Genomic DNA, 55,651 nt, shown 5'->3' with positions numbered 1-55,651 from the left:
CGTCGGCCAGATGCTCAGTCGTCACGCTGCCTGTTCCCAGCTTCGCCCCGCTGACGCTTCCGTCGGCCAGATGCTCAGTCGTCACGCTGCCTGCTCCCAGCTTCGCCCCGATGACGCTTCCGTCGGCCAGATGCTCTGCCATCACGCTGCCTGCTCCCAGCTTCGCCCCGCTGACGCTTCCGTCGGCCAGATGCTCAGTCGTCACGCTGCCTGTTCCCAGCTTCGCCCCGCTGACGCTTCCGTCGGCCAGATGCTCAGTCGTCACGCTGCCTGCTCCCAGCTTCGCCCCGTTGACGCTTCCGTCGGCCAGATGCTCTGCCATCACGCTGCCTGCTCCCAGCTTCGCCCCGCTGACGCTTCCGTCGGCCAGATGCTCAGTCGTCACGCTGCCTGCTCCCAGCTTCGCCCCGCTGACGCTTCCGTCGGCCAGATGCTCTGCCATCACGCTGCCTGCTCCCAGCTTCGCCCCGTTGACGCTTCCGTCGGCCAGATGCTCTGCCATCACGCTGCCTGCTCCCAGCTTCGCCCCGTTGACGCTTCCGTCGGCCAGATGCTCTGCCATCACGCTGCCTGCTCCGAGATGAGGTGCATTGTCGCTGGGTGAAGGCAATACTACGGAATCTTGCTTTGTTTGCTGTAATTGTGTCAACAATTGTTGCACCTCTGTAGAGAGCTTCACACTGCTCACACTGCCGTCAGCAAGGTGCGACTCCGTCACAACCTGATTTTCAAGATGTCCGGAGGTAATGATTTGTTCTCCTAGGTGATACCCCTGAATGGAGCGCGGGATGATGTGGGAGGAACTGACGCTCCTTACAGAAATCTTCTCCGCGTCAACTGATCCCGCAGCTAATTGATCCGATCCTATGCTCCCCTTCTGCAACTTCTCTCCGGAAATAGAATCGTTGGCAATTTGCTCGGTTCCAACAGCACCTAGAGCAAGCTTCTCGGCAGTAACAGAACCATCCTGCAATCGATCTTCGGTAATCGTGCTTCCGGCTAACGAGATAAACTCGAGGAGAGAATAAGAAAGATTATCGGGGGTAACAGCGCCCGTTGCCAGCTTAAATGTCGTAACCGAACCGTCCGCAAGCTGGAACTCTCCGACTGAACTCTCGGCTAACTTCTCTATCGTGACCGAACCGTCCGCAAGCTTCTCGGACGTTACACTCTCGTCGGCCAGCTTATCAGCTGAAACCAAGCCTTTCGCCAGCTTTTCTTCCGTTACAGCTCCGTCTCTCAGATGAACTGAACTGACCGCATTCGGTTCCAGCCGCTCCGCATCGATCTGGCGTTCTCCCATCTTGGCCAAATCGAACAAATCGGGCGCCAGATGCGATATTGAAACCGCCCCTTTACGAAGATGGAAACCATGCACCGATTCTGACTTCAGATGATTGCCGCTGATGCTTTCCAGTTGCAAATGCACACTGCCGACGCTTCCGGCGGATAGGTGAAGGGAGGTCACGCTTTCCTCTGCCAGCTTCTCTGAGGTTACCGAGCCATTTGCAATGCTATGTTCGCCCACGCTATCGGCTGCCAAATGAGCGGTGCCCACAATGCCTTCCCGCAGATGGATCGAATCAATAGACCCGACTTGCAAATGCAAAGACGCTACGCTGCCATCCGCCAGCTTATCGAACGTTACTGAACCTTCCGCAAGCTGCTTTCCTCCGACTGAACTCCCGGCCAGCTTCTCCATCGTGACCGAACCGTCTGCAAGTTTCTCAGACGTTACACTCTCGTCGGCCAGCTTATTGAACGTTACTGAACCGTCTACAAGCTGCTGCCCTCCGACTGAACTCCCGGCCAGCTTCTCCATCGTGACCGAACCATCCTGAAGCTTCGGCGTCGTTACGTTTCCATCCGCCAGCTTATCGAACGTTACCGAACCGTCTACAAGCTGCTGCCCTCCGACTGATCCCTCTGCCAGCTTCCGCATCGTGACCGAACCATCCTGAAGCTTCGGCGTCGTTACGTTTCCATCCGCCAGCTTATTGAACGTTACTGAACCGTCTACAAGCTGCTGCCCTCCGACTGATCCCTCGGCCAGCTTCTCCATCGTGACCGAACCGTCCGCAAGCTTCGGCGTCGTTACGTTTCCATCCGCCAGCTTATCGAACGTTACCGAACCTTCTACAAGCTGCTGCCCTCCGACTGATCCCTCTGCCAGCTTCTCCATCGTGACCGAACCGTCCGCAAGCTTCGACGTCGTTACGTTTCCATCCGCAAGCTTTTCTTCCGTTACAACTCCATCCTGCAGATGAAACGAATTAACCGCATTCGGTTCCAGCCGCTCCGCATCGATCCGGCGTTCTCCCATCTTGGCCAAATCGAACAAATCGGGCGCCAGATGCGATATTGAAACCGCCTCTTTACGAAGATGGAAACCGTGCACCGATTCCGGCTTTAGATGATTGCCGCTGATGCTTTCCAGATGCAAATGTGCACTGCCGACGCTTCCGGCGGATAGGTGAAGGGAGGTCACACTTCCCTCCGCCAGCTTCTCTGAAGTTACCGAGCCTTTTGCAATGCTAAGCTCGCCTACGCTATCGGCTGCCAAATGAGCGGTGCCCACAATACCTTCCCGCAGATGGATCGAATCAATGGACCCGGCTTGCAAATGCAAAGACGTTATGCTGCCAACCGCTAGCTTATCGAACGTTACTGAACCGTCCGCAAGCTGCTGTCCTCCGACTGAACCCTCGGCCAGCTTCTGCATCGCGACCGAACCGTCCTGAAGCTTCGACGTCGTTACGCTCCCATCCGCAAGCTTTTCTTCCGTTACAGCTCCATTCTGCAGATGAAACGAACTGACCGCATTCGGTTCCAGCCGCTCCGCATCGATCCGGCGTTCTCCCATCTTGGCCAAATCGAACAAATCGGGCGCCAGATGCGATATTGAAACCGCCCCTTTACGAAGATGGAAACCATTCACCGATTCCGGCATCAGATGATTGCTGCTGATGCTTTCCAACTGCAAATGCGCACTGCCGACGCTTCCGACGGACAGGTGAAGGGAGGTCACGCTTTCCTCCGCCAGCTTTTCTGAAGTTACCGAGCCTTTTGCAATGCTATGTTCGCCCACGCTATCGGCTGCCAAATGAGCAGTGCCCACAATGCCTTCCCGCAGGTGGATCGAATCAATAGACTCGGCTTGCAAATGCACGGACTTTACGCTGCCATCCGCCAGCTTCTCGGACGTTACTGAACCTTTAGCAATCTGCCGTCCTCCAACTGAACTCTCGGCCAGCTTCTCTATCGTGACCGAACCGTCCGCAAGCTTCTCGGACGTTACACTCTCGTCGGCCAGCTTATCAGCTGAAACCAAGCCTTTCGCCAGCTTTTCTTCCGTTACAGCTCCGTCTCTCAGATGAACTGAACTGACCGCATTCGGTTCCAGCCGCTCCGCATCGATCCGGCGTTCTCCCATCTTGGCCAAATCGAACAAATCGGGCGCCAGATGCGATATTGAAACCGCCCCTTTACGAAGATGGAAACCATGCACAGATTCTGACTTCAGATGATTGCCGCTGATGCTTTCCAGTTGCAAATGCGCACTGCCGACGCTTCCGGCGGATAGGTGGAGGGAGGTCACGCTTTCCTCTGCCAGCTTCTCTGAGGTTACCGAGCCTTTTGCAATGCTATGTTCGCTCACGCTACCGGCTGCCAAATGAGCGGTGCCCACAATGCCTTCCCGCAGATGGATCGAATCAATAGACCCGGCTTGCAAATGCAAAGACGCTACGCTGCCATCCGCCAGCTTATCGAACGTTACTGAACCTTCCGCAAGCTGCTGTCCTCCGACTGAACCCTCGGCCAGCTTCTGCATCGTGACCGAACCGTCTGCAAGTTTCTCAGACGTTACACTCTCGTCGGCCAGCTTATCGAACGTTACTGAACCGTCTACAAGCTGCTGCCCTCCGACTGAACCCTCGGCCAGCTTCTTCATCGTGACCGAACCTTCCGCAAGCTTCGGCGTCGTTACGTTTCCATCCGCCAGCTTATTGAACGTTACCGAACCGTCTACAAGCTGCTGCCCTCCGACTGATCCCTCTGCCAGCTTCCGCATCGTGACCGAACCATCCTGAAGCTTCGGCGTCGTTACGTTTCCATCCGCCAGCTTTTCGAACGTTACCGAACCTTCCGCAAGCTGCTTTCCTCCGACTGATCCCTCGGCCAGCTTCTCCATCGTGACCGAACCTTCCGCAAGCTTCGGCGTCGTTACGTTTCCATCCGCCAGCTTATCGAGCGTTACCGAACCTTCCGTAAGCTGCTGCTCTCCGACTGAACCCTCGACCAGCTTATACATCGTGACCGAACCGTCCAGAAGCTTCGACGTCGTTACGCTCCCATCCGCCAACTTCTCGAGCGTAACCGAACCTTCCGTAAGCTGCTGCTCTCCGACTGAACCCTCGGCCAGCTTCTCCATCGTGACCGAACCGTCCGCAAGCTTCCGCGTCGTAATGTTCCCATCCACCAGCTTCTCGAGCGTTACCGAACCTTCTACAAGCTGCTGCCCTCCGACTGATCCCTCGGCCAGCTTCTGCATCGTGACCGAACCGTCCAGAAGCTTCGACGTCGTTACGCTCCCATCCGCCAGCTTTTCTTCCGTTACAACTCCATCCTGCAGATGAAACGAATTAACTGCATTCGGTTCCAGCCGCTCCGCATCGATCCGGCGTTCTCCCATCTTGGCCAAATCGAACAAATCGGGCGCCAGATGCGATATTGAAACCGCCCCTTTACGAAGATGAAAACCGTGCACCGATTCCGGCTTCAGATGTTTGCCGCTGATGCTTTCCAGCTGCAAATGCGCACTGCCGACGCTTCCGGCGGATAGGTGAAGGGAGCTCACGCTTTCCTCCGCCAGCTTCTCTGAAGTTACCGCGCCTTTTGCAATGCTTAGCTCGCACACGCTATCGGCTGCCAAATGAGCGGTGCCCACAATGCCTTCCCGCAGATGGATCGAATCAATGGACCCGGCTTGCAAATGCACGGACGTTACCGCCTTCTCCTCAAGATGCGGTCCTTTCACCGATCCCGGTTGAAGGTGCCTGCTTTCCACGCTGTCGGCTGCCAGTTTATCCGACGTAATGACGTAGTCGTTTAAATGAACTCCCCGGATACTTTTTTCTGCCAGGTGAAATCCCAGTATGGCCTCCTCCGCCAGATGGTGGCTTTCCACTGCTTCGGAGGCCAGATGAAGCGCCGTTACCGATCCTTCGGCAAGACGCTCGGACGTGACCGCTCCATCCGCCAATATTGCCGACGTTACGATCCCGTCGCTCAAATGATTCCGTTTGATGGCGTTCGACTGAAGATGTTGGGAGGATACTGAAGCATCTGCCAGCACACGTCCGGTAACCGCTCCATCCTGCAAAGCTTCTTCGTAGACGGCATCTTCATCCAGCTTGGCGGAAGTGATGCTTCCGTCAGCCAGCTTCCCGGTCGTCACTGCTAAATCCGCCAACTTATCCGTAGATACGCATTCAGGAGAAAGTTTTAACGAGGTGATCAAATGGTCTGTCAAATGGTGGGAGTACACCGAACGAATGCCCAACTGTCGCTCGCCGACTGCTCCCGGAGCCAGGATTTTGTCCGTTACGGACTCCGTCTGGAGAGCAGCCGTGCCTACGGCTCCATTTGCCAAATGGGTTGTTTCCACCGAACCTTTCCGGATATGACGGTTTTCCACCGATTCTGGAGCCAACGCCCCGGCCATAACCGTTTCCGTGCCAAAATGGTACGGTTTTAACAAACCGGAAGCCAACTGCTCCGAAGTTATGCATTCCGATGAAAGATGCTCCGTCTTTACCGATCCGGACAATAGATGCCGAGATCCGACGGAATGGTCCCCCAGCTTCACACCAATAACCGATCCATTCGCAAGCTTCGGAGTTCCGATGGCTCCATCGGCCACATGACGGGAATTAATAGCACCAGCAGCAAGTTGCTCACCGCCGACCGCTCCTTCCTGCAAATGTCCCCGCCCGACTGCTTTTATTGCCAAATGCCGGTCTTCCACGGACAGATTCATGAGATGGCGCGTCTCCACAACCCCGTCCGCCAGCTTATCGGACACAATGCTTCCTTTGGACAAATGGCGGGATTGAACCGCTTCGTCCGCCAGCTTACCCGAAACGATGCTTTGATCGGCGATTTTGGTGGAGGTAACCGCTTGATCGACAAGTTTGATGGTCGTAACGGACTGCTCGGTCAGCTTGGAAGCCGTCACCGATTCATTCGCTAGGTGGCGGGTTTCAACGGCTTCCTCCGCGATATGAACGCCTTTCACCGATCCGGCTTGCAGATGCTCGGCCTGAACCGATCCGTAAGCCAGCTTGCTTCCCGATACGGACCGGTCGGCCAGTTCGCGTTTACCGACTGTTCCTTCCGCGAGATGCTCCGCCGTCACGGCTTGCGGTGCCAAATGCTTTCCCTGCAGCACCCCGGCGGCCACATGATCGGCAAGAATGAGTCCGTTCGTTAGATGGCGGGATTCTACGGCTCCCGCAACAATTTTCTCATTGGACACGGCACCGTCCCGCAGCTTGGAGGATGTAACGGATCCGTCCGCTAATTTGGAAGTATCGATGCTCTCATTGGCTAAATTTTCGCTTCGAATCGCACCGCTCCGGATTTTCTCGGACGTAATAATTTGATCCTGCAACAATTCGGAAGTAATGACAGCCAAGCTTAAATGCTTCGCTTGAATAGAGCCTTCCGCGATTTTGTCGGAGCTGATCGTTCGGTCTGCCAGCTTCTCCGAAGAAACGCTTCCGTCGCGCAATTTCTCGCCGGTGATGGAGCGGTCGCGAATTTTTTGCCCGGAAATCGCATTTTTGGTGAGATGGTCGCCCACTATGGATTCTGGAGCCAGCTTCGACGAAGTCACTGATCCATCCGCTAGTTTAATGGCCGTCACCGCAAAATCGGCCAGAGAAGCCGAATGAATCGAATCGGCTGCCATATGCGCCGCTCCAACCGCAAACGGTGCAATCTTCGCGCTTGTTACCGCTTCGTCGACCAAGTCATCCGTATAAACGATCGGCGTTGGACGGAAGGGCATCCGTTTCTCTTCCAGCTTGGAATGGCGAAGCTCACGTGTCTCCGTCACTTCCATAACGTCGGTCTGTTCCATTTCAGCCTCCGACACCGTTTCCTCACATAACAGCGCTGCTAAAGCATCGGTGGATTCCAGTGTTTCATTCTCCAAGGATTCAACGACCGCTGTAATGTTCTCCAGCGACTGAGCAGTGTCTTCGGATGCTGAAGTTGCGACCGTAACGATTTCTTCGGTCTCTTGAGCTGTCGATAAGATTTCCGATGTCACCTTCACGGGTAAAACCGAGTCTTTTTTTAATGGTACTGCCGGTGCATTTTTCAATAGTTCTTTTCCTTTTCCTTTTCCTTTTGCTTTTCCGTTAACGCGTCCTTGTCTGCTCCCTGCCTGACTTTGTGCCGATTGTTCAACTGCTGCAACAGCTCCGTGAACGGAAATCGGTTTGGCATCCGATTGTTGTATGTCATCCAGCCAGTTCAGCTCGAGTTTGTGTGGATTGTCGACATAATAAAGCGGCCGGCGCGTTATGGGTGTCTTCTTCGTCGAATTGTTCTTTTTCATGTCCATCTCCTTCCTATGCATCGAAATCTTCAGTATCATATGCATTCACCCATAGGCACGTCACGAGGATGGGCTCATGTACGTTTATCGAACAAATTTTCGTGCAAACCTATGCGCCTTGAACATAAATAAAAACAAAAGCGCCTTCAAGAGAAGACGCTTGACCAACAGATATAATTTACATACAATCCGTCCCGGGATCATTAAAACCAACGCTTAAGAAGTATGATAGAAAAGCTCCTTCAAATTCGCGAGTAAAGGAACGCTCTCTAATCCCAGACTTTTTCCGTACTTAAGCCCGTGACATGTATTGAAAAGCACCACGCTATCATCCCGCCGGATCCACCCTTCCTCACAAAGCTTCAGAAGTCCCGCCCACGTTGCGGCTCCTTCCGGAGAGGAGGAAACACCCCTATAACCTAAATAACGCTGTGCTCCGTCTATTTCAACTTGATTGACGGCTACAGCCTTTCCCCCGGTTTCTTTCAAGATGTGCAAAAGAAGGTCAATATCCGGCGGTCGGGGAACACGCATACCTGTAGCAGCCGGAGCATCCAGAACGGTTGCATGATTGCCCATGGCGGAAACCAGGGGAGAACACCCTGCATCCTGAACGCTCACCATCCGCGGCAACGGATCGGCTATCATTCCCATTTGCTTCAGTTCATGAAATGCTTTCCACATCCCGATAAGCCCTGAACCGCCGCCTGTTGGATAAATAATTACGCTAGGCAGCTTCCAACCTAATTGCTCGGCAAGTTCAAACCCCATTGTTTTTTTACCTTCGACTCTACCGGGCTCCTTCAGCGTCGCAACGGTGGACCACCCAAACAAATGTTTTCCGGCTTCTACCCACTGGCCTGCATCCTGAATCAGTCCTTGTACGCGGAATGTACGTGCGCCATAGGACAAGCACTCTTGCACGATCAACGGGGGGCAATCTTCAGGCAAGAAAACGATGGCTTCGATGCCTGCACATCCAGCATAAGCGGCCAAGGCGCTCGCAGCGTTCCCGTTGGATGAAACGGCTGCATACCGCGCCTTACGTTCCTTAAGTAGGGAAACGGCAACGGACATTCCCCTCGCCTTAAAACTGCCGGTCGGATTCAATTCCTCTCTTTTGATCCATACATGATCGACGGGCAGGCCAATCCCTTGAATATTCATGTAAGAAAGAGGTGTCCATCCTTCTCCTAACGAGACAACGTCTTCAGGCGAAGAAACCGGCAAGAGTTCCTTGTAACGCCACATGGAAGATGGGCGGCTTTGAATGGCCTGCTTCGTCATTGTTTTTGCAGCAAGCTCCATATCGTATTGCACAAGAAGGGAACCCCCGCATGCGCATGTAACGTGATCATAGGAAAAGGCTTGATTGTTGCCGCATTTGGTGCAAGCCATACCTATACGTGTCATGGAATACCTCCTGTGCATAAGGCCGGTCTGTAGTTCCGCAGTCTACTGCTGCTTTCCGGCGATCGTTTCGTTACGTACTTGCTTTAACCGGAGGTGAACCATGTTCGGATTAAAATATTCGAGTAAATAGATGCCTGGATGCGAGCCAAAATCTATCGAGTATTTTTTGTACGGTACCCTGCTTTTAGTCGGAGAAAAACGGAGCTTCAGCGGTTGTTGAAATAAGTCGACGGTTTCCGTATCGTTTCTCCATCCAGAATCGATCAATTTGCGCGAGGTTTGCAGCCCAAATGTGCTAATGGTCTTCCCAATTCCCTCTTTTTTGGCGGCAATCGCTTCAAACATGAGGGACGGTAAGTATTTCGAACATACAAGCGCAATATTGTGGGATACGACAAGATGACTCTTTGCGCCTACCAGAATAGATTCTCTCACATAATAAGGAGCGTCTAAACTTTCGCCAAGATGAGTGGATTGTTCTTCATTTATTTGTTCCTGCCGAACGACTTGAAGAGACATTGTTTCGTCCATCAAGGTTTCGAGAATATCGGTTGTCCGTCCATCCGTTATCAGCAATATTTTAAATAACAGCACGTGCAAGAAGTCGAACCCTGAGCCGATGTCCTTGATTTCCTTTGTCACTCGATCCCCTCCGTAGAAGCAAATCCGGATGCTCGAGTTATGATATGAATTGAAACTATCGGACAGCAACAGCATACACCCATTAGTCACAAACAAAGAAAAAAATAAACTTTCGCCGGGCATAGCGGTTCGCGATGATAGAGCTGCAGATGTAGGTATTCAGTGGATTTCTAGTAAACCCATAACATTTTATTTTGATAAGCATATATTAAAAAGGAATGCTTCCCTGCGGGTAAGTTGCACAGCGGTCGGAGGCTCCGAGATTTGAGGAGGTGATACAATGGGTGATGTAAAACATACGACGGATAACGAAAAGCAGTCCGAGAAGGATGCCCAGAAGGCGGCCAAGAAAGCGGAGAAGGAGGCCGAGAAGGCCGGGAAGGCTGCCCAAAAGGAGAACAGGAAGGCTGAGAAGACCGTCGAGAATGCAGCCAAAAAGGCCGAGAAGGCTACCAAAGAGACCGAGAAGAAGGGTAAGAAAGCCAAAGGCAAATCGGCCTAGCCGATGACTCCCCTGTCTTTCAATTTCGCTAAAAGATGACTTTTGGTATTATCAAAAGTCATCTTTTTTTGCCCACGATAAATACAACGTCTACGACTACGACGCTGCGCGAAATCATTTCGAACGCTTCGACGAGCTGGTTCTCCTTGACGTTGGAAAGCGCCATAATGTTCAGCGTCGTTTCGTAGCCGCGGTCATGGAACAGCCGAACCAGTTCAAGCGCTTCATCGAGGTGTACCTCCATGCCGTTTAGGTATTTTCCTTGTTCATGTTACTACAAGGCATGTGTTTTTGACATAAACAGGAGCGGAACTTCGGTCCAAACCGGTACATTGTGCCACAACCCATATAAACGTTTATCGCATTGTGCCGTTTCACCTCTATCAGTTCGTTACAGATGCCTAACACTTCAAATGGCTGTTCACCATACGATAGGAAATGCAATCGAATTTTCGGGAGGTGACGCAGCTTGACGCTAAAAGAAAAGATGAACATGAAGAAGAAAGCGACGAGCAAAACAGAAACGTTATTATTCGTACTTGGTATTTCTTACAAACGACGGACCCGAAATACCCCAATCACATCGAACAGAAGATGGGAACGGCAAACGAAGAGTGAATGCTCCCACCGCCTGCAGAGGCGGGGGCTTCTCGCTTCAACGATCGCTGCCTTTCCGTAAGAGAAAGGTCTTACATGATCTCCACAAGCGTTCGATGCTGCTCGCATCCCGTTCGGGGCAAACCCTCCCTACGGTTTTCGGTCATCATGCCGCTATTTTCAAGGCACGCTGCAATATGATCTTGGCCGAGACGACGTCCCGGTCTTGAATCAGTCCGCATACTTTACAGTTGTGGATCCGGATGGCCAACGTTTTCGGCACATCCGCGCCGCATACACAGGTCTGCGATGTGCCGTGGGCTGGTACTTGGACGAGTCGCTTTCCCTGTCGCTTGGCTTTATAGGATAAGTACGTGATGAACTGTCTCCATCCGGCATCGGAGATGCTTTTGGCCAGGCGGCGGTTTCGCACCATGTTCCTGACCTTCAATTGCTCCACCGCGATCAGATCATGGTCGCGTACAATACGGCATGATTGTTTGTGCAGAAAATCTTTCCGCTGGCGGGCGACTTTTTGATGGGTTTTGGCGACCTTGCGCCTCGCCTTCTGCCGGTTGCGGGAACCTCGTTGTTTGCGGGATAGCCGCCGCTGTTCACGTTTGAGCCGCTTTTCCGCTTTACGCAAATACCGCGGGTTGTCCACCTTCGTCTCATCGGACAGCGCCGCAAACGAACTCAGCCCGACGTCAATGCCGACGGTGGATTCTACCGCTGCCCCAGCTTCTACATCCGGTGCTTTCACGCTGATATTGACCATCCAATGATCCGCATATCGCTTTACATTGATTTGCGTCACGCCCGCTTGATCGAACGGGCGGTGCGCATTCATTTTGACCACACCGATTTTGGGAAGATAGATAGATCCCGCTTTGGCAAATGTCCGCAGTACTGCACCCGGCTGCGGGTATGTAAAGGAGACGTACCGATCCGCCGACTTGTAATGGGGATAGCCGGCTTCACCGCGGAAGAAACGCTGATAAGCATCGTCCAAACGGCGCAGGCAATCCTGCAACACTTGCGAATGAACTTCCTTGTAGGCGGGAAACTGCTGCTTAAGGGCAGGCAATTCATTTTGCTGCATGGCGTAGGTGATTGTTTTGCCTTCTTGCTTGTAGTCGGTTTCGCGTTGTTCCTTTGCGCTATTGTACAACTTTCGACACAAATCAAGCGTTATACCCAGTTGTTTTTCCTGCTCGGGAGTCGGATAAAGGCGAAACTGAAAAGTCATTTGCACAAAGCCTCACCACCTAATAGGAACGTACATTCCCATTATACTACAAAAACATCCGTCAATACATCCTTCACCAAATTTAAATGACGGAACAGACAAGAGCATTTAGGCTTCGCCTAACCGAAATTCATCCCCTCCCTGCAGAGGAAAGGGGACTTCTTTCGGAAAGATGTTAAAGCACCGGCTCGTACCCGCCTAATGCCTGATATACCCCTCAACATTGGGAGGAGGTGAAGCGCATGGGGTATAAAAAAGAGTTTTCCAGACTTGCGGGGTTTATGGTGCAGGAGTTCGCAACCTTATCCGAAAAATTCGCAGTAGCCGTTAAAGAAGGCGCTAATCGTTCCAGCGAAAAAATACTAGAAGCGGTAGATGAATTCGTAGAACCTTCCTCTGTTCTTGTCGAGAAATTGTCGACTGCCGTAAAGGAGGGTGAGAATAAACGAATCCTGGAGGCTGTGAAGGGATTGATTCAACCTTCCTCCGCATTGGTCCATAAATTTACAGATGCCGTAAAAGACGGGGCGAATTTCGTTGGAGGCAAAATGATGACGACGGTAGATGATTTCGTTCACCTGATCAAGACATATAAAGCATCTAAAGAATGACGCATGGCAAAGCATTGAACGCCCTAAACCGGTCACCGGCTTAGGGCCTTTTACTTGCTAGCGGAAAGTATAGGATTCAATAGCCGAATATCAAGCCGCTTTGAAAGTCTAAGAAACCTGCTCCATTAAATCTTTTGCCTGTTCATGCTTCGGCTCACGAGCCAATGCTTCCTTCAATGCAGCCTTAGCCTTTTCCGGCTCCCCCATCTTGATAAGACACTCGCCAAGCGATGCCCATATATCAGCTTCGTCCATCCCTCGTTCTATGCAATATTGAAATTCCTTCGCGGCCGCAGCCGGATCCCCTCCAAGCGTTTCGGGCGTGTTTAATAGTCTTGCTCCGTTGATTCTTCTTGCGAAAGGATGCGTCGAATCGATTGCAAGAGCCGCCGTGATCTCGTTTTCCAGAAACGGAAGCAGTCTCATCTTCTCCAGCATGATACCCGCTTCAATCAAGCGGCCATATGCCGCAGCGAGCCAAGCATGCGCATCCGCGCTGTTGGCATCTAAAGCCACTGCTTTCTCAAACAATGCCCGGGCTTCATGAAAATCGCGGCCTGCCAGCTTTCGGCGTCCCTGGTCAAGCAAATCACGCACCGGGTCGACGAAAGCAATTCCGGAAATGTGGAGTCCTAGCTTTTGGATATAAACCGGCTTCTTCGAAGGGGTATTGCGTACAAGCTCGCCGCGGTCCAACAGCACGCCATCGTCAGCGAACTCTACGGTAACGGGCACGCCCAATAGATTTGTCAAATGAACCCGAACATTCTCTTCCGACCACTCCGAAGATCGATGAGAATCCAGAATAAAGTGAAGTCCGTTCTCTTGCTCCATGACCTTCCAAGCATCCGGCGCGGGAGATAATGAGTATACTGCATCTTGAATATCCTTACTGTCCAATACCAACGCTCCGAATGAGATCCGTTCCTTGCGCCGGCCGAAATGAACCAGACTGCCTCCGCTGCGGCCGCAATTACATTGGCAGGGTTCGATGGTGATAATGTCCTCGTTAAAATAGCGAAGCAACGGGGATGCTTGATGAGACAGCGTCGTCACCGATGCGAATCCCCTTTTCCCTTGGGCCGCGGGTACGGAACCATTTTCGTTCAACACTTCAACCACGTAATCTTGTTCCACGATGTGCATGACACCATACTCGCACATCGCAGCGATATTACCGGTTTCGGTGGAACCGTATAGGTTGAATACCGGGACGCCCCATAACTTCTCGATATGTTTCCGACGAGGCTCGCTCATCAATTCACCGGCAGCGCAAATCGACCGCAAAGCGGGAAAATCCGATTTCGCATCCGATCCAAGCAGCCTTGCCGTCTCGGCTAACAGTTCCATCTCCCGGGGAAGCCCCGCCATAACGGTGACGTCAAGGCGCCTCATAAGCTCTAGCACCCGGGGGTAAGGCGTAACCGGTGTACGGCTGCTGGCCGGAACGGTAGTTGAGCCGGCTTGCCTTGAAGCATGCTGCATTAGGAACGCGGGAAGCGACATCGCATAAGGGAACCGAATCAGTACGATGTCGTCAGGGGTTAATCGTACTCCGCAGTCTCTCATCTGCCTTCCGCCGGTTTCCAAGTCTTCCTTGGTATACCAAGAAGCGGAGGGCTCTCCCGTCGTTCCGAACGATTCGTGGTATTGCGCCACTTCCTTCATATCGACGGCTAGATGGCCGAAGGCGCCGGCCATTCGAAGATCCTCTTTCGAAGTTAAGGGTAGCGACAGCATCTGGTCCAATCGGATGCTTTCCATGTCGTACCCCGCCAATTTTTCTTTATACAGAGGTGATTTCGAGATACGCAGAAGCAAATCACGAAATCTCAGATCCCGCTCCATATGGGTCTCAGACATTCAGGATACGCTCCTCTCAATATGCACGGCGTCAGCCGCTTTCGTTAGTCCGTACCAACCTTTGCGCCAACTGACGGCGGTCGGCCTTACCCGCGGCATTCAGCGGAATTTCCTTAACAAACCAAACCCAAGCTGGGACTTTATAGCGAGCGAGACGACTTTCACAGAACGCAAGGATTTCACGCCTCTTCTTCGCTTCCGATTCTGCATTCAACGGTTCGCTTAAACGGATAAAAGCGATCGGTTCCTGCATTCGTTCGGGATGATGGATGCCAATGACAACGGCATCCTCGACTCCGCGCGCTTCCCGAAGCACGTTCTCCACTTCTACGGGGAATATCCGAAATCCGCTGCGCTTGATCATATCGTGCTTGCGACCGCACAAGTACAAATAACCTTGTTCGTCGAGGAAGCCCATATCCCCGGTCCTGACAAAATCGCCTACGCACGTTTCGCTTGTCGCCGCCGGATCGCCATAATACTCCCTCATCCGGTAACGCGTCTTGACCCATACTTCTCCGACCTCTCCGGCGGGCAGTTCCCTGTCATTCTCGTCCACAATCCTAATGGTAATGAAAAAGACGGGTCGCCCGCATGAACCGTCCTTACCGGCCCATTCGTGGTCATTGATCATCGTAATCGCCCCTGCCTCGCTGGTACCGTATAAATCGGTGACCTGCAGGTGCGCCGGCAGACCCTTTATTCTCGATTTCAATGCGCTCGTTAACGGCTCGCCGATCGTCATGATATGCTTCACCGATGACGGAAACTTGGCTCCGATACTTTCCAGATCATCCAACCATCTCATGAAGTCGCTAGGACCTAAATTAATGAAAAAAATGTTATGCCGTTCAATCAATTCCATCCATTTAGCGGGATTGGATTGCCTGGCTACGACTACCGTATTGCCCTCTTGAAGAATGTTGCACGCTGTTGTCATGCTTCCGCGGAAAGTGAGCGGTTTTATCAACAAATGATGACGCGGTTCAATTACGTGACTGTTTGCCGGCAGCCTTAAATTAAAGACGGATTTGTTGACGAAAATTCCTTTCGGTGTTCCAGTCGTTCCCGATGTGAAGAACACGATGTCAGTACCTAGCCCGGTCAATGGCGCTCTGGTATTCGGATACTTGGAGACGTCAACCTCTTCTACACACCAAACCCAGAAAGGACCCTCCTTATGAAGTGCCAGCTCCCTCATGAATGAACGAGTCGTAATCAACAATCGTGCATTCGTGGAAGCCGCCAAATCGATAATGTCTTTGGCCGAATAATAGGCAACATTGGAATTCATGAAATACGGCACGACATCCGCCCGTATAGTTGCGACCAACACTTCGATAAACTCGACGCGGTTGGGAAGCATCAGCAGAACCCCATCGCCCGGCGTAACCCCAGCCTCTTGAAAAGCGCCAACCCAACGGTTGGCGCGTTCGTTCAGAACTCCATACGAAAGGGTTACATATTCATCTATAACTGCGGCTCGCTCCGGATCCTTTGCAGCCCATCGGGCTACCGAGGTTGAAACTTCATCCATAACGGAACTCCTCCCCAATTAGCAGCATGAAGTTCCCAATCTTGGCCGGTGAGCCTGCGGGAGGTTTCGTCATTGCATGTAAATGCGGGTGGCTTTGCCGAAAGTACGGGGCAAAGAGCGCTTAATTTCAACATTGCAATCGATTCCTATGTGATCTAACATATGCTTGTGAATTTTGGCCGCCAATTGCTCATCTGTTAATGCCGTACGAAACGGCTCAGCTTCGATCGTCAAGCGTTCATTATCCACAATGAAGTGATACCATAAGCTCACTTCGGGAATTTCCATCAGAAAATGCTCCAGGAAAAACGGCGAGTATTCGTTGCCATCCAGGGTTAACATATTTTCCATTCTTCCTCGAAGGTGCAATACGTCCATTGTAATTCCACACCTGCACTTCGATTTTTGCAAATAACCGACGTCTCCGCTCCGGTAACGCACCATCGGCATTCCTTCGCGCAGAAGGGTCGTTACGGTGATTTCGCCGGTATCATTATATTTGAGCGGTTCGCCTGTTTGGGAATTGATAATTTCCACTTTCACATGTCCATCCATGACGTGATAACCTTTATGCTCCTTGCACTCGACGGCTATTACGCCGCACTCTGTCGATCCGTAAAAGAACGATACTTCGCATCCCCACCATTTTTCCAACCGATTGCGAAAGGTGTTGGAACACCCTTCCCCGGTAAGCAGTATTCTCCGCAGAGGAATATCACGGCCAAGCTCAATGCCGAAGCGCTCGCTTTCTTCCGCCAACAGCGCAGCATATGAAGGCGTAGTGACAAGCACAGTCGCTTGAAATTCCTTCATGAGCTCCAGCGATTTATCGATCGGTGCCATGTATCCGCCTTTGCCGAGCGATAGAATCGCGGTTCCGAAAGCGAATTGGAATAATCGTTGAAAACCGAGACCGGGGAGCGCGAACTCGTATGGAAGGGCGATCGCAGTTATATCGCTGTCCGACTCCGGAAATAACTCCAAATATTTGGGCAATAAATCGTAAACGTACTGGTCGGCCAGCGTGTACGACGTATAAATCGGCTTACCGGATGTTCCGCTTGTGAGGTGAACCTGGCCGATCTCCTTCGGTTCGACGCATAGCAGCTTCAATTTGTCGCCGCGAATGACTTCTTTATTTAACTGCGGGACGGAAGCCAACTGCGAGAGATTATCGATCGAAGGCTGCTTGAATCCAGCTTCTTCCAGCGCTTGCCGATAAAATGCGTTATGGTTCCAGATATGCTCTAGCGTCACGTTTATTGCTTTCAGTTGATATTGTTCGCGCAACTCGCGCGGAAGCTTTTCGATTGTTTTTCCTTCTTCGTCCAATTGATCGAAGAACGTTCTTAATTGCTCCAAATGCGATGTATGCTCGTCGATCGACACCGTCATCTTGTGAGACTGGGTTCTCATGCATATCCTCCTCTTCATTCTAATACGCAATAACTAATGAGTCCCCCCGCCCAAAATGCGCAAGCGTGAAACCCGTAAGGCTAGGTATCGGCTGCTTCGATGACTTCCCACACATCGATGTTCAGACTGTCGCTCAACTACGCGAATTCATTCATAAACGAGATATTTACAAGCCGATAGGTGTTTTCCAAAAGCTTGGACAGTTCCACAACTTCGGGAGAAGTGATCGAGATCATAGATGTGTTTGTATGAGCAGGATCCGTGTTGCTAAGGCTCATCCTAATCCCTTTTCACCAAATGATCTTCTACACAATATGGGAGTTTTCTCTTTTTGGTCAGGGTAAAATAATCGATTAAGGAAATTAGGCAGAAGCGGGTTTAACGTCTGTATGGACTACATCCCATATTCATCCAGTCCGCGCGGCATGTAGTTAAAAGTGTCCAAATCTCAGAGATCAGCAAGAACTTACTATAAAAAGGGTGCAATTGTCCTCACGTATTACGGTATCAATCCAAACGACCACTCGGTATCTCCCTAATCAACATGGCTCGTTTCGCGGCATTCAGAGACCGTTTCCCGGTACTTCACTGGGGGCGGTCGTTAATTTTACTTCCTCCTCGTTTTTGGCAGCAAAAAAAGAAGGCTGAGGGCATACGGATCCCGTATACTCGTCATGCCTTCCTATCTGCTCCGCCGCGCCGATTTTCTCCGGCGGCGATATCAGGATTCGGACCAATGGTCTGAATCCTTTGACGTTATACGACCTCAGCACGGATATGAAGCGATTCATAACCGCGAAAAATGACAGATTGTTTCCTTTGGGGCTGACCGATAATTTCCGGTTTTTCCAAGCGTGTCACCAGCTTCCGGAGGGCAATCTCGCCTTCGAGCCTAGCCAGCGGAGCTCCCAGACAGTAATGCGGGCCTGATGCGAATGACAAATGCTTGCAATCGGAACGAACGATATTGAAATCCTCAGGCTGATTCATGACAGAGGGGTCACGGTTCGCGCCGGCAAGCGCGATCATGACGACCTGACCTTGCTGCATCGATTGACCGGCAAAGACGAGATCATCGCTCACGACCCGGTAGACCATCAGAATGGGCGGTTCATAGCGCAGCGTTTCTTCCACGGCAGCGGGAAACAAAGCAGCGTTACCGCGCAGCATATCGTACATGCTGGGATGATCAAGGAGCAGTTTATATCCGTTCGTAATCAGATTGCCCGTTGTTTCATACCCGGCGAACACAAGCAGCAGACAGGTGGCGACCATCTCTTCCGTATTTAACTGATCATACTTTTCTTTGGCCACAATTAGCCCGCTGATCAGGTCGTCCCGGGGATGCTCTCGTCTGGTTTCTATCAGCGTCTCGAAGTATCGTTTTGCATCCTCGATATCTCTGGTCATGCTCTCCAGTCTTTCCATAGACGGATTAAAATCGATAAATTGGAAGAACACGTTCGACCATTTCCGGAAGAAGCTCTGGTCTTCCTTCGGCACACCGAGCAGCTCAGCGATTACGAATGCCGGAAGCAGATGCGAAAAATCACGGATCAGTTCGTGCTGCGGCCTTGCGCGGCACTCATCCAGCAAATGGTCTGCAATGCTCTCGATGATGGAGCTCTGCTTCTGTACCATTCGCGGTGTGAACGCTTTGTTCACCAGATTGCGGAGTCTCGTGTGATCCGGCGCGTCGCGGAACAGCATCATATTACGCATGAGCCCGACTTCAGGCGGGCTGCTCTCCAAATGAACCGGCTGGTGACCGGACGTGTCGGCTTTCCTGACTTCGCGAATAAAGCGCGCGTCTTTCAGGAGCGCCTCCGCCTCTTTATAACCGGTCACCAGCCACATCGGTACGCCGAAAAATTCCTGCCACAGCACTGGGTGCCGCTGCCTGGCCTCCCTGAAGAAGGCATATGGATTATCGATGAACCTCGCTGCAAAACCAGACATATCAAGCCTCATCTCTTTACCGGAATAGTTAATACTATTTCTGTTGCATCCGATTCATTCCATCCCCGGCGACGTCCCATAAAGAAAACCTCAATTTATGACTAAATTTTGAATGGTCATTTTATTGTTTTCCCTTTTCTTCTATCAGATTAACTTTTTAAAAATCAAAGTCTCTTTATATCATGTCTCTTCCTTTTAAACGGAGACGCTTTCGTCTATGAAAATGTCTAGACTTTCGAAAATGGACGCAGTTTGCAAGATATGAATCTACACCAATTGGAGCCGCCTCTAATATTCTGTAAGAAAAAGGGAGATGAGGCTCGTATGAAAATCTTGCTGGCGACTTATTGGCCGGTCCCTCATGTTGGAGGCGTGTGGGGGTACATGACCCAACTGAAAGCAAAGCTAGAATCTCTCGGTCATGAAGTCGACATGCTCGGCAATGGCGATGACGAGGAGAAATCGTACGTCTATATTGTCAACGAAAATCGGAGACTGCCCAAGAACAAGCTGATGCCGCTACTTAACGCTAAGCTTAACTCAGGGGCTTATCCGGCGCTGCACGTGAACAAACTGGTCAATTACGCCGAGTTCCAACGTTACGTATACGAATTGTCGGCCGCGTACCTCGGTCTGGACAAATACGACGTCATTCATACCCAGGACGTCATCTCGACGGCCTGCATCAGCCGCGTTCGACCCAAGCATACCGCGATGGTCGCCACTCTTCACGGCTGCGTCGCCCATGAGATCCGGCTGCAGTTGAAGACGATTCACAAATCCGACACCGAGTACATGGCGCGTGCTTACTATGACGCTCTAGAGCACACGGGCGCCGTCTCCGCGGAAATTACGAACGTCGCCAATAAATGGCTAAGAGACATCCTCCCTTCGGAATTCAATGTTGACCCCCATCAAATTCGTGTCTTTCAATATGGGTTCGACTCCGAATCCTTCGAACGGAAAATGAAAGATGAGCTTCCGATCGTCAAGCCTAAGAACAAAAAAGTCATTATTTATACCGGTCGGCTCGTTGACGTCAAAGGAGTCAACTTCTTGATCGACGCGCTCGGCGAGTTGAAGAAGAAGCGTAACGATTGGGTGTGCTGGATTGTCGGGCACGGCATGAAAGAAGCGCCTCTCCGGGTGCAGGCGAAAGCGCTCGGACTAGGAGACGACGTCGTTTTTTGGGGCAAACAGGACGGTATCCCGTACATGCTCACTCTCGCAGATATATTCGTCATGCCAAGCCTTATCGACAATCAGCCTCTCTCTCTTATCGAAGCTCAGCACACCGGGTTAGCTTGCGTCGTGAGCGAAGCTGGCGGACTTCCCGAGATGGTGAAGCATTATAAAACGGGACTTCTCTTTCCCCCTGCCGATTCCGGAAAGCTAAGCCGTTACCTCCACAAACTGCTGGAGAACGAAGAATTGAGACGGGAACTCGGTAGAAATGCCAAATTCTGGGCAGCCTCCCATTGGAATCTGGATAAGATGGTGCGCCGAATGGTTTTCCTATACGAGGAAGCCATCGCCAAGAGGAAAGGAAGCGTGGACGAAGATGAATCGAGTGAAACCGTGGGTCAATTGGTTTTGGGTGTGGATTAACAAGCTCGTATCGGCGGGATTCGGATGGCTGATAACCAAGCTCAGTAAAAAACGTACGGAGCCTTCACCGGGGCCGGTTGAGCCCTCCGTTTCCGTAGAGGTGGAGGGCGACTCGTTCAACTCTTTATTCGCAGTCTCGGCGCCCGATTCCGGAGTAACCGTGGATGGACAAGTGTGGGGTCGGATTCAGTCTGCCCTGCCATCCGATTACGTGCTGCCCCATCCGGATACGATCAAAGTGTTTGAACCGATGTCCGCGGACCACTATGCTTCCCTGTTCGGCAACCGCAGCCCCGCTCCAGGCGTGTTTGTGGATCAGGAAGTATGGCAACGGATCGTAGCTTCCTTAAATCTAAGATACGTTATTCCGGATCCGGAGACGATTCGGTTGCTGAATAAGGAAACTGCTCATCCCGCCAAACCAAGAAAAGGCGAGGATGATGCGCAGTGAAAGCTTTGGTGACAGGCGGCGCCGGGTTCATCGGCTCTCACTTGGTCGAACGGCTGCTGACGGACGGCTATGCGGTTCATGTCATCGACGACATGTCTTCCGGATCGCACAGCTATGTCCACTCGGATGCTGCTCTTCATATCCTTGATATCCGAAGCGAGAAGTGCCGCCAACTGATCACCCTAGAGAAGCCCGACGTCGTCTTCCATTTAGCCGCGCAGGCCGATGTCCAACGCTCGTTGCAGGAGCCGGGGTTCGATGCAGACGTCAATATAGCAGGAACACTTAACGTTCTGGAAGCTTGCCGCGACGGCTCCGTAAGTAAATTCATCTTCGCTTCCACCTGCGCCGTATACGGCGCCATGGAGAAGGAACTGCTCACCGAGGAAGATCCGGCGGCTCCCATCAGTTACTACGGCATCTCCAAGCTTACGGCCGAATCCTATATCCGAACGTTTCATTCACTCTATGGTCTTCCGTACACCATTCTAAGATTTGGTAACGTGTACGGGCCCCGCCAAACCCCCAAGGGAGAAGGGGGCGTCGTCTCCGTCTTCACCAGCCGGATCTTCAATGGATCTCCTCTCCGCATTCATGGGGACGGTGCGCAGACGCGCGACTTCGTGCACGTAACGGATGTCGTGCGCGCCAACGCAGCGGCCGTAGGCCTTGGTCATCAAGAGACGATCCACGTGAGTACGGGAACGCGAACGTCCGTCAACGATTTGGTCCGTATTCTACTCCATCTGAGAGGTGTGCCTATCCCCGCCATTCACACTTCCGCGAAAATCGGCGACATCCGGAACAGCTGCCTGGACAATATGAAAGCTTTCCGATTGCTCCGATGGAAACCTCAAATCGAACTTTACGACGGCCTTCAACATTTGCTCCGCGAGTACGAGAACAACGAAAGCAACCCGAAGAGGTGATAGAGTATGAGACTTGACGATCTCAAAGGAGAGTATGACGCCACGTTTAGTTTAGGCGACCTATGCCTAAGCTCCTTGCAGCTTAAGAAAAATGGGCTTCGTCCATTCTCGGGCGTACTAGACTGGATGAGCTCCTCTAACTTGTCGGATGTGAACCTGCTCCTTCGCAACCGGTTCATCGGCTTTTTCGATTACGAGAACTTGACGGTGCTCGGGATGGCCTATGAAGATTTTATTTGCGTCAAAGACAATGGGTACAACCTCGTATCCAATCACGATTTCCGCCTCAATGACAATACGATTTCCAACCTGTCCGGATATAGCAAAGTCATGGAGAAATACAACCGGCGCATTGCACGCTTTCTTGACAAGGCGCAGACATGCAAGAAAATCCTGTATGTAAGAACGGAAGGTGATTTCGAGGACGTCGCGGCTCTTCAACAAGCGCTCTCCGGAATCGTCAAACACGATTTCCGAATTTTGCACGTTATTCACGACAACGTCGGAGGAATCGTGGAACTGAACTGGCCGCTCGAGAAAGTGTGCGCTGTAAAGCTGCCCAATGCGGAAATCTGGCTTGGCAACGACTCCCTCTGGACCGCCATGTTTGAAGGAATCCAACTGCGCGATTCCGACTCAGAAGAATGATAGGAGGGTTTAACTTGTTTCACAATACGAACGTATTGATCACCGGGGGCACCGGGTCATGGGGATACGAGTTAGTGCGTCAATTGCTCACTCACGAGCCGAGACGAATCATCGTATTTTCCCGCAATGAGAAAGCCCAGGTGGAAATGAACCGCGAGCTTAGCGACGGAAGAGTCGAATTCCGGATCGGGGACATTAGGGACAGCCAAGCGATCATGGAAGTATGCGAGAACATCGATTACGTGTTTCATTTGGCTGCACTGAAACACGTGACTATTTGCGAGGATCAGCCGAACGAAGCGCTGAAGACGAATGTTATCGGTACCCAGAACGTTATTGAAGCCGCAGTCGAGAACAACGTCAAGATGGTTATCAACGTCTCGACGGACAAAGCGGCGGATCCGAGCAACTTCTACGGGATGACGAAGGCAATCGGCGAGAAGCTGATGGTGTACGCCAACCTTCGCTATGCTCAAACACGGTTCATCTGTGTCCGCGGAGGCAACGTTCTGGGCTCTAACGGCAGCGTGCTGCAACTGTTCGTTCGACAGCTGCGAGAGAGGAAGCCGTTAGGCATCACCGACAAGAAGATGACCCGCTTCTTTATGACCGTGCAAGAAGCAACGGAATTGTTGCTCCAAGCCGCCGCCATAGGCGTCGGCGGGGAAACGTTCGTCATGGCCATGCCCGCCTGCCGGATCATGGATCTCGCTGAAATATTGCACGAAGAATTCGGCGAAGGGAGCCCGCTCGCCTGGAACGAGCTTGGCATCCGGCCGGGAGAGAAGCTGCACGAAATCTTGATGTCCGAATACGAGAGTGAGCATGCTTATTACTTCGATGACAAGTACATCGTTATCTTCCCGCCCATTGAGTTTCCCGATCTAAAGGGCCATTATGCCGGTTGTCCTTCCGCAGCCGTTCGAACTTACAGCTCTCACGAGCAGTTGATACCCAAAGAGGAAATTCGGAAAATGCTTGCTCGCGGAGGTTTTCTGTCCTAGGGTCAGCTCAACGTTATTGCTTTCGTCCCGAAATTCAAGAGAGTGCTTCTAAGGACGTACTTTCCTATGGGAATGGGACGAAAGGAATACGCACCGTCCATACCGACCGGACTCGTTTGCAGCACGACTCCCGAAGCGTCCAACAAATGAATGTAATGCGGCTTGTCTCGAAACTCGGAAACGAGCTCGGACAGGAGTTCGGGTGGGAGGACTCCCTTCAGCGAAACTTCTCGGATTGGAGAATCACTAATACCGATCAGATTCAGCAATGGCTCATCCAGTTGCCACAGGTTGTTCGGCAATCGCTCGATAGTGTCCGCCGCCCCCGCGGTGGTATTTTCGTAAATCCGTTTAATCCCTTGTATGTGATGATCGACACGCCAGCTCTGCTCCGCCTTCAATCTTCCGTACTCTCCGAGTCGTTGTCGCAACTCCTTGTCGTCGAGAAGTTCGCGCAGCTTAACGGCAAGAGCGGCGGAATTTCCCGGGGGGACGATCAATCCGTCCAGTCCATCCGTCACGATTTCGCGTACGCCGCCGACATCGGTCGCCACTACGGGCCTTACGGACCATTGCCCTTCCATTAAGACAAGAGGGAAGGTGTCGTGAAGGGACGGTAGGACGATAATATCGCTATTGTTCATTAAGTCTGGCATATCGCCACGTTTGCCAAGGAAGGCCACTACCGATTCGAGCCCTAACGCGACGGTCATTCTCAACAATTCATCCAATAGCGGGCCTTCCCCGGCCATAACGCAAACGAAGTCGTCCCTCTCCAGCCGAATCTCATGGAGAGCTTCAAGCAAATAGCTATGGCCTTTGATTGTTACGAGCCTTGCGGGACATAGCAGAATAAGAGGTTTCGACGTTACCGGCGGTACTGCTTGCCTATTCGAGAATCTGTCTTCGGATACAGCATATGGAATCTTATGAATTCGTTTCTGATTCACACCGATACCTATCAATTCATCCTTCAGCCAATCGCAGGCGACTATAACGGCATCCGCCGATTCCGCCCCTATGTATTCCTCTTTCTGAATAAACAATTGCTCTTGCAAGCTCCGGGTACCGTAATCGCCGGACAACACAGCTTCCCTGTATTTGCAATTGTGTATAGAGACGACCAACGGAATATGCGGAGGCTTAACCCTGGACAACGCTCGGGCTGTCATGAAATCATGGCAGTGAATGAGGTCGTAACCGGCTAAATCCATTTTCATCGAAGCTAACTCTATGCTATACCTCTCCATCTCGCGCCAATAGATCCACGAGGAATAGCTGGCGTCGTAACGGCTGCGGGCTCGTTCGATCGCTTCTTTTTTGACATCCATCTTATCGATCGACGCTTTGCCATCTATTTGCAGGAGCGTCCACCCCTTGTCGTGGGTGAATAGGTCCACGACATGCCCTTCCCGCTCCAGCTCCCAGCGTGTCAGCTCGATATAGATGGACGGGCCATTAGAGTGAGGGGCGTAGCGGTAGTAAGCAAACAAAATGTTCATCAAGCGGCTACCTCCATTACAGGAGCGATAAGTCTTACAGCATATGACTTCGTCCGCACAATGTTGCCACTTCGCGTTCCAAACATTTTTTAGTCTCCTATCGGCAAAAATAGTACTAATCACTTTAACAAAGTCCAAACTTTTCCTAGTGCTAGTTCATATACTGCTATTATTCGATGCAACATGAAGAGACCGCACGAACACGGTCTCTTTTCTCATTGAAATAGGATGGCGAATTGGCTTGTACAACCCAGCTTTGTTTATAAGCATCTGAAGAGGGGACAATCGGATTTTACTTTTGATAATGACTTGGAGGTGTTCCAGCAATGGCCCATCCACAGCTGGTACAACGATTGAACTCGATTGTGCTGCACTATGGTCTGCATACTAATAAAATCCATGTTTGCCGCTCCCTTTATAAAAAAAAAGCTGCATACCGTGCGTTTACCGATAAGGGCTCATTTTTGCTAAAACCCTATAAAGGCCAGCAAAGGCTCCTCAAACGGGTTTGTTCCCGGCTTGCATGGTTAAAAAAACACAATTTCGATAGTATGCCTCAGTGGCTTATAACGGTTAATGGAAAGTATTGGATTACAAAAAACGGACGGCTTTATTATGTAACGGAGTGGATAGACGGTACCCAATTGGGAGAAGGCGTGAAGGATTATGAAAGGCTGGGTGAAGTGCTGGCACGGCTTCATCTAATCTCTCGCCGGCGGTCGTCTGTCCGCCCTTCCTACTCGAAGATGGAAATCCATCGCTTTCGGAAGCGGCATCGGTCGTTTGCGCGCCATTTGCGGGCTATACAAAAGAAAAGGAACGGGAGCGGCAGGTGGTTTAGGGAGCGTGGAGATCAATGCCTTTCTATGGCCGAAGAGGCGTGGAACACCTTAAAGCAGCATGACGTTAAGCGGATATTACGGAAGGAAAAACCTTCGATCATCCATGGCGATGTAACAAGTCCGAATGTCATCGTGCATAAGGACGGTGTTTACTTAGTGGACTGGGAGCGCGCAAGACGCGGCTCGGCTTATTATGAAGTCGCCAAAACATTAAATAATGCTGCGGCTTTTTCGGTGCCATACATGAAGGCGCTCCTTGACGGTTACGAAAAACATTACCCGTTAATGCGGGAAGAACGTCTTATCATAGCCTCCCTGTGTCGTTTGCCGCGCGAAGCATGGATTGTCGCCGATCAAATTCGGTCAGGCATACACACGGACATGTTTAACGTGTTGAAGGAAACCTGGCCCAAGCGTATCGAAGCGATTCGTTGGTTGGATGAATGGGCAAGCCAGCAGCCGTATGCCCCGATTAATGATCCGCCTTCCATCCCGGAAGAGGAGGTGACCGGAATTGACGGTGGCCGATCACATGGAGGCAACCTTTCCTCTGGCGATCCGAAACATGACTAAAGTTCGTGATGTGTATCGGCAGCTGACGAACGTACAGAACGCATTTTTTTTAGACTACTCCGCATTTGCCAACACTTATTGGACATATGGTGCATTCTCTAAGATATAAAGCTCGAAAGGATGATGGGATTGCACGTCTTGATACTAATGGATTGGAGGGTCAAAGGGCCATGCCGGTAAAATATATCACGGACATTGGAAGCCTACCCGAACTAACCGAAGATGAGAGGCGAGCCTTACGGCAGGTCATCGATAAATTCGTTTTTCGGCTTAACGATTTTTATGTGAAGCTGATCAATTGGTCCGATCCGAACGATCCTATAAGACGGCTGGTGATTCCAAGTAACGATGAGCTTCAGGAATACGGCCGTTGGGATGCTTCCGATGAAGACACGAACTATGTCGTGAAGGGATGCCAGCATAAGTACAAGACAACAGCCTTACTGCTCGTATCGGAGGTATGCGGCTCCTACTGCCGATTCTGTTTTCGCAAAAGGCTGTTTCGCGAAGACGTAAAAGAAGCCATGCCGGATATTCAGGAAGGCCTCGATTACATTTCGAACCATACCGAGATTAACAACGTGCTGCTGACGGGCGGCGACCCGTTAATCTTATCGACGAAAAAGCTGAGTCATATTATTGAAAGCCTACGGGCAATGGAGCATGTGAAGATCATTCGAATCGGATCGAAAATGCCTGTTTTCAACCCCATGCGAATTTACGAAGACGAACAACTTCTTCATATGTTCCGGACCTACTCCACGAAAGAGAAGCGAATTTACATCATGGCCCATGTAAATCATCCGAGAGAAATCACTCCTGAAGCCCAAAAATGTTTTAAGGCATTATACGATGCCGGAGCGATTGTGGTGAATCAAACCCCGATTCTCAAAGGAATCAATGATGACCCAGCCGTACTTGGTGAGTTATTGGATAAATTGTCGTGGGCTGGAGTCACACCCTACTACTTTTTCGTTAATCGGCCTGTAGCAGGTAATCGCGGATTCGTCCTTTCGCTTGAAGAAGTGTATCGCATCGCGGAAGAAGCGAAGGCGATAACTTCGGGCCTCGGTAAACGCGTAAAGCTGTGCATGAGCCACACTTCGGGAAAAATCGAGATTTTAGCCGTTGAAAACGGAAAAGCGTATCTGAAGTACCACCAGTCGCGCGACGGCGAGTTCGGCAAACTCATGATTCTTGATTGTCCCAAAGAGGCCGCCTGGTTCGATGATTTGCCGGAAAACGAGAAGCACTGGAATAAACCGGACAAAAAGACGACGGACGTCATCTCCGTCAATGAATTGCCGGATCAGCCGCGGAAAATCGTGACAAAGTCGTCAAGTGTTCCAATGTCAATGAACCAAATAAATTAAACGGGGTGTAACAACCATGGCATCCTCCTCCGGTCGCAGGAGACCGATTGTCGGTGTTATCGTAGGCAGACGACTTGTAAGAACAGAAGGTATGCGGGAGCTTGCCGAAGCGAATCAAGTTGCAAATACGACGCTCCACTTTTTTTCCGCAAGAAATGTGGATTTCAGGCGCAGAAAAATAAGCGGAATCCGCTTCAATAGTCGTAAAAGACGTTGGGAAAGAAGCTCGATTCGAAGGCCAGACGTCCTGTATGTACGCGGCGGTTCAAGTGCAATCGTTCGGCGTACTGTAGATCGTTTCGATAGAATGGGTATTCCACGAATCAATCCATTAGTTCGTTTTAGTAAAAGCGAGTTGTTTCAAAAATTAAAACAGGATGAGAATATACGCCCGTATTTACCTTATACCAAAAGCATTCATCGATTTAGCAACGTAAGAAAATATGTACGAAAACTGGGTACCGTATATATCAAAGCGAATTACGGCAGAAAAGGCACTCAGGTTATGCGTGCGATAAAAATACCTGAGGGCGGTTATGGATACAGCTATGCAGTTATCCACCATTTGGTCAGAAACAAGGTTGACCATTTTAAGGACCTGAAAAAAGTAATGAAAAGCTTTTTCGGCAATCGAGAGTTTATCGTTCAAGAGGCTATCGATCTCATTCGGGTAGGCCAAGATCAACCTGTGGATTTCCGCGCCGAATTGCAAAGAGACGGCAAAGGAAAACTTAATATTTCCGGTATATCTGTTCGGGTCGGTCAAAGTCATTCTCCCATAACGACCCATGCCAGCGCTTATAAAATGGACGATCAATTACAAGACTTGTTTCCCGAATACTCGAAGGATGAAATAGAAGATTTGAACAAAAAAATCAGAGATTTTGTAATCACGGTCTATAAAGGCGTTGAAAGATGTTACGGGAAGTTCGGAGAACTGGGGATCGATTTCGCCGTTGATTCAAAAGGGAAAATTTGGCTAATTGAATGCAACGCTCAATCCGCAAAGGTTTCTATTGGAAAGGCATACGGACCAAAGACGCGTAGACAAATTTACTTGATCCCCCTTCAATACGCAAAAAGGTTAGCAAATAAGAACAGGAAAAGGAAGAACTAGTCTATGAGAAAAACATCCCGATTAAAACATCTAATTAACTCTCGAAATTTGGAATTTCTAATGGAGGCCCACAACGGTTTGTCGTCAAAAATCGTCGAAGAGACCGGTTTTAAAGGGATTTGGGCCAGCGGATTATCCATATCCGCTGGCCTCGGCGTCAGGGACAACAACGAAGCTTCTTGGACACAAATTTTGGACGTTTTGGAGTTTATGAGCGATGCAACGTCCATTCCGATTTTGCTCGATGGAGATACGGGATACGGAAATTTCAATAATGCCAGGCGATTGGTTGCAAAACTGGAACAACGTAATATCGCAGGGGTATGTATCGAAGATAAGCTGTTCCCGAAAACCAACTCCTTTATTAACGGCCAGGCGCAGCCTCTTGCCGATATCGACGAGTTTTGCGGCAAAATCAAAGCCATGAAAGACACGCAAACCGACGAAGATTTCATGGTCGTAGCGAGAGTCGAATCTTTCATAGCAGGCTGGGGCTTAGAAGAAACGCTGCGGCGCGCCGAAGCTTACCATCAAGCGGGTGTGGATGCTGTCCTTATTCACAGCCATCGATCGGATATATCGGAAATTGAATCGTTCATGAAAGAATGGCAAGGCAGGCTTCCCGTCGTCATTGTACCTACCAAATATTATGCAACTCCGACAAAGCGCTTTGTCGATATGGGGATCAGTGTTGCCATCTGGGCAAATCATAATCTTAGGACTTCTATTGCTGCAATGCAGAAAATATCAAAGCAAATTTTTCAAGAAGAGAGAATCGCGAATGCAGAGTCCGAAATTGCTTCCCTAGAAGAAGTTTTTCGGTTGCAAAGGGCCGAAGAGCTTCAAGAAGCGGAACAAAAGTATCTCCCTTCCGGTAATCGAGGTAGCTAATAATCACTGAAAAAAAGCCGGTCGTTCTCATGCAAAATTCAGGTTTGTCGAATTATGTACACAATTTAATCTACTCAACCCCGGACCCGCGACAACGACGGACAGCATGAAATTCGCCCAGGTGGTGCCGGATATATGTCCGAGGGAAAAGAAGTGCTCTTGAGGCGGCCATCAACCTGGCCGCTCTGGAACGCTTCATTCAATCATGCCCCCGGATGGTCTCCCATCTTGCTGTCGTTCATCATGAGACGACAACCGGACTATAAAAATCCCGTCTATCGGTGAGATATACGGTGTTTACAATATCGATATGATCGTGGATGCCATTTATTGCACAAGAATCAATTTAGAGGTATTTGATCATCTGCGCCATGGCTTTCGTTACGCAGTTGTTTCAACCGAAGGAGAACGATGTTCGGATTAAAATATTCGAGCAAATAGATACCTGGATGTGTGCCGAAATCAATCGAGTACTTTTTGTATGGTACCTTGCTTTTAGTTGGTGAAAAACGAAGCTTCAGCGGCTTGTAAAATAAATCGACGGTTTCCGTATCTTTTCTCCATCCCGAATCGACCACCTTGCGCGAGGTTTGCAGCCCAAATGTGCTAATGGTCTTCCCAATCCCTTCTTGTTTGGCGGCAATCGCTTCAAACATGAGGGACGGTAAGTATTTCGAACATACAAGCGCAATATTGTGAGATATAACGAGTTGACTCTTTGCACCGATCAGAATGGATTCTCTTACATAATAAGGAGCATCTAAATCTTCGCCAAGTTGAGCGGTTTGTTCATCATTTATTTGTTCCTGCCGGACTACCTGAAGAGACATTGTTTCGTCCATCAAGGTTTCGAGAATATCGGTTGTCCGTCCATCCGTTATAAGCAATATATTAAATACCAGCCTGTGCAAGAAATCGAACCCGGAGTCGATGTCCTTGATTTCCTTTCTCGTCACTCGATCCCCTCCATAAAAGCAAATCCGGATGCGCGGGTTATGATATGATTGGAAACTATCGGACAGCAACAGCATACCGATGATGATCTCCTGTCCTTCAACTTTGATATAAGATGACTTTTGGTTTTATCAAAAGTCATCTTTTTTTGCGTCTCAGGCCTGATGAGCTATATAAATGCCCCCACCGGAACCTGACCGAAGTCCGATTACGAATTAACGTTGGGCACGGTCAGCATATCATAGAATTGCAGAGCCATATTCTTGTCAGAGGAATTTCGAAACGCCATAGCGGATCGCGGATGCTCGTCAAGCATTCCAGTGATCATATACGGAATGAGGTAGCCCCACTCTTCTATGTCGCGAAGAGGAATCATGTATTTCTCTATCATGTCAAGGACGGGGCGAAGGCTGTAGTTTGTATTCTTCAACTGTGCTACCAGTAATTCCGTCGGGCAGTTCCCCGCGGCACGACCCATCCCGTATACGGAGCAATCCAGCAGTTCAACACCGTTGTCGGCGGCAGCCAACGTGTTGGCAAAACCGAGCTGCATGTTGTTGTGCATATGTGCACCCAGACGCTTATTCGGAAGGTGCTTTTGAAACCTCTTCACCAAATTACGGATGTCTTTCGGCATTAAACTGCCGTAAGAATCCACGATATATACAACGTCTACGACGCTGTGCGAAATCAATTTGAACGCTTCGACGAGATGGCTCTTCTTGACGTTGGAAAGCGCCATAATGTTCAGCGTTGTTTCATAGCCGCGGTCATGGAATTGCCGAACCAGTTTAAGCGCTTCATCGACATCCTGGATATAGCAGGCGACGCGAATCAGATCAAGCAGGCTTTTCTCGCGGGGAAGGATATCGTTTACTTCAACCCGGCCGATATCAACCAATGCCGAAAGCTTGGTGGTCTGCTTCTCTCCGATCACGTCATGCAGAAAATCATCTTTCAGGGAACGCCAAGGGCCGGAGGATTCGGAGCCTTTGAGCAGCTTGGGCGAGTTTTTGTAGCCGATCTCCATATAATCTATGCCGGCTTCATTCAGGCATTTATAGAGGTATTGGACGAAATCGACACTGAAGTCCCAATTGTTTACAAGGCCGCCGTCGCGTACCGTGCAGTCAACGATTTTGTGATTCTTTCCGGTATTCATGGAAATAGGCTCCCTTCTGAGGGAAATTATTCTGCCTGCTCCGAACTAGTCTCCTCATATACTTCCATTCACCTTCGGCAGTAAGGACCTTGACCTATTATTCGACTTCACGACCGACACCCGATCTTTTTTTAAGCTAATGACTTTTCCTGCCTTCTTGACTCGAGAATCAAACCCTATAGATAACGCTAATGCTGGGCGAGAAATAGAGGAACCTCTCTGCTTGACGAGCTTCTTGTTGATATCCTTCGCCGTAAAGGATTTCTGTCTTCTCCGGCTGAGCTTGCTCCGAACCATTTTCTTCTTTTGGCTTGCCTTCACCGCGGATTTCTTCAAGTCTTGGTTAAAACGTCTGACAATAGGTTTTGGTCTCCGCTTGAAACTCTTTTTCGCCTCGGCTTTCCTCCGACGACGCCTCTTTAGATGCCTTCCGGATACGGATCTTTTCTTGCTTCTTTTCGACATATACGTTAGAGGAACATTAATCGAAGGTACTCGCTCCAACTTGACGGCGTGATCAGCGGTTCTCTTCCTACGATCAGCATCGTCACCCGAGCCCTTGCCTTTCAAAGGTTCTATCGTTTTCCTCAAACGAGCGAGCAAGTACGAAGCTAGATGACGAAAAGCGAATTGGACCAGTTCCGGAGCGATCGTATTGATCGGTGATTTTCCCTCGTCTTGAGGCTGTATTTTGTTCAGTTCATGCTGGATAAATTCCCGCCATTTTATGTCATCCACATCCGTTAACGACTCCGTATTCAGAGCTGTTTGCGATGCGGTAGACTTCTCTTCCTCGACATCAACATATTGTTCGGAAACGTTCAGCGGCTGGTCCGTTACTGGCTCTATCAAAGGCATACCGTCAGAATCTTCCTGTTCCTGATCTTTCTTCAATCGTGAAATCAGATAGGACGCCGCATGATGAAACGCGATTTGAAGTGCCTGCGGTGCGATTGCGTGACCCAATGATTTATCCGAATCTTCTTCCAACTGTACTTTGTCTAGTTCATGTTGAATGAATTGATTCCATATCGATTCTTCTTCATCCCGCGATGACTCCATAATGGTGTACCTCCCTGCCGTGTATTATCCTTGTTTATGTTACTCCAGCAAATGCTTCTTCGAAATAAGCAGAAGCGGAACTTCTGTCCGAATTCGGTGTATTGTGCTGCAGCCCATATAAGGCGTTCATCGAATTGCAGCGTTTATGGATACATCCCTAGCAGTTCATTATAGTTGCCCAACACTTCGAAAGACTGTTCACCATATAATAGGAAATGCACAATAGAATTATTTGGTAGTGATGGGCATTCCGACTGTAGAATTTATGGGAGAGGTGAACATGAAGACAAAAACGACGAGTAAAACTGAAACGTTATTATTCGTTTTTGGTATTTCTTTTGCAGTGTTTATTTTGTTGTTTGTTATTATCTTTACGGTTATCTCGATCGTGAAAGCATACAGAAAAAGCGGATCATTTCTTTCACTGCTAAGATCGGAGCCGGCTGAGGAGACCGACGCGAAAAATCCTCCTTCATTCGAGGTGTGGTCTGTTAAATCGATCCAACTGAACGAAGAAGGCATGCAAGCCATCTCGGCTGCCCCTCAGGCAGCAAAGCACGTACCTGCAGGCAGAGAACTGCACTAACTTGGTAAAAACAAAGGCAAAGGAAGGTGCTTCAGCTTGACAAATAAATCGTCGGAGCAAGTGAACAAAGTATCGGAACGGGTCCCAAATGAGTCGGATCAGGCCGTCTTCGAGCAGCGGTTGGCCGCAGCGGTCGATCTTCATAATGAAGGCCTCGGCGGGAGCACGAAAGCTGTTTGGGAAGCCCATCGCGTATTCGAGAAGTTGCGTACGGATTATCCCGGACAACCGATCGCAGATGCATTTCACGGCAGCATCATGTCGTTGATCGCACGCGATGAATCGAACCCGATGATACGTTTTCAATGGGTGAGACGCGGATTAAAGCTCCTTGACGGGGCGGTCGCTTCCACACCGTCGGACAACAGGATCCGAATGCTGCGCGGCAACATCGCTTATCGGCTGCCGGAGCAGTTTTTCCACCGGACGGAAACGGCAATCGGAGATTACCTCTTCCTCATCGATAAGGAACTTCGCAACCCGGGCAGCATTCCCAATCATACGTATGAGAAGCTGATCTATGAGCTTGGCGAGGCATACCACCGCATTAGCCGGCTTCAGGAAGCCGAGTTTTGCTGGAGCAGGCTGTTAAAGCAAACGGCGGACTCGAAATACCAACATCTCATCAAGCAGAAGATGAGCACTGCAAACGGGGAATCAAGCAACGACTCGTAACCGTCCAATCTCTGCTGCCTGGAGTTCATATATACACCCCAACATTAAGAGGAGGTGAAGCGTATGACGAATTTTAAAAATGAGTATCACAAATTCACGGGGCAATTGCTGCAGGAGTTCACAACCTTATCCGTAAAATTCGCAGATGCCGTTAAAGACGGTGCGAATCGTTCCAGCGGAAAAATAGTGTCAGCGGTAGACGAATTTGTTGAACCGTCCTCCGTTCTTGTCCAGAAATTGTCGACTGCCGTTAAAGAGGGGGAAAATAAACAAATCCTGGAAGCTTTGGAGAGCTTGATTCAACCCTCATCCGTTTTCGTCCATAAATTGGCAGACGCTGTAAAAGACGGAGCGAATATTGTCGGCGATAAAATGATAACTGCGCTGGAGGAAGCCGTTAAACCGGCTCCGGTCGATGCGAAGAAATTGGTGGACGCCGTAAAAGTCGGAACGAATTATGCAAATGAAAAAATGACGACGGCGGTAGATGATTTCGTTCAACTGATGAAGACATTTAAAGCTTCGAAAGAATGACACACTGCAAAATAATAAAAGGCCCTCAGCCAGTCACCGGCTTAGGGCCTTTTATTATTTTGCCTGACGCTTAGGGAACACGAGGTTCGAGCTTTTGGATATAAACCAGCTTCTTCGAGCATCGATGAGAATCCAGAATAAAGTGAAGTCCATTCTCTTGCTCCACGGCCTTCCACGCGTTAGGCGCGGGAGATAATGAGTACATGGCATCTTGAATATCTCTGCTGTCCAATACCAACGCTCCGAATAGCATCCGTTCCTTTCGTCGACTTCCAATCAAATATTTTCGTTTGACGGTTTACTTTTTCGTGCTTCGAGCGTATATTATAAGCATTATTAGTTTTGCCCTAAGGAAAATTAATGTCCCAAGCGCTACACTTGTTACCCTATACAACACGAGTAAGGAGTTGAATGAAATGCCTAATGATTTAGCGGTATCAGAACCGCAAATAACGCCCCCGGCAGCTGAGTCCAAACCTAACAAGGGCTGGAGAAGAGAAAGGGACCAAGCTTCGCTTCCCGAAGTTTTCCGTTCCGTACGGATTCCGAAGAACGGCTCCACCTTCCGTAAATTTCTAGCCTTTGCCGGCCCTGGATATATGGTTGCGGTCGGATATATGGATCCGGGCAACTGGGCAACGGATTTAGCCGGCGGTTCGCAGTTTGGATATACTTTGCTTTCCGTCATCATGTTATCTAATTTAATGGCAATCGTCCTGCAAGCCTTATCTGGAAAATTAGGTATCGTAACCGGACGCGATTTAGCGCAGGCATGCCGGGATCACTATAGTAAACCGGTTAATTTCGGCTTATGGATTTTATGCGAACTTGCCATTGCGGCTTGCGACTTGGCGGAAGTGATCGGTGCTGCCATCGCGTTAAATCTGCTATTTAATATTCCGATACTTTACGGCGTCATATTAACCGCCTTAGACGTACTCATTATTCTTTTTCTGCAAAATAAAGGGTTCCGATATCTCGAGGCTCTAGTCATCGCATTAATTGTGACCATCGGATTATGCTTCGCGTTCGAGCTCTTCTGGTCTTCTCCGGATATCGGCGGCGTGATGAAAGGGTTTATCCCGACGACGGAAATCATAAAAAACCCGGAAATGCTGTATATCGCCATCGGCATATTAGGCGCAACGGTCATGCCCCACAATCTATACTTGCACTCATCCATCGTGCAGACGCGCCAATATGAACAGACGGCACTCGGCAAAAGACAAGCGATCCGCTTCTCCACATGGGATTCGACGATCGCCTTGTTCTTCGCCTTATTCATCAACGCGGCAATTCTCATCATCGCGGCGGCCGTGTTCCATACCGCGGGCCGAACCGACGTGGCCGAAATCGGGCAAGCTTATCACTTGCTGGCTCCGATGCTAGGGACGTCCATGGCTGCCATTTTATTCGGAGTGGCGCTGCTGGCTTCCGGTCAAAACTCCACCTTAACGGGAACTTTGGCAGGGCAAATCGTAATGGAAGGGTTTCTGAACATCCGCCTGGCTCCTTGGCTTCGCCGTTTGATTACTCGCATGATCGCCATTATTCCTGCCGTTATCGTAACGGCTATGTACGGTGAAAAAGGTACGATGGACCTGCTTATTCTCAGCCAAGTCATCTTATCCCTGCAATTATCGTTCGCGGTAGTTCCGCTCGTCCAATTTACGGGCAACAAGCAGAAGATGGGACAATTCGTTAATCCGATGTGGCTCAACATCTTGGCGTGGCTTATTGCCATTATCATTATGGGTCTGAATATATACTTGCTGATCCGCACTTTCGCGGGATAATCGACAAAAGAAGCCTTCACCACGCTGATAACGTGTGTGAAGGCTTTTTAACATCCGCTCCCGGGCAACCCTTACTCTTCTTGTTGGAATGCTAGCCACCTCTCGGCGGTATGCTGCCATAGAAACTGATTCATTACCCGTTCCCGCCCCTTAATGCCTATCTTCTTACGTACTTCTTCATTCTCCAACAAATAACTGATACGTGAGGCAAGCTCGAGAATGATGGTTGGGTACGCCTTGTTAACTAAAAAACCGGTTAACCCGTCAACCACCACTTCCTTCATGCCTCCTGCTCTAGTCGCCACAACTGGCAGCTCCGCCGCCATTGCCTCGAGGTTCACGAGCCCGAACGCCTCTGTGCCGACGGAAGGTACGACCGCAATATCTGCCATTGCGAACCATTTCGGTATCTCATTGTGCGGAACATACGGCACGAAATGAACATGCTTTTTCCACCGTGCTGCCAGTTTATAAAGCTGCTTCACATATTCTGTCCGGCGATGGGAACCATACAAGGCGCTTCCGACGATGACCACCAACACGTCGGGAGCCCTGGATATGAGCGCAGGCAGCGTCGTCAGCAGATGGTGAACGCCTTTCTGCGGAACAAGACGGCCCACATAAAGGACAATACGCCGGTCTCCCCATCCTTGTTCCGCTCTCCCCTTCTCGCGCAAGCTCCTTCCTTCCGGAGTCGACCTCCCGGGGAATCCCGACGTGTCCACTCCCAGGTGGTTAACTCTGATTTTATCGGCGACCTGAGGAACAAGCTTTTTCACGTATGAGCTGAGAAACTCACTGTTAACCTGTATATAGTCGGCTGCCTGCAAACATCTTTTCCTCTGTCGCTTGTTCAGAAACGGCAAAGAAATAAAGGTAGTGGAATGCAAACTCAACCCGATCCTGCTTTTGGGAAAAGCTCGCTTAAACCGCGGAATCCACAGAGGACGATTTTCCACTTGAATGACGTTCGGTTTAGTTTTGGCGAGCCTCGTGCATACTTGTTTGAAATAACGTTCTTTATTGTCACCAGGGTATCTTTCAACGGTAACTCCATTTAGTTTCCCTCTTGCGGCAAGCCGTTTGGCTGTTCGCCCATAGATCGTGGCATCGACATTCGGCAGCAGATTGGGGACAACCTTCTCAACCACGCGTTCCACCGAACCGCCCATAGAAGAAGGGATTGGATATGCCCCCGGAGTAATGAAAGCCGCTTTTAACATTGTCCATGTCTCCCCACGTACAAATGCCATACGTGACAGCATATACGAACAGCGCGGAAAAAGGCACGGCATTAGTCGTAGAATTGTCGACTATTGCACTTTCCCAGATGATGTGTCACAATTCTCGGGAATGTATTCTATGGTAAAGGAGTGCTCGGCCGCATGAATCGTTGGCTGCTGCGCATGATGACGGAGCTGTCCTCACGCAAATTCGTGTCCCGCATGACGGGGCGTTTCGCTAAATCTTCTTTAAGCCGACGGTGGATATCCCGCTTTGCCGCGATGTACAAAATCCCGGTGGAAGAAGCGGAGAAAAAGCTGGAGGAATACGGCTCCCTTAATGAATTTTTCACCCGTAGATTAAAGGCTGGGAAGCGGCCTATCGATCTGTCTGCAGGTTCCTTGGTTAGTCCCGTAGATGCTAAAATAACCGCATGCGGTGTCATTAAAGAAGGAATGCTGCTACAAGTTAAAGGACAAGATTATACGATAGAAGAATTGTTGAACGGATCGCCTCGTCTATCGCAATATAGGAATGGCTATTTTTGGGTGCTTTATTTGAGTCCAACGGATTATCACCGCATTCACTCTCCATGCGAAGGCGAGATCGTGGAATCCGAGCATATACCCGGCCGGGTATATCCGGTCAATGAATTCGGTCTAACCTCCATGCGTCGGGTGCTATCCCGCAATGAGCGCCTGGTTACTTATATCAGGCACGACATTGGAGAAGTTGCCGTCGTTAAGGTCGGCGCTCTGAACGTAAGCAGCATTAAATACGTGGATCCGCAGCCTACTACCCTGGAACGCGGCCAAGAGCTCGCGTACTTCGAATTCGGCTCCACTATCGTGCTGCTGACGCAAGACGGAACCTTGCAGCCGCGCAAAGACTTGAACACCGGAGACAAAGTCCGCATGGGCGAGAAGCTCGGAACGTTAACGTTGAAGAATTAATCGGAGTTTGCCCTACATATAAAAACTCGGCGACCGCTTGTGTGAGCGTGTTCGCCGAGTTTTTATTTGATCCTTTGCGGTGAGTTTAGTCGATAAAATTGATATTTAGCAGCATACGTTTGATTATTGCGGCAGCTTGAGCCCTTGTTATTGTTTGGGTTGGAGCGAATTTGTCCGCCGAATATCCCTTCATGATCCCCGCTTCTACTACGGATGCTACGGAAGCCTGAGCATCAGAGGAGATAGTTCCATTGTCCATGAAAGGGGACAATATCTGCTTTTGTTTTTCCTTGGAGATCTGCTTTTCTTTGTCCACAAACTTCAATGCATTCTGAATCATCATACACATCTGTTCACGAGTGATCGTTTGTTGCGGTTTAAATGTATGATTGGAGAAGCCGTCCATAATATGAGCTTTAGCCGCAGCTCCAACTGCTCCTGCAAACCAATCATCCGGTTTCACGTCACTAAATGCTGCAGCCTTTTTGTCAGGAGACAGCCCCAATGCACGTGTAAGCAGGCTTGCCATTTCAGCTCTCGTAACAATACCGTTTGGCTTAAACTCGGATGCGGTAACACCCTTCATTATGGATTTGGATGCCAAGAGCTCGATATCAGCGCTGGCCCAGAAGTTTTTGGGAATATCGGCGAAAGATTTCTTATTTTCAATAATCGTATAGATGCTATTGCCGTTTCTCTTGATTGTGACGATGGTTTTCCCGTCAATGACCTCAAATACGGCGGGAACGAACGTCATTTCACCGGATACGGGATCATATAACACAGCCGTTAGACCTTCGTTCGTTACTACCCCGGTCAATGTAATTGTCCTTGAAATATACGTATTGCCGAAGTTGTTCAATTCTTGCTTTTTACCGTTGGCTTCAACCGTAACAATATATTCGATTGGCATGCCAATGACGGTAACCCCTTTGCTTTCTGCGGCTTTCTTCAATTGATCGGACGCCGTGCCGGCCAGTGGGTGTAAAGAAATGTTCAATTGCATTTTATCCGCTGAAGTGCCAAGATTACTCGCCAATCCCTCGAGTTTCAGAACGCTGAGAGGTAAATCGTAACTGGCATTATCCGTTTTAACGGAAACAATCGAGTTTGGTGCTTGCTTTGATGCATTGGCTAATGAAGCAACCGGAATTTTGACTTCCACAGGTCCTGTGTTGCTGCCTAAATCTATGTTGATCGATTTCTGTTTACTGTCTGCTAGTTTCTCAATCGCTTGCCCCAAAGCCTTTTCGTCGACTTTATATATAGTCGTTGGAGTCCCATTATCGGTGCTGCCTGGTTCTGATTTTAAGGAACCCTTACCTAGAGTTACTCCGTTATCATCTAATTTTAGTTCAGATGCGGCTGACGGAATTACCGGGGGAACGACCGGAGGACCACCGGCCGGTGGAGGTCCCACTGGCGGCGGACCACCGCCACCACCGGCCGGCGGATTTACTGGCGGAGTGCCACCGCCGCCACCAACTGGTGGATCCACTGGTGGAGTACCGCCGCTACCGCCGCCACTACTGGCTAAACTTACAGTTACAGTAAATGTAGTATTCATTGTATGGCCGTGACCATCATCCGCAGTTACGGTAATCGATGCGGTTCCATTGGATATCGGATGCACGGTGAGTGTACTACCTGCTACGCTGACTGTCGCTATACTCGTTGCATTAGAGGTTGCAGTGTACGTCAGCGGATCTGCATCTTGGTCGGTAAACACCCCAGAAAGCGGTACACTTACGTCCAATCCTCCAACGGTTGCTGTTTTACTGCTAATTGGATTTGAAACGATTGGCGCACGGTTAGTCGATGAAACAGTAACGACGAAAGTGTTCGTTTCGTAATGTCCATGTCCATCATTGGCCATTACACTGACGTATGCATTACCCATTGACAGAGGTTGTATAACAACTCTTCTTCCCGATATTTGTGCGGCAGCTACATTAGTTGCACTTGAACTCACCGAGTAACTTAAGATATCCCCATCTGCATCACTAAAAACTCCATTCAGAGGCACTAAAACATTAGCTCCTCCGACATTCGCGGACTGAGCCGCAATTGGATTAGTGACCGTAGGAGCTCTGTTAAGAGGATCTCTTACCGTAACGATAAAATTATTCTTAACATAATGCCCATGGCCATCATGAACAGTAACGGTGATCGTTGCAATACCCGCTCCAACTGGGTGAACCTTTAGACTACTTTCAGATAGACTCGCTGTCGCAACATCCTGCGCGTTGGAAGTTGCCGTATATGTCATATTATCTCCCTCGGGATCGGTAAAAACGGTAGCGAGAGGGATAGAGATATCCGCTCCGCCAATAGTCGCTGGTTGATCCTGAATCGGATTCTCAACCTTTGGCGTCTTATTATTCGTGCTTGAAGCGTATTCTACGACATGAACCGACTCGCCGGCATCTTCACCGCCCGTAATTACTAATTTAAAGTAATAGATCTGACCTTGTGTTAAATTTGTGACGGTGGCTGTCATATTACCGGGTTGAATCGGAGTGGATGTCATTGCCGGACTCCAAGACAATCCATTATCAGTAGATTGAAGAATCTCAATTTTTGTCGCATTGCTGGCCATAAGCCATTCAAGCGTAGCAGTTGTATTCGAAATAGAAGTAAGTTTCAAAGAATGCTTAAAATCGATCCTTAGATTTTCTAAATAATAGTTAGCAACTTGATACTCATAATAGTTTACGAAAGCATTGTCCGTGAACCGAATGGACAAATTGTGAATGTCGTCTTGATTTGAATGATGCTTTGCTTGGCCATAGAAAAATATGAGTAATTTATGCCGATTAGCCAACAAAGTGTGCGCGACCAATCCTTCTGGAACCGGCGATATCAAAATCTTACCGGAGTCTAACAGATCATCGCCCGGATTCGCATTGAATATATCATTGAAGCTTACCGATATTTCATTCGTAATTGTCCCATTATCATCGTTCACTTCGAAAAAAGCATCATTAGAATAGGAAGTTGGCCAACTCCAAGTATACTTCAATGAAGGTAATCCTTCTGCAATGATTACATACCACTCCACGGTTGTACCTTGAGAAGATACCGTATATTTCTTAATCCCATCACTGAAATTGTCCGTTACGTCTTGACCAAGCACAGCTCCTGGCGACACCTGAATAACAGGTTGAATATTGCCAATGTTTGTACCTGGCAATACGCTTACGTATACTTCCATTGAATTCTTATCAATCCAGGTAGATTCGACACCTCCAATCGCAAAGGAGGTAATATCATACTTTTGTCCATAGGGCAAACCTACCGCAGCCCATGCTTCCTTCACCTTCTGTACGACAGGAGAATTTGCGCCATATTGATCTTCCCCAGCTGATACAAAGGCATCTCTTGCATCCTCGAAATCAGAGGTCGGCGTCAAGCGATTAACTAATACGTCATAGCTTAGCTGTCCAAGAATTTCTTTGCCGTCTAAGCCAAGCAAATCAATACCCGCAGCAGTCAAATAGGCTGCGCGGCTAGGAATACTGCTATTGATATGCACGCCGCCACTATCTCCGCTTACGGGATTACGTGATAGATATGCAAAATTATTCATTGTTGCAGGCTGCCCATAGGCACTCGGGTTAGACAAATCACGAATAACTTTCCCCGTCGCTTCACCGATTTGCCAATCGTTATTGGTATTTTCAAAATCCATCTGGATTAATGCCCCGAATATATCGGCGAAGGATTCATTCAAAGCTCCGGATTGATGCCGGTATTCTAAATTCGCTGTTCGTTCGATTACGCCGTGTGTCATTTCGTGACCGACAACATCCAATGCGCACGAAAAGCAATTGGAACCGCCATTCGCAGTACCTTTTCCATTACCATAAACCATGACACTGCCATTCCAGAATGCATTGTCATAGCCGATATTATTTCCGCCATTGGTATAGTTAACGAGAGAGACGATGTCCATTCCTTTGTCATCGATACTGTTGCGATTAAACTTATCAAGATAATATTCATAAACGACACCACTATAAAAGTGGGCATCTACGGCATCATTATCTGAAAAGACGGTAGCTGTGGTATTAATTGGTATGCTAGGAGTATTCGCATCAACGGTAACTATTTCACCTAGATGAGTTTGATACATACCTCTAGAGATGTCTTCCATACTATACTTACCGGTTACAGTATCAAGTAGAACTTGAAGCTCACGAGTCACTCCGCCGTGACCGGAGCCATTGTGAGTTGTGGGATTTACAGCATGCTCGCTTTGACTATATTTATCAAGAATCTTCCCAGTTTGCGCATCGACATATGCGACCCAATTACCTGGAATGGGGTCTATAAAATTAAGCTTCGTTTCATATGCCAAATAACTTTTGCCTTGGAAAGGATAAATTATTAATGAGGCCGTGGGGGCAGGCGTAATGTGATCGTCGCCGATAACCGTTTCTAATTGAATATTTACACCCAATTGTTCTTCAAGATTAGCTTGTAATAGCTGAATCGCTTCTTCGGGTGAACGGCTAGGAGTCGTAGACTTCGGCATCAAGGGAAGAGGCTCAGAGGTCATTTCATTACGAATTTCGGAAATCCGTTTGCCTTTGTTCAAATGAACTCGCATATATTTACCATAGACGGGGATACCATCATGCTGTAGTAGGTACAAATAATGTGCTTGTCCAGCCGTGTCAATCGTTTTACTTTGCAACTCTAATTGTTCATTCGGATTATTAAATCCGAGCATTGACTTATTGGCTGACAAATATTGATCAACAGCTTGATCAGACGTTAATGGAGCTGATAGAATTCCCTTCATAGATTGCTGTGGCAACGCTGTAACCAAATCATCCTCTGTGAGCGTTATTTCGTTCGCCATTGCAACACTACTAAATACCGTTGAAACTACGATCACAATAGATAAAAAACCGTAAATTACTTTTTTGCCCAACCGACGATTAATAGACAGCACGTTAATATAGTCCTCCAGTGGAAAAATGTGATCGACATCTTTCCCTATCCTCTCATATTAGAATAAATTGCGAAATAGAAGAAAATGTTGGTTTATGTCGAATTTTATCGAATATAAAAGAAAAACCGCCAGGTTTTTCCTGACGGTCCTCTATAACTTTACTATCAGCTCTTAGCGGCAACGCGCGCCCCCTATATCTTATTAGCGAATTTCCGACGGACTTTTCCCCGTATACTGCTTGAATTGCCGGCTGAAGAAGAAAATATCCCGGTAGCCGAGCGCATCCGCGACCTCTGTCACGTTCATTCCCGCATGCATGAGAAGATGCTGCGCCCGCTCGATGCGTGTCCGAATCATATATGTTTGGACCGACATTCCGATTAGATCCTTGAATTTAATGGAAAAGTATCTGGACGATAATCCCGCGCGCGCCGCCAGATCGTCCACGCGGTGAGCAGTTCCCGGATGCTGCTGAATGTAATTGGCCACCTCGTGAATGCTTTCCGTCAGTTGGTTGCTCGCTTTGCGCTCCACTGGCTCTTCCCGATCGTGGCGCAGCAGGTGGATGACAAGCTGTTTTAAGATCAGTCTAGCTTCTTCCTCAGCGGCAAAAGTACGGACTAAGAACAATCGCACATACCTTGCCAGCATGTGCTCGAAATCAAAGGTGTCCTCTAATTGCCGATAAGGCTCAGGAATTAATACAACCGACTCGGTCACGTCAAAATGGATATAGGTAAGCACCAGAGGCTTTTGCGGATTGTGAGTTGCGCTCGTATGATCTCCCGGCCGGAATAAAAAACAGCTCCCTTTGCCGACTTGATAAGGTTTGCCATTAAGATACAACTCGCCTTCACCGCTCCATACGTAGAACAAATCGTAATTAGCCAGCGCTTTTTCGCGTTTCTGCCATTTCCATCCGGGTTCGCACACGATTTTGGCAAATGACGGCTTCAGCACGAAAGACGACGGCAGCAAATCAAGCATGGACAGTTCCTCCCTGACCCCGACTAGAGTCGATCAAACTAATTGATTCCGCGGCCTCGCGAATGAGATTTAACCCTACGTCGATCTCGCCCTCATCCAAGTGGGCAAAACTGAACAGCGCCGAAGGCACGTGCGGATTAGAATCATGCCGTTCATATACGGTATATCCTTCGCCATCTTTCCATAAAACGCCTCTTCGGCCGCATTCTTCGACTAACTGGCGATATTCATCGTTGCTTTTTTTCCACTTAGCATATAGATGAAGCCCCGCGTCCGAAGCATTTACCTCGAACAAACCGGCTAAGTCCCGTTCAAGGCCCGTTCGAAGCTTGCCTTCGAGCTTGCCATAAACTCTGCGCATTCTGCGCATGTGCCGGTCATAGCCGCCTTCCGACATCCATGATGCCAATGCTTGCTGCTCCGCGATCCCTGATGGAAAGGGATCATACAGTTTCTTAGCGAGGATTAAAGGTTGAACTAGCTCTTTGGGAGCGACTGCGTATCCGATCCGAACCCCCGTGCACATCGAGCGGGAGAAGGTTCCTACATATACGACTCTACCTTCCCTGTCGAGAGCTTTCAATGGTTCGATCGGGCGGCCTCCCCAGCGAAAATCGCTATCGAAATCGTCTTCCACGATCCAACCGTTGCGCCTCGAAGCCCATGACAGCAGCGCGCGCCGCCGCTCGTAGCTTAGCACCGCGCCTGTCGGAAACTGACGCGTCGGGGTAACGAAAAGCAGCTGCGCATCCCAATCTTGCGGCACAATTCCTTGGCCATCTACCCCTTGCGCGATAAAGCTCGCACCCGTCGCTTGAATGGCCCGCTTAATCCCCGTATAACAGGGGTTCTCTATGACGGCCGTTTTTCCTTCTTCAAGCAGTAATTGCGTGAGCAATGTAATGGCTTGCATGGAGCCAGCGGTAATAACGATATCTTCCGCATCGCACGTAATTCCTCGTTCACGACGCAAACGGTTTGCGATTGCTTGGCGCAGCTGCAAGCTTCCTTCCGTCGAATCGGACTCGATTTCCCACGACTCGCCGAACCGTTTCCATTGCGCGCCGACCTCGGCTTTCCATTCCATCCAAGGAAACCATTTCATCCCTACCCCATTGGGAACAAAAGAAATAGGTTCTGGGCGAGACGACTGCTGATTTCGTGCAATAATGTTAACGGCCGATAACGGCGTCACTGCTGCTTGCAGTTCCATCAACCGCCGACCCCAAGCCGTTAGAGCCGGGGCTGCCAAAGACACATTCGCTTGTTCGTCTCCCGAATGGATTTTGTTCGCCGTATGTTCTTCGTCTTCCCATCCCGCTACGAAAGTGCCTTGCCCTACTCCCGCTTGAACGAACCCTTCCGCGGCAAGCATTTCATATGCCAAGCTGACGCTCCCACGGGATAAACCGAACAATGCGGCTAACTGACGCGTTGATGGCAGTTTCTCTTGCGGGGATAGTTTGCCCTCCATAATCGCTTCGCGAATCGCCTGATACAGCGCCAGATGTTTGCTTCCAGATTCCGCCAACTTCGCTGAATAAGCAACGGGAAAAATCATCTTGTTCACGCCCTTGCAATGGACTAGTCATTTTAATGTAAATTGGATCTTTTCGGTTGTCAATGCAAGCTTTACAATCATCTCAATCGATTTTTTTCTATTCGGTTTTGAGATGAGGTGAGAGCATGTATGTACCCAAGCAGTTTAAGGTTGAAGATTCCGATAAATTGATTTCCTTTATTAAGAGCAATAGCTTTGGCATCCTTTTCTCCACTAAAGATGGTATCCCTGTCGCTACCCACATTCCGTTTGTCTATGATGAGAAATCGCACCGGTTAGCAGGGCATTTAGCTAAACAAAATCCGCAGGCAGCCAAGTCGGAGCCGCAGCAAGCGCTCGTTGTATTCCCAGGCCCGCATGCCTACATCTCTCCGACCTGGTATGAGGAAAAGAACAGCGTGCCAACTTGGAATTATGTAGCTGTCCATGTATATGGGGAAATGAAAATCATCCAAAATCGTGAAGAAGCCGAACAAATCTTAAAGGACTCCATCACATTTTTCGAATCCAACCAGCAAGAGCTATGGACAACCGACTTAACGGACAGTTACAACCATGCTTTACTCGATCATATCGTACCTTTTGAGATTACAATCGATCGTATGGAAGGCGCCTGGAAGTTAAATCAGCACCATTCGGAGGAGAAGCAGAGAAAGACCATCGAGCAGCTATTGAGTAAAAATGACGAGAACTCGCAGCAAATCGCCAGGCTGATGGAAGAAAACAACCTTTACGCCAAGGAGGACTGAACGATAATGAACATCTCATTCACAGAGCTAACCGGCTCGTCTGTTAAGCTGGTGCCTCTTCGACCGGAGCACGCGGAGGGGCTATATGAGGCGTCGAAACACCCGGAAATCTGGACCTATTTGCCACAGAAAATAACGAGTTTAATAAGCGCCGAAAGGTGGATTATCGATGCTTTGCAGCAACAAGAAACAGGAAAGGAATTGCCTCTCGTCGTTGTTGATCAAACAACTGGCCGAATCGTCGGTTCAACACGGCTTCTAAATATCTCGATTCCGAATAGGCAACTGGAAATCGGTTGGACCTGGTACAATCCTTCTGTGTGGCGGACAAAGGTAAATACGGAATGCAAGTATCTATTGCTTCAATATTGCTTTGAAAACCTCCACACCGTTAGAGTTCAATTCACTGCGGATGCGCGTAACGACAGATCCAATAAAGCGATTAAAAGAATCGGTGCTATTCAAGAAGGCGTATTGCGCAAAAATAGGATCTTAGAAGATGGATATATTCGCGACGCGTGCGTGTATAGCATCATTGAAGACGAATGGAGCTCGGTAAAATCCAAATTACAACAGTTTCTTCTTAAAGATTACGCTGATTTCAATGACGCTCCTCATCCAATAGTGTATAATATCACCTAATAAAGATTGGAAGGATGGACGTCATGAATCCCCTCGCACAGCAGTTGAACGAAACGATTGCCCGAGAAAATCCGCCCGTTGCCCGAATGCTTTCCGGTTTAGGAAAAGCTATTTATATGCCGAAGGTCGGCATATTGAGTCAATCCGCGGAAGCCAAGCAGAAGGCTAATGTGTATAATGCGACCATCGGTATTGCTACCGAGAACGGTCAGCCTATGCACTTGGACGTCATTCAAGAAACTTTGTCCGCCTATGAGCCGAAGGACATTTATGAATATGCCCCGCCGGGAGGCAAACCTGAGCTTCGCACCGTATGGCGCGATAAGATGCTTGTAGAGAACCCTTCACTTGCAGGGAAGAAGCTTAGCCTGCCTGTCGTTACGAACGCCTTGACCCACGGCCTCAGCATCGTTTCCGACCTGTTTGCCGATGTCGGCGATGCCGTAATCGTTCCCGATAAAAACTGGGAAAACTACGAGTTGACTTTCAACATTCGCCGCGGCGCGGAAATGGTCCATTACCCGCTGTACGACGCAGACAACCGGTTTAATTCGGCCGGCCTTCGCGATGCCCTGCTCGCTCAGAAAGATCGCGGCAAAGCGATCGTGCTGCTCAACTTCCCGATTAACCCGACCGGTTACACCCCGGGAATCGAAGAAGGTCGTGAAATCATCGCCGCCATTCGGGATGCCGCAGAAGCTGGCATTAACGTTATCGCCGTTACAGACGATGCATACTTCGGATTGTTCTTCGAGGATTCCTTGCAGGAATCATTGTTCGGACAGCTATGCGGACTGCATGAACGGGTGCTCGCCGTTAAAGTCGACGGCGCAACAAAAGAAGAATACGTGTGGGGATTCCGCGTCGGCTTCATCACATTCGGCGGACTTGCGGAAGCAAGCCTGTCCGCTCTTGAGCAGAAGACGCTCGGCATTATCCGCGCTACCATCTCAAGCGGACCGCATCCGTCGCAGACGTTCATTCTGCGCGCTCTGAAATCGCCGAAATTCCATGACCAGAAGGAACAGAAGTTCCATATCATGAAAGGCCGCGCCAACAAGGTGAAGCAGTTGCTCGACAGCGGCAAGTATGGCGAAGAATGGACCTACTATCCGTTCAACTCCGGCTACTTCATGTGTCTCAAGCTGCTCTATGTAGAAGCGGAAGCCGTTCGCCAACGTCTGCTGAACGCCTATGGCGTAGGCACGATTGCGCTCGGATCAACCGATTTGCGCGTCGCCTTCTCTTGCATCGAGGAATCGAACCTGGAAGACCTATTCGACCGAATTCACCAAGCCGTGTTGGATGTGAAGTCGGGTAACGTTTAAGTAAGGCTGCTTTCAGCCGATCAATGAGATTTCACGCCAGAAGCCCGTGATTCCGACAGGAACCACGGGCTTCTTTTTGGTTTTATTCGGTTTTATTTCTTTCGTTTAATGACATAGATCAAAGCGATTAACAGCAATAATGGGATGAGTATGGATACAATCTGCACTTGCAGCGGAACGATCTTCGTATTTCCTAGAATCTTTACAGGAATCGCGTCGCTGGAAGTTATGATCTTGCTTTCCTTGGAAACCACTGTCGCATATAAATAATAATCGGCTGAATACACAAGTTTAATAGGGAGCTCAACGATTTTCTCTTCATTCGGTTTCATCGTACCGATAGCAGTGGGCTGGTCGGCGCTGTAATCCTCTAAATTTACCGTCCATGTTTTAGTAAGGTTCGCCATTGTGATATAGGTAAATACGTCATGCATTTCTTTATCTGTTTTATTAATAATACTCACTTTGATCAACGTGTCGATTCCCGGGAGTTGTTCGATTTTCTGAGGAAAAACAATATTGATTTCGAAGTTTGGATTCCCTTGAGCTTGGGCAAATCCGGCATTTGTGACAAATAATAATCCGATAAGCAACAGTAAAAGCATACTCTTTCTCATTCTATTCCCCCCTTAAGAAATCAACTTTTTTCGAAATCATTAACGCCAGCAACACGGTTAGCAGCAAAAATACGATAACCGGAATCAATCCGACCAAAATATCGGAGGAACCCAATTTATTGATGAAAATGTCTTTCATCGATTTCATGCTTGCCGAAACCGGACTATAATCATTGATCCGTTTGGCAAAACCGGATTTTTTCATCGTTGTGGATAAAAACATCGGAATGAGGGTGATCAGGAAAATCAAAATTCCTAAAATCATCGCATTTTTGGTGGATGCCAGTATCGTCGAGAATATTAACGCTATTGAAGAAAAGGCTATAACCAAAGCAGTGCCTACAATGTATAAGAAAAATAAGATAGTCGGAAACATGTTCGTGCCGAACGATAGTACAAAGAAATAAGGCAAAGAAATAAGGGTAACCACAAACCAGAAAACCAAAATAGCCGTCAGTTTGCCAATGATTATTTTTCTCTTGGTCAGCGGAGTCAGCAGCAAGCTTTCCAACGTTCCTTTTTCTTTTTCCCCAGCTACCATCGTCGAAGCAAACACCATTGAGATAAGAATATTAATGCCCAGAAGCAATCGAAAAGCCGTCATAACGACGGTTGGCTGATCTAGCAGGCTAAGTTCCTTGACGGAAATAAAACCGAACGACATGACGCTTAGCAGAAGAGACACGACAAATAAAAAACCTAACCCTTTTCTCGAAAATATGTGTTCTTTCGATTCCTTTTTCACTAATTCAAATATCATTTTATTGTCCACCTTTCTTCTCGTTCGTCAGATGGAAAAAGATATCTTCCAAGCTCGTGTTCTCTTTATTCAATGCCGTTTTGTATTTCCATATTAGGTTTTCGATTGTATCCTCATCAAGCAATCTGCCTCTTTGCACTATGGCTACGCGATGCATATTCTCTCAATGTCTTTTAATAAATGGGACGTAATAAAGATGGTTACGCCTTTTTCTTTGTTCAGATGAAGCAATATTTTTTCAATGTCTTTTTGTCCCTGAGGGTCCAGACCCAATGTAGGTTCATCCAAGAATATAATTCGGGGTTCATGGATCAGCGTTCTTGCAATTCCCAATCTTTGCCTCATTCCTCTTGAATATTGATGGATGCGAATGTTCGCTTTTTCTTGCAAATCCACCATTTCAAGCAATTCATCCGTCCTTTCGGCCCTTTTCTTCTTCGTTATGCCGTAAAGGGAGGAGAAGAATAGCAGGTATTCTTTCCCGGTCATCCACTCATAGTAACCATTTGATTCCGGCAGTACGCCGATATGTTTTTTGACTTCCTGTTTTTCGCTCCGAACATCCAGACCATTCAAGATAACTCTGCCTTCCGTTGGTTCAATCAGCCCGGTGAGCATCCTTATCGTTGTCGTTTTACCCGCTCCGTTAGGACCTAGAAAACCATAAATGTCTCCCTTCCCCACATTCAGGTTCATCTGTTTAACCGCTTCGAAATCATGGTTATAAATCTTCTTTAGATTTTCTGTTTTTATCATGAAACCCGCTCCCTTTTTGATAATTTATAGGATCTACAGACTATGTTATAGATAATTAGAATTATCGTCTTGTAAGTGAAGATTAAATTTGGATTAGAAAATGGTGAGAAAACACGCAAAAAAATAGCGAACGACCGCAAATTCCGATCGAACGCCAGGTGACGCCGCGACTGCTATATCGTTGGCTTTGCAAGAACGGCTATCCATCTCCCTATCGCTAATGCCATTAAATAGCATTAGCCGCTTGCTGCATGAACCTAGCTAAAGCATGTTCATCCCATGCATGCCCCTTTTTGATTTTGAGTTGCATACGGTCGGGGTAATCCGAAACATTATGCAAGCTTTCCGGTATTTCTAAATTTCCGGTATTGAAAATCGTTAACGTGACCCAGGTTTTCGCAGCGAAAAAAGTACAGACTACTTTACCGTTCTTTGTGTAATTAGGCGTTGTCATTTTTATCTGTTCTTTAACTTCCGGAACGGATTGATGGATGATCTTGCGAATTAGTTTGCAAATCTCGATTTGCCATTCCTGATCCAACTTTTGGATGTAATCTGTGACGTCTTGATTATAGTTGTTGTCGGCCAAGTTAATTCCTCCCATTTGCGTTCGCTTGTTACTCTATTCCAGTTGGTCATTGTCCTGCGGTTTCCGATCCTTGCGCTGCAGCCCCTGAAGGTATTGGTCGAACCGATCGAACCTCTCCTCTTTCAGGAGGCGAAACGATTCCAGCCAAATCGTTGTTCCATGGAATCGACAAAAAAAACTCCCCTCAGAACTGAGGGGAGAGAGAGGAACACATTACCTTTCCGAAGTGAAACCGCTAATTTTGATCCGTTGCATTGGTTATTCGTAGTTTTTTCAGCATGCAACGAAACCAGTACCAGAGCGGTACTGGTTCGCTTTTTACAAAAACCGCCGGCAGCTTTACTCTCTCTTGCACTCTCCCAGCTGAGCTAAAGGGACGGGATATTTAATCTGTAACTTTTTAGGGTAGTTTTTTCCGACTAGAATCCTTGTTATTTTGCCGGATCCCCCAAAGGGTAAACAGTATTCCGACAACCGTCACCAATGAAGCAGTCCAAGGAACGGCTTGGAGTCCGCCGCCGATTTCCAGATCGATCACTACGCCTCCTAAATATGCGCCAAAGGCATTTCCGAGGTTAAAGGCGGCGATGTTCAGCGAAGAAGCTAAGTTTGGCGCTTCCTTGGCTGTATTCAACATGTGAAGCTGCAGCCCCGGCACGATCCCGAATGCGGCTATGCCCAGAATAAATACGGTTATCAGGGCAAGGAGCTTGTTCTGATCTGTAATACTGAGCATAGCCAGCACGACTGCAAGCAAGACGAGAATCCAGGTGAGCGAGGACAACAATTTCCGATCTGCCAGCTTCCCCCCGTAGATATTGCCTATCGTAATACCGACGCCGAATAACACGAGGATGTAGGAGACCGAACTCGGCGTGAAACCTGTTATATCGACCAAAATTGGCGTAATGTAAGTGAAGGCTGTGAAAACACCTCCAAAGCCAAACACCGTCATTAACAGCGCAACATGAACGGCAGGGTGGCGTAACACGCCAAGCTCCTGGCGCAGGCTGGACTGGGTAGTTTTGACCTTGGGTACAAGCATAACAACACCGAGCAGTGCCGCGAGACCCACCACCGTAATCACCCAGAACGTAAACCGCCAACCATAAGCTTGACCCAAGAACGTCCCAATAGGAACACCCAAAATGTTCGCCAATGTCAACCCGGTAAACATGAGGGCAATTGCGCCGGCACGTTTTTCCTTGGGAACCAGCTCTGCGGCCACGATGGAACCGACACCGAAGAAGGAGCCGTGCGTCAATGCAGCCACGACGCGAGCGACCATCAAAATCTCGTAGTTCGGTGCGAGAGCGGCAAGTGCATTACCTACAATAAAAATGATCATGAGCAAGATTAAAAGCGCTTTGCGTTGCATTTTGTGCAAGGCAATCGTAATGATCGGAGCACCGAAGGCGACTGCGAGCGCATATCCGGTTATGAGCAATCCAGCAGATGGGATAGAGACATTGAGGTTCGAAGCCACGTCCGGAAGCAACCCCATAATGATGAACTCAGTCATCCCGATGGCAAATGCCCCTAAAGTAAGGGCGTATAAAGCGATTGTCGAGCCTTTACGTATCTTTTGCATATCTGTCCTTTGATCAACCAAGTTTTTCAATAACAGCTTTCGTTACCGCTAGAGTTGACTGGGGATTCTGTCCCGTAATAAGGTTGCCATCTACCTCATAATGAACGGACCAATTCGGAGCTGCAACGAAAATCGCTCCTAAATCACGAAGTTTGCTTTCCAGTAAAAACGGAAGATGTTGAGCCAACGTTGTTTCCTCCTCTTCTCTGTCCGTAAAGGCATTGACGCGTTTGCCAGCTACAAGCGGTTGCCCATTCGATAAAGTAGCACCGATTAATCCCGCCGGACCGTGACAAACAGCGGCAACGATTTTGTTTCCTTCATAGAAATCGCGTAGCAGCTCTTGAAGCTTTTGGCTTTTGGGAAGGTCGTACATGGTTCCATGACCGCCTGGCAAGAAAATCGCATCAAAACCTTCGACAGAAACTTCATCTAGTTTCACAGTGTTTTCCAAATATTTTTTCGTTTCCAAAATTTCTTCTTGCGTGTTTGCATCTACACTTCCTGGATCGACCGGACCTTGTCCTCCAAGCGGGCTTGCTACCGTAACCTCGTACCCTTTATTTATGAATCCCGTGTATGCTTCGGCAAATTCCGATAACCAAGTACCCGTTGTTTTGCCTTCATGAATTTCTGTATGAGTAGTGACAACGATCAACACTTTTTTCGTCATTTGTTTAGCCTCCTGGATGATTTGTTTTGCTTCATCGTTATTCTAAGTCTAAAGGAGTCATAAAACAAATTATGAAATAATGAACTATTCATAAATATTTTTATACATTTTGCTCGCGAATTAGTTTAATTACCTCATTCATTTTAGGCAGGTGTCTATGCTTTAGCTTAAATGCGATAAATATCTCGTTTTTCACTTTTAATTCCTCGAAAATAACTTTTGATTTGGCCTTATTCGCCGATTTATCTAATATGTATGTGGGGATTACGCTTAAACCCCCACCGTTTTCGATAGCCTTTAGAATCATATGTAAATTAGGAATGATATGGATAGGTCGAATTTGAGGGCGATTCTTAAAGTGTTCTCTCCAAATTCTTCTTATAATCGGTAAATCCAGCCCGTAACTAATCCAATTTTGAGAAGAGAGCCATTGTTCCTTTAACATAGGGTTGTCTGTATCGAATATTTCGTAATGGTTAGGGGCAACAATAACGAATTGTTCATCCATTAATTTCAAATACTCAATTCCTGGAGTTTGAAACTTTTTGGATGTAATGATGATATCTAATTTATCCTCCTTCAGCAGCTCTAACAATTGATCGGCTGTTCCAAAATGCGAAATTGTGCATGTATTGTACTTTTGAAGCTGAGGAAGTATTTTTTCGCTATAAAATTCATGTGCGGCTCCAATTTTTATTACTGTATGCGTGGGTAAAGAAGCGGATCTAAAACCCATTGTTGTTTCCTCTAATGACTCAATCAGAGGAGCCAACTGAGAATATAATTCCTTCCCCCGTTCAGTTGGAACCATTTTTCTTGAAGTTCTGATAAACAAAGCTTCTCCAACCTCGGCTTCTAAGGAGGCTAAGTGTTGACTCATTGCCGGCTGTGTCATCATACGTGTTTTTGCGGCTTCGGAAACCGAGTTATGCTTATATATCGTACAATAACTTCTGTACCATTCGAAATCGACCATGTTACTTGTTCCCCTTTGATCTCATAATTGTCACCGAATGAACCTCCCCTACTTACGCTTCGCTAAGAAGTAGGGGTTTCTTACCAGCCATACCGGTACTTTCTGCAAGCAAATAGGTTGGCTACTTGCTTTCGCTGCTGGCAGCGGAAATCTAACGGTAGG

Annotated in this window: 43 protein-coding genes and 3 pseudogenes; 21 read left to right on the top strand and 25 right to left on the bottom strand. The window is 48.8% G+C overall.

Annotation, left to right across the window (positions count from 1 at the left end; all coding sequences use genetic code 11):
• The 3 genes from K7P76_RS32355 to K7P76_RS32345 form a co-directional block, all read right to left on the bottom strand.
• A partial coding sequence (locus K7P76_RS32355; protein ID WP_232190226.1) for a hypothetical protein occupies positions 1-7,627 on the bottom strand: 7,627 nt, incomplete at its 3' end.
• Between the two features lie 216 nt (positions 7,628-7,843).
• Entirely contained in the window at positions 7,844-9,040 is a 1,197-nt protein-coding gene (locus tag K7P76_RS32350; protein WP_232190225.1) for a threonine synthase, read from the bottom strand.
• Between the two features lie 42 nt (positions 9,041-9,082).
• A complete protein-coding gene (locus K7P76_RS32345) occupies positions 9,083-9,682 on the bottom strand; it encodes a 4-hydroxybenzoate synthetase (RefSeq protein ID WP_232190224.1) in 600 nt (199 codons plus the stop codon).
• Positions 9,683-9,962: 280 nt separating this feature from the next.
• On the opposite strand from K7P76_RS32345, the gene K7P76_RS32340 reads away from it, so the two are divergent.
• Positions 9,963-10,184 carry a hypothetical protein gene (locus K7P76_RS32340; RefSeq protein ID WP_232190223.1) on the top strand — a complete coding sequence of 74 codons (222 nt, stop codon included), beginning with the start codon at positions 9,963-9,965 and terminating at the stop codon, positions 10,182-10,184.
• A 73-nt stretch (positions 10,185-10,257) separates the two neighbouring features.
• Here the strand turns inward: K7P76_RS32340 and K7P76_RS32335 are convergent.
• Positions 10,258-10,416, bottom strand: a pseudogene (locus K7P76_RS32335) (nucleoid-structuring protein H-NS); the annotation flags it as partial.
• 237 nt (positions 10,417-10,653) lie between these two features.
• Here K7P76_RS32335 and K7P76_RS32330 point away from each other — a divergent pair.
• Entirely contained in the window at positions 10,654-10,863 is a 210-nt protein-coding gene (locus K7P76_RS32330; RefSeq protein WP_232190222.1) for a hypothetical protein, read from the top strand.
• Between the two features lie 84 nt (positions 10,864-10,947).
• Here the strand turns inward: K7P76_RS32330 and K7P76_RS32325 are convergent, their stop codons facing one another.
• The gene (locus K7P76_RS32325) at positions 10,948-12,030 is read right to left on the bottom strand and encodes an RNA-guided endonuclease InsQ/TnpB family protein (protein ID WP_232190221.1); all 1,083 of its coding nucleotides are present in this window, start codon (positions 12,028-12,030) and stop codon (positions 10,948-10,950) included.
• A 242-nt stretch (positions 12,031-12,272) separates the two neighbouring features.
• Here K7P76_RS32325 and K7P76_RS32320 point away from each other — a divergent pair, with 242 nt between their 5' ends.
• The gene (locus K7P76_RS32320; RefSeq protein ID WP_232190220.1) at positions 12,273-12,641 is read left to right on the top strand and encodes a hypothetical protein; all 369 of its coding nucleotides are present in this window, start codon (positions 12,273-12,275) and stop codon (positions 12,639-12,641) included.
• A 108-nt stretch (positions 12,642-12,749) separates the two neighbouring features.
• Here the strand turns inward: K7P76_RS32320 and K7P76_RS32315 are convergent, their stop codons facing one another.
• The 5 genes and pseudogenes from K7P76_RS32315 to K7P76_RS32300 form a co-directional block, all read right to left on the bottom strand.
• Positions 12,750-14,504, bottom strand: coding sequence for an AMP-binding protein (locus tag K7P76_RS32315; protein ID WP_232190219.1), 1,755 nt, complete (start codon positions 14,502-14,504; stop codon positions 12,750-12,752).
• A gap of 31 nt (positions 14,505-14,535) precedes the next feature.
• Entirely contained in the window at positions 14,536-16,041 is a 1,506-nt protein-coding gene (locus tag K7P76_RS32310; RefSeq protein ID WP_232190218.1) for a class I adenylate-forming enzyme family protein, read from the bottom strand.
• Between the two features lie 69 nt (positions 16,042-16,110).
• Positions 16,111-17,457, bottom strand: a complete 1,347-nt coding sequence (locus K7P76_RS32305) for a phenylacetate--CoA ligase family protein (protein WP_232190217.1) — start codon at positions 17,455-17,457, stop codon at positions 16,111-16,113.
• Positions 17,458-17,540: 83 nt separating this feature from the next.
• Positions 17,541-17,699: pseudogene (locus K7P76_RS33570) on the bottom strand (UDP-N-acetyl-D-glucosamine dehydrogenase); the annotation flags it as partial.
• A gap of 514 nt (positions 17,700-18,213) precedes the next feature.
• Complete coding sequence (locus tag K7P76_RS32300) at positions 18,214-19,416, bottom strand: cytochrome P450 (RefSeq protein WP_232190216.1); 1,203 nt, start codon at positions 19,414-19,416, stop codon at positions 18,214-18,216.
• A gap of 324 nt (positions 19,417-19,740) precedes the next feature.
• Here K7P76_RS32300 and K7P76_RS32295 point away from each other — a divergent pair, with 324 nt between their 5' ends.
• The 5 genes from K7P76_RS32295 to K7P76_RS32275 are packed head-to-tail and all read left to right on the top strand — an operon-like array spanning position 19,741 to position 24,056.
• Positions 19,741-21,024, top strand: a complete 1,284-nt coding sequence (locus tag K7P76_RS32295) for a glycosyltransferase family 4 protein (RefSeq protein WP_232190215.1) — start codon at positions 19,741-19,743, stop codon at positions 21,022-21,024.
• Positions 20,978-21,475 carry a hypothetical protein gene (locus K7P76_RS32290; RefSeq protein ID WP_232190214.1) on the top strand — a complete coding sequence of 166 codons (498 nt, stop codon included), beginning with the start codon at positions 20,978-20,980 and terminating at the stop codon, positions 21,473-21,475. Before K7P76_RS32295 ends, K7P76_RS32290 begins: the two co-directional genes overlap by 47 nt.
• On the top strand, positions 21,472-22,404 hold the full coding sequence (locus K7P76_RS32285; RefSeq protein ID WP_232190213.1) for an NAD-dependent epimerase/dehydratase family protein: 933 nt from the start codon (positions 21,472-21,474) through the stop codon (positions 22,402-22,404). The genes K7P76_RS32290 and K7P76_RS32285 overlap by 4 nt, the downstream gene beginning before the upstream one ends.
• Before the next feature lie 6 nt (positions 22,405-22,410).
• A complete protein-coding gene (locus tag K7P76_RS32280; protein ID WP_232190212.1) occupies positions 22,411-23,052 on the top strand; it encodes a DUF1796 family putative cysteine peptidase in 642 nt (213 codons plus the stop codon).
• A 14-nt stretch (positions 23,053-23,066) separates the two neighbouring features.
• Positions 23,067-24,056: an SDR family NAD(P)-dependent oxidoreductase gene (locus K7P76_RS32275; RefSeq protein WP_232190211.1), complete on the top strand. Its 990-nt coding sequence runs from the start codon at positions 23,067-23,069 to the stop codon at positions 24,054-24,056.
• A gap of 2 nt (positions 24,057-24,058) precedes the next feature.
• On the opposite strand, the gene K7P76_RS32270 is transcribed toward K7P76_RS32275, so the two are convergent.
• Positions 24,059-25,558, bottom strand: coding sequence for a glycosyltransferase family 4 protein (locus tag K7P76_RS32270; RefSeq protein ID WP_232190227.1), 1,500 nt, complete (start codon positions 25,556-25,558; stop codon positions 24,059-24,061).
• 326 nt (positions 25,559-25,884) lie between these two features.
• Here K7P76_RS32270 and K7P76_RS32265 point away from each other — a divergent pair, with 326 nt between their 5' ends.
• From K7P76_RS32265 to K7P76_RS33825, 5 genes and pseudogenes are all read left to right on the top strand, one after another.
• Positions 25,885-26,973, top strand: a complete 1,089-nt coding sequence (locus tag K7P76_RS32265) for an aminoglycoside phosphotransferase family protein (protein WP_232190210.1) — start codon at positions 25,885-25,887, stop codon at positions 26,971-26,973.
• Positions 26,974-27,143: 170 nt separating this feature from the next.
• Positions 27,144-28,346, top strand: a complete 1,203-nt coding sequence (locus K7P76_RS32260; RefSeq protein WP_232190209.1) for a KamA family radical SAM protein — start codon at positions 27,144-27,146, stop codon at positions 28,344-28,346.
• A 16-nt stretch (positions 28,347-28,362) separates the two neighbouring features.
• On the top strand, positions 28,363-29,463 hold the full coding sequence (locus K7P76_RS32255) for a YheC/YheD family endospore coat-associated protein (RefSeq protein ID WP_232190208.1): 1,101 nt from the start codon (positions 28,363-28,365) through the stop codon (positions 29,461-29,463).
• Positions 29,464-29,466: 3 nt separating this feature from the next.
• A complete protein-coding gene (gene aepX, locus K7P76_RS32250; protein ID WP_232190207.1) occupies positions 29,467-30,354 on the top strand; it encodes a phosphoenolpyruvate mutase in 888 nt (295 codons plus the stop codon).
• 106 nt (positions 30,355-30,460) lie between these two features.
• Positions 30,461-30,682: pseudogene (locus K7P76_RS33825) on the top strand (hypothetical protein); the annotation flags it as partial.
• A gap of 13 nt (positions 30,683-30,695) precedes the next feature.
• Here the strand turns inward: K7P76_RS33825 and K7P76_RS32245 are convergent.
• From K7P76_RS32245 to K7P76_RS32235, 3 genes are all read right to left on the bottom strand, one after another.
• Entirely contained in the window at positions 30,696-31,310 is a 615-nt protein-coding gene (locus tag K7P76_RS32245; protein WP_232190206.1) for a 4-hydroxybenzoate synthetase, read from the bottom strand.
• Between the two features lie 206 nt (positions 31,311-31,516).
• Positions 31,517-32,470 carry an aldolase catalytic domain-containing protein gene (locus K7P76_RS32240; protein ID WP_232190205.1) on the bottom strand — a complete coding sequence of 318 codons (954 nt, stop codon included), beginning with the start codon at positions 32,468-32,470 and terminating at the stop codon, positions 31,517-31,519.
• Positions 32,471-32,524: 54 nt separating this feature from the next.
• Positions 32,525-33,532: a hypothetical protein gene (locus tag K7P76_RS32235; protein ID WP_232190204.1), complete on the bottom strand. Its 1,008-nt coding sequence runs from the start codon at positions 33,530-33,532 to the stop codon at positions 32,525-32,527.
• Positions 33,533-33,812: 280 nt separating this feature from the next.
• Between K7P76_RS32235 and K7P76_RS32230 the strand changes: the two genes are divergently transcribed.
• The 4 genes from K7P76_RS32230 (at position 33,813) to K7P76_RS32215 (ending at position 37,123) form a co-directional block, all read left to right on the top strand.
• Complete coding sequence (locus K7P76_RS32230; RefSeq protein ID WP_232190203.1) at positions 33,813-34,118, top strand: hypothetical protein; 306 nt, start codon at positions 33,813-33,815, stop codon at positions 34,116-34,118.
• A 36-nt stretch (positions 34,119-34,154) separates the two neighbouring features.
• Complete coding sequence (locus K7P76_RS32225; protein WP_232190202.1) at positions 34,155-34,793, top strand: hypothetical protein; 639 nt, start codon at positions 34,155-34,157, stop codon at positions 34,791-34,793.
• Between the two features lie 63 nt (positions 34,794-34,856).
• A complete protein-coding gene (locus K7P76_RS32220; RefSeq protein WP_232190201.1) occupies positions 34,857-35,327 on the top strand; it encodes a hypothetical protein in 471 nt (156 codons plus the stop codon).
• A 416-nt stretch (positions 35,328-35,743) separates the two neighbouring features.
• Positions 35,744-37,123: an Nramp family divalent metal transporter gene (locus tag K7P76_RS32215; RefSeq protein WP_232190200.1), complete on the top strand. Its 1,380-nt coding sequence runs from the start codon at positions 35,744-35,746 to the stop codon at positions 37,121-37,123.
• 71 nt (positions 37,124-37,194) lie between these two features.
• On the opposite strand, the gene K7P76_RS32210 is transcribed toward K7P76_RS32215, so the two are convergent.
• Positions 37,195-38,346, bottom strand: coding sequence for a glycosyltransferase family 4 protein (locus K7P76_RS32210; protein WP_232190199.1), 1,152 nt, complete (start codon positions 38,344-38,346; stop codon positions 37,195-37,197).
• Positions 38,347-38,508: 162 nt separating this feature from the next.
• Here K7P76_RS32210 and asd point away from each other — a divergent pair, with 162 nt between their 5' ends.
• Positions 38,509-39,300, top strand: a complete 792-nt coding sequence (asd, locus tag K7P76_RS32205) for an archaetidylserine decarboxylase (protein ID WP_232190198.1) — start codon at positions 38,509-38,511, stop codon at positions 39,298-39,300.
• A gap of 85 nt (positions 39,301-39,385) precedes the next feature.
• On the opposite strand, the gene K7P76_RS32200 is transcribed toward asd, so the two are convergent.
• The 3 genes from K7P76_RS32200 to pdxR all read right to left on the bottom strand — a co-directional run bounded on the left by K7P76_RS32200 (position 39,386) and on the right by pdxR (position 46,808).
• Positions 39,386-44,260 (bottom strand): M4 family metallopeptidase, encoded by a 4,875-nt coding sequence (locus K7P76_RS32200; RefSeq protein WP_232190197.1) that lies wholly within the window; start codon positions 44,258-44,260, stop codon positions 39,386-39,388.
• Positions 44,261-44,461: 201 nt separating this feature from the next.
• Positions 44,462-45,247 carry a helix-turn-helix domain-containing protein gene (locus K7P76_RS32195; RefSeq protein ID WP_232190196.1) on the bottom strand — a complete coding sequence of 262 codons (786 nt, stop codon included), beginning with the start codon at positions 45,245-45,247 and terminating at the stop codon, positions 44,462-44,464.
• Positions 45,240-46,808, bottom strand: coding sequence for a MocR-like pyridoxine biosynthesis transcription factor PdxR (gene pdxR, locus K7P76_RS32190; RefSeq protein WP_232190195.1), 1,569 nt, complete (start codon positions 46,806-46,808; stop codon positions 45,240-45,242). Before pdxR ends, K7P76_RS32195 begins: the two co-directional genes overlap by 8 nt.
• A gap of 125 nt (positions 46,809-46,933) precedes the next feature.
• Here pdxR and K7P76_RS32185 point away from each other — a divergent pair, with 125 nt between their 5' ends.
• The 3 genes from K7P76_RS32185 to K7P76_RS32175 are packed head-to-tail and all read left to right on the top strand — an operon-like array spanning position 46,934 to position 49,527.
• Entirely contained in the window at positions 46,934-47,557 is a 624-nt protein-coding gene (locus K7P76_RS32185) for an FMN-binding negative transcriptional regulator (RefSeq protein WP_232190194.1), read from the top strand.
• A 6-nt stretch (positions 47,558-47,563) separates the two neighbouring features.
• On the top strand, positions 47,564-48,199 hold the full coding sequence (locus K7P76_RS32180) for a GNAT family N-acetyltransferase (protein WP_232190193.1): 636 nt from the start codon (positions 47,564-47,566) through the stop codon (positions 48,197-48,199).
• A gap of 23 nt (positions 48,200-48,222) precedes the next feature.
• Positions 48,223-49,527, top strand: a complete 1,305-nt coding sequence (locus K7P76_RS32175; protein ID WP_232190192.1) for an aminotransferase class I/II-fold pyridoxal phosphate-dependent enzyme — start codon at positions 48,223-48,225, stop codon at positions 49,525-49,527.
• Positions 49,528-49,619: 92 nt separating this feature from the next.
• Here K7P76_RS32175 and K7P76_RS32170 read toward each other — a convergent pair whose 3' ends face one another.
• The 7 genes from K7P76_RS32170 to K7P76_RS32140 all read right to left on the bottom strand — a co-directional run bounded on the left by K7P76_RS32170 (position 49,620) and on the right by K7P76_RS32140 (position 55,489).
• Complete coding sequence (locus K7P76_RS32170; protein ID WP_232190191.1) at positions 49,620-50,144, bottom strand: hypothetical protein; 525 nt, start codon at positions 50,142-50,144, stop codon at positions 49,620-49,622.
• A gap of 1 nt (position 50,145) precedes the next feature.
• Complete coding sequence (locus tag K7P76_RS32165; RefSeq protein ID WP_232190190.1) at positions 50,146-50,904, bottom strand: ABC transporter permease; 759 nt, start codon at positions 50,902-50,904, stop codon at positions 50,146-50,148.
• A gap of 144 nt (positions 50,905-51,048) precedes the next feature.
• Positions 51,049-51,660, bottom strand: a complete 612-nt coding sequence (locus K7P76_RS32160; RefSeq protein ID WP_232190189.1) for an ABC transporter ATP-binding protein — start codon at positions 51,658-51,660, stop codon at positions 51,049-51,051.
• Between the two features lie 226 nt (positions 51,661-51,886).
• Positions 51,887-52,249, bottom strand: a complete 363-nt coding sequence (locus K7P76_RS32155) for a DUF1801 domain-containing protein (RefSeq protein WP_232190188.1) — start codon at positions 52,247-52,249, stop codon at positions 51,887-51,889.
• Between the two features lie 400 nt (positions 52,250-52,649).
• Entirely contained in the window at positions 52,650-53,840 is a 1,191-nt protein-coding gene (locus K7P76_RS32150; protein WP_232190187.1) for an MFS transporter, read from the bottom strand.
• A gap of 13 nt (positions 53,841-53,853) precedes the next feature.
• Positions 53,854-54,513, bottom strand: coding sequence for a type 1 glutamine amidotransferase domain-containing protein (locus K7P76_RS32145; protein ID WP_232190186.1), 660 nt, complete (start codon positions 54,511-54,513; stop codon positions 53,854-53,856).
• Between the two features lie 100 nt (positions 54,514-54,613).
• Complete coding sequence (locus K7P76_RS32140) at positions 54,614-55,489, bottom strand: LysR family transcriptional regulator (protein WP_232190185.1); 876 nt, start codon at positions 55,487-55,489, stop codon at positions 54,614-54,616.
• Positions 55,490-55,651 lie beyond the last annotated feature (162 nt).

It is taken from the genome of Cohnella silvisoli (assembly GCF_021190915.1).
GTDB classification, from domain to species: domain Bacteria; phylum Bacillota; class Bacilli; order Paenibacillales; family Paenibacillaceae; genus Cohnella; species Cohnella silvisoli.
Note: the sequence above shows the minus strand (reverse complement) of the source record. Positions and strands in the feature narration are given on the sequence as shown.

Excerpts from the sequence above, each read along its gene's own strand:
- K7P76_RS32350 (WP_232190225.1), bottom strand. The coding sequence starts at position 9,040 with ATGACACGTATAGGTATGGCTTGCACCAAATGCGGCAACAATCAAGCC.
- K7P76_RS32340 (WP_232190223.1), top strand. The coding sequence starts at position 9,963 with ATGGGTGATGTAAAACATACGACGGATAACGAAAAGCAGTCCGAGAAG.
- K7P76_RS32325 (WP_232190221.1), bottom strand. The coding sequence starts at position 12,030 with ATGACTTTTCAGTTTCGCCTTTATCCGACTCCCGAGCAGGAAAAACAA.
- K7P76_RS32320 (WP_232190220.1), top strand. The coding sequence starts at position 12,273 with ATGGGGTATAAAAAAGAGTTTTCCAGACTTGCGGGGTTTATGGTGCAG.
- K7P76_RS32315 (WP_232190219.1), bottom strand. The coding sequence starts at position 14,504 with ATGTCTGAGACCCATATGGAGCGGGATCTGAGATTTCGTGATTTGCTT.
- K7P76_RS32310 (WP_232190218.1), bottom strand. The coding sequence starts at position 16,041 with ATGGATGAAGTTTCAACCTCGGTAGCCCGATGGGCTGCAAAGGATCCG.
- K7P76_RS32305 (WP_232190217.1), bottom strand. The coding sequence starts at position 17,457 with ATGAGAACCCAGTCTCACAAGATGACGGTGTCGATCGACGAGCATACA.
- K7P76_RS32300 (WP_232190216.1), bottom strand. The coding sequence starts at position 19,416 with ATGTCTGGTTTTGCAGCGAGGTTCATCGATAATCCATATGCCTTCTTC.
- K7P76_RS32295 (WP_232190215.1), top strand. The coding sequence starts at position 19,741 with ATGAAAATCTTGCTGGCGACTTATTGGCCGGTCCCTCATGTTGGAGGC.
- K7P76_RS32290 (WP_232190214.1), top strand. The coding sequence starts at position 20,978 with ATGAATCGAGTGAAACCGTGGGTCAATTGGTTTTGGGTGTGGATTAAC.
- K7P76_RS32280 (WP_232190212.1), top strand. The coding sequence starts at position 22,411 with ATGAGACTTGACGATCTCAAAGGAGAGTATGACGCCACGTTTAGTTTA.
- K7P76_RS32270 (WP_232190227.1), bottom strand. The coding sequence starts at position 25,558 with ATGAACATTTTGTTTGCTTACTACCGCTACGCCCCTCACTCTAATGGC.
- K7P76_RS32265 (WP_232190210.1), top strand. The coding sequence starts at position 25,885 with ATGGCCCATCCACAGCTGGTACAACGATTGAACTCGATTGTGCTGCAC.
- K7P76_RS32260 (WP_232190209.1), top strand. The coding sequence starts at position 27,144 with ATGCCGGTAAAATATATCACGGACATTGGAAGCCTACCCGAACTAACC.
- K7P76_RS32255 (WP_232190208.1), top strand. The coding sequence starts at position 28,363 with ATGGCATCCTCCTCCGGTCGCAGGAGACCGATTGTCGGTGTTATCGTA.
- aepX (WP_232190207.1), top strand. The coding sequence starts at position 29,467 with ATGAGAAAAACATCCCGATTAAAACATCTAATTAACTCTCGAAATTTG.
- K7P76_RS32240 (WP_232190205.1), bottom strand. The coding sequence starts at position 32,470 with ATGAATACCGGAAAGAATCACAAAATCGTTGACTGCACGGTACGCGAC.
- K7P76_RS32235 (WP_232190204.1), bottom strand. The coding sequence starts at position 33,532 with ATGGAGTCATCGCGGGATGAAGAAGAATCGATATGGAATCAATTCATT.
- K7P76_RS32230 (WP_232190203.1), top strand. The coding sequence starts at position 33,813 with ATGAAGACAAAAACGACGAGTAAAACTGAAACGTTATTATTCGTTTTT.
- K7P76_RS32220 (WP_232190201.1), top strand. The coding sequence starts at position 34,857 with ATGACGAATTTTAAAAATGAGTATCACAAATTCACGGGGCAATTGCTG.
- K7P76_RS32215 (WP_232190200.1), top strand. The coding sequence starts at position 35,744 with ATGCCTAATGATTTAGCGGTATCAGAACCGCAAATAACGCCCCCGGCA.
- K7P76_RS32210 (WP_232190199.1), bottom strand. The coding sequence starts at position 38,346 with ATGTTAAAAGCGGCTTTCATTACTCCGGGGGCATATCCAATCCCTTCT.
- asd (WP_232190198.1), top strand. The coding sequence starts at position 38,509 with ATGAATCGTTGGCTGCTGCGCATGATGACGGAGCTGTCCTCACGCAAA.
- K7P76_RS32195 (WP_232190196.1), bottom strand. The coding sequence starts at position 45,247 with ATGCTTGATTTGCTGCCGTCGTCTTTCGTGCTGAAGCCGTCATTTGCC.
- pdxR (WP_232190195.1), bottom strand. The coding sequence starts at position 46,808 with ATGATTTTTCCCGTTGCTTATTCAGCGAAGTTGGCGGAATCTGGAAGC.
- K7P76_RS32185 (WP_232190194.1), top strand. The coding sequence starts at position 46,934 with ATGTATGTACCCAAGCAGTTTAAGGTTGAAGATTCCGATAAATTGATT.
- K7P76_RS32180 (WP_232190193.1), top strand. The coding sequence starts at position 47,564 with ATGAACATCTCATTCACAGAGCTAACCGGCTCGTCTGTTAAGCTGGTG.
- K7P76_RS32175 (WP_232190192.1), top strand. The coding sequence starts at position 48,223 with ATGAATCCCCTCGCACAGCAGTTGAACGAAACGATTGCCCGAGAAAAT.
- K7P76_RS32170 (WP_232190191.1), bottom strand. The coding sequence starts at position 50,144 with ATGAGAAAGAGTATGCTTTTACTGTTGCTTATCGGATTATTATTTGTC.
- K7P76_RS32165 (WP_232190190.1), bottom strand. The coding sequence starts at position 50,904 with ATGATATTTGAATTAGTGAAAAAGGAATCGAAAGAACACATATTTTCG.
- K7P76_RS32160 (WP_232190189.1), bottom strand. The coding sequence starts at position 51,660 with ATGATAAAAACAGAAAATCTAAAGAAGATTTATAACCATGATTTCGAA.
- K7P76_RS32150 (WP_232190187.1), bottom strand. The coding sequence starts at position 53,840 with ATGCAAAAGATACGTAAAGGCTCGACAATCGCTTTATACGCCCTTACT.
- K7P76_RS32145 (WP_232190186.1), bottom strand. The coding sequence starts at position 54,513 with ATGACGAAAAAAGTGTTGATCGTTGTCACTACTCATACAGAAATTCAT.
- K7P76_RS32140 (WP_232190185.1), bottom strand. The coding sequence starts at position 55,489 with ATGGTCGATTTCGAATGGTACAGAAGTTATTGTACGATATATAAGCAT.